A 43,742-nucleotide genomic window follows, 5' to 3' on the forward strand; every position below is an offset into this window, starting at 1 on the left:
CTAAATATGTAGTATCTCCATCTTTTAATGAAGAAACAGCAAAACTTTGTAATAGATATATGGTGCCATATATACCTGGAGTAATGACAATAAATGAAATAATAAAAGCCCATGAAAATGGAGTTGATATAGTTAAAATATTTCCAGGAAGTGCATTTGGGCCGGGATACATAGGTGCGATTAAAGGCCCTCTTCCTCATGCAAGTGCAATGGTAACAGGTGGAGTTAATTTAGATAATATAGATATATGGGCTAAGGCTGGAGTAGATTTAGTTGGAATAGGTGGAGAATTAAATAAGCTTGGAGAAGTAGATAAATTTGAAGATATAACATCGGTTTGTAAACAATACGTGGAAAAATTTAAGGAAGCAAGAGGATATTAGGATGAGAGTAGCTGGATTTGGGGAAATAATGCTTAGGCTATCTACAGATAAAGGCATGATGCTTTCAAATGCTAATAATTTAAATGTCAATTATGGTGGAGGAGAGGCTAATGTATTAATATCTTTATCTAAATTTGGAATGGATACAAGAGCGATAACTAAAGTTTCAAATGATGAAATAGGTGAGGCTATAATTGATTATTTAAGTAGCAAAAAAGTTGAAACTAAATTTATATCCAAAAGTGATAAAAGAACAGGAATTTACTTTTTACAAAAAGGTAGCGGAAATAGAACATCAAAAGTTATTTATGATCGTGATGACTCAGCATTTAATAATATGAAAGTCGAAGATTTAGACATAGAGAAAGTATTAAATGGGGTGGATGTATTCCATTTTTCAGGAGTGACTTTAGCTCTTTCTGAAAACCTAAGAAAATTAACTTTAAATATATTAAAGTATTGCAAAGAAAATAATATAATAGTAAGCTATGATTCTAACTATAGAGCGAAGCTATGGTCACTAGAAGAAGCTAGTAAAGCTACTTTTGAGATATTACCATATGTAAATATACTATCAGCAGGAATATTAGATGCAGAAAACATTTTATATATGAGCTGTGAATACATAGATAAGTATGAAAAATTAAAATACTATTACGGTGAAATAATAAATTTATACCCTAACATAAGGCATATTTTTTCTTCAATAAGAGAAAATCAATCTGTATCTGTAAATACATTACAATGTAATTATTATAGTAATAATAATTTGTATTCTTCTAAGGCTTATATTATAGATGATATAGTAGATAGAGTTGGAGGGGGAGATGCATTAACAGCAGGGGTTCTTTATGGGATTTTAAACAATAAAAAACCAGAATATATTACGGAGTTTGCAACTTCAGCATCTGTATTAAAACATAGTATAAAAGGTGATGCTAATCTAGTATCTATAGAAGAAGTTGAAACTCTAATGAATTATGGTGTTGGGAAAATATTAAGATAATAAAAAGGGATGTCCTAAAATAGAAATTCAATGTTTAATTAGAATTCTATTTCAAGATATCCTTTTTATTTTAAATATAATAGATTAAAGATACTTAATTGTATCACTTATTTCTTTAGAAACCTTACCAAGAGGTTCTTTTAAAGCAATGAGATCTTCAATTGTTGAATATATAATTAATCCAGTAACACTCATAGCTAATTCTATCTTGCCACCATTACCGTATATAGGCATAGATATACAAATTATTCCTGAGTCATACTCATGTTTATCAAGAGCATACCCTTTTTCTCTTACTTCATGTATTTCTTCTATAAATTCATCTATATTTTTTATTGTTCTTTCTGTGTGAATTTTAAAATCAACATCTTTCATTATCTCTCTAATTTCTTCATCACTATAACTAGAAAGCAATAATTTACCGGCTGCAGTACAATAGCAAGGAGCTTTTTTACCAACTTTTGATGACATCACAAATGTCTTATTTGAATTGGTAGGCTCTATCTTATCTAAGTATATGATATTAGTACACGTATCATCTAATATAGAAAGATGAACTGTTGCATCAACTTTATCTGCAAAATGGCTAATAATAGGTCTTGAGACTTTAAAAATATCCATATTATTACTTACACAGCTAGATAAGTATAATAGTTTGTATCCAAGATAGTATTGGTCTGTGTTTTTTGATTGAGTGACAAAATCTCTAGATTTTAATGTTGAAATTAATCTGTGTACAGTTGCTTTACTTAATCCAAGAGATTTAGAAATCTCCGTAATTCCGGCTCCATTAGGATACTCAGCTAAAGATTCTAGTATGCTAAGGGCTCTATCAACTGATTGGACTAAATTATTATCGTTCATTATCTATCCCCTTAAAAAAAATTATTTATATTACTAAGATATACTATATAAGATTTTTTTTAAAGAGTAAAGTTGTAAAATAGGTAAAAAGAAAAGATTGGTAATAAAACAACAAAAAAAATATTCAAAGTAATTGACAATAGTTTGGAAATTATTTATAATAAATTTAAGAAAAACGAAACAGTATTCCGTAATACGAAACAGTCAGAGTGGTTTAATTTTACAGTATGGAGGTAAAGTATGATCAAAGAAATCAACATTGAAAAAATAGATAAACAACATCTATTTAAGGAAAACGATTTTGTAACGAAGTCAGAAGTTAAATCAGCAATAGAAGAGTGTATTAAAAGAATTGAAAAGAACATTGATAAATTTGGAGAAATGTATCCAACTCCAGCTACATTTGGGAACAAATACAAAATCATAGAAAACATAGAGTGGACTACAGGATTTTGGACAGGTATGCTTTGGCTAGCATATGAATATACAAATGATGAAAAATTTAAAAACTTAGCTAACAAAAATGTTGATTCATTTAAATATAGAATTGACAACAATATAGAAGTAGACCATCATGACATGGGATTTTTATATAGCTTATCTTGTGTATCATCATACAAATTAACTGGGAATGAAAATGCAAAAGAAGCAGCTATAAAAGCGGCAGACAAATTAATAGGAAGATACCAAGAGACAGGTCAATTTATACAAGCATGGGGAGAGTTAGGAGCTAAAGATAATTATAGACTGATAATAGACTGTTTATTAAATATACCTTTGCTTTACTGGGCTCACAGTGTTACTGGTAATAAAACGTATTATGATATAGCGTATAAGCACTATACTACATCTTGTAATAATGTTGTAAGAGATGATGCATCAGCGTTTCATACATTCTACTTTGATAATGAAACAGGAGAGCCACTAAAGGGAGTAACAAGACAAGGGTTTAGCGATACATCTTCTTGGGCAAGAGGGCAAGCATGGGGAGTATATGGGTTACCTTTAAACTATAGATACACTAAAGATGAAGAATGTTTTAGATTATACAAAGGAGTTACGAATTATTTCTTAAATCGTCTTCCTAAGGATAACGTTTGTTTCTGGGATTTAATCTTTAATGATGGTGATGACCAATCAAGAGATTCATCAGCAGCAGCTATTGCAATATGTGGTATGCATGAGATGAACAAATATTTACCAGAAGTAGATGAAGATAAAGAAACTTACAAGTATGCAATGCACACAATATTAAGATCGTTAATCAATAATTATGCTACAAAAGAAAATGATGATGTAGATACATTATTACTTCACGGTGTTTACTCATGGCATTCAGGAAAAGGTGTTGATGAGGGTAACATTTGGGGAGATTATTTCTATCTAGAAGCGTTAATAAGATTCTATAAAGACTGGGAATTATATTGGTAATAAAAATAAAAAAATATAAAATAAGGGGTGTTTATTATGGGTGTACCGGATATAAAAATGATGAGAATTGATGAAAGATTAATACATGGACAAGGTCAAATGTGGCTAAGTGCATTAGGAGCTAACTTAGTAATAGTAGCAGATGATGAAGCAAGCACTAATAAAATGCAACAAACATTAATGAAAACAGTAGTACCGGCATCAGTAGGGATGAGATTTTTCTCTATAGCAAAAACTTGTGAAATAATACATAAGGCAGCACCACACCAAAAAATATTTATAGTATGCAAAAGTCCAGAATCGGCACTTAAATTAGTTGATGGAGGAGTACCTATAAAAGAAATAAATATAGGTAATATACATAATCAGGATGGAAAAGAAAAGATAACTAGATCTATATACTTAGGTGAAGATGATAAAAATGCATTAAGAACGTTAAGAGATAAGTATAGTGTTAAATTTAATACTAAAACAACTCCAATTGGTGGAGATGGAGCTGTAGAAGTAGATATAAACAATTATTTATAAAATTTAAATATTAGGGGGGAAAACAATGGAAATCGGAATATTCCAGTGTGTACTTATTGGTTTATGGACAGGAATTTGTTTGGGCGGTCAGTTATTAGGAATATATACTAATCGTTCGTTAGTGTTAGCAACAGGAGTAGGTTTAATATTAGGAGATTTACCAACTGCATTAGCAATGGGTGCAGTTTCAGAAATAGCATTTATGGGATTTGGAGTTGGAGCAGGTGGTACAGTTCCTCCTAACCAACTAGGGCCTGGTATAGTGGGTACTTTAATGGCTATAACATTAAAGTCTTCAGGAATGAACCCAGAAACAGCTCTTGCACTATCAATGCCATTTGCAGTAGCATTCCAATTTATAATAACAGCTACTTATACAGGTATGGCAGGTATACCAACAGCAGCAAAAAAAGCTCTAGAAGCAAAGCAATTTAAGAAATTTAGTTTCCTATCCCATTTATCATTTTGGGCATTTGTAGTAGTAGGATTTATAATAGGGTTTGCAGCAGCGTTTAGTGTTGAAGGAGCTCAAAATTTGATAAGTATGATTCCAGCTTGGATAATAGATGGTTTTTCTGTAGCAGGTAGAATGTTACCAGCAATAGGGTTTGCGATGATACTTAATGTTATGGTTAAAAAAGAATATACAGCCTTTGTTGTATTAGGATTTGTAGCAATTACATTCTTCCAGCTACCAGTTATAGGTGTAGCATTCTTAGCATTAGTATTTGCGCTATATGATTATCATAATAAACCTGCATTAGTAGGAATAAATCAAGTAAGAAGCTCAGAGGAGGATTACTCAGATGGAATCTAAAAAAAAACCAGTATTAAAACTAAAAGATTATTTAATAGTAGCATTTAGATCATTTTTCTTACAGTCAGCTTTTAACTACGGAAATTATCAAGGACTAGGATATGCTAACGTTATGTTACCAGCGTTAAAGAAGATATATGCAAACAATGAAGAACAATTAAAACAATCTGCAATTGAAAATATAGAGTTCTTTAACTCAAACCCTCAGACATTACCATTTATAACTAGTATACATTTAGCGTTGTTAGATAATGGTGAAAGTGCAGAAAATGCTCGTTCAATTAAAATGGCTCTAATGGGACCTTTATCAGGTATAGGTGACTCATTTTTTCAATTTGGTTTAGCTCCATTATTCTCAAGTATAGGTGCAGGTTTAGCTGCAGAAGGATTGATATTAGGACCAATATTATTTTTTATAGGAATAAATGCATCTTTAATAACAACTAAGGTTTTAACTGGATACTATGGTTATAAACTAGGTACTGAGTATATAGAGTCATTAAGTGATAAGATGGCAAGTATCTCTAGATTAGCAGCTATAGTTGGTATAACAGTAGTATCAGGGCTTGCAGTATCATTTGTAAAAATTACTATACCACTTAAGTATGCAGCAACTTTACCAGATGGATCTGTTAACGAAATAGCTTTTCAAACAATATTAGATAAAATAACACCAAACTTATTACCAGCACTATTTACACTATTTATATTCTACCTAGTAAGAAATAAAAAGTGGAATGTATATCAATTATTAGCTTTAACACTAGCTATAGGTATGATCGGATCAATAGTAGGAGTAATAGCATAAGAAGGAGTACAGTATGTATAATATATTAATAGTAGGACACGGAAATTTCGCAACAGGTATGAAGTCGGCATTTGATTTATTACTAGGAGAGAGTGACAGGGTTCACGCTCAAGATCTTTCTGAGGAGATAACTCATGAAAAGTTTGAAGATATAGTATCTGACTATTTAAATAAACATGATCAGTTAATAGTATTTTCAGATTTAATGGGAGGAGCTCCAGGTCAAATAGTAACAAGAAAAATAGTTGAATTAGCAAAATCAAAAGAGCAATTTGTAGTATCAGGAGTATCTTTAGGAGTTATGATAGATATAGCCACAAATATATTAGTATTAAATGATGAAGAAAATATGACAGATAAGATAAATAATTCCCTAGATTCAGTAAAATCTATTATGGGAGTTATGAGTCTAGCTGACTTTGAAGATAAAGAAGAGGACGTAGAATGTGAAGATATGATATAAATTTTTTATTTATATCAATTAAGGAGCAATAATATGAAAGGTAGCACAATTTTATTAGTAGTAGTAATATTTATAATGTACATTTTTACTATGATAATTATGCAAAATAAAAGAAAAAATCAAATCCAAATAGAGCAATCAAAAAGAGATGAATTTATAAAAAGTATAAAAATTGGTGATTATGTACTGACTATGTCTGGTATATATGGATATATAAGAAAAATCAATAACAATAAAGTTTCTTTAGAAGTATCTAAAAATGTGATAATAAATATTGATGCACAGGCAATAATGGCAACATTAGAAAATTAGTAAAGAAGTGATATCTAAAATATTAAAAAAACAGAATTAAAAAGTGAACTCTAAAATCAGAGTTCACTTTTTTTTGCATAAATAAGGACTTCCTTTAATAAAATTTATAAAGCAATAATTTGTACATATTTGATATAAACAAAATTAGTCTTAGGAGGCAGTTTCAATGATAATGATGGTACTTACTAAAAAGAAACTAAAGAAGATAATTACAGTAGCAGTAATAGCTATAGTAGCCTTAGTAGGTATAATATTTATGGCGACTAAAGGAGACATTAAGCCTACATTTAAATTATTTAACAGTGCAGAATTACCATACACTCAAGGTACAAAAAAAATAGCGGATACGTTGCACTAACTTGTAACGTAGACCTAGGTTGGGAAACTGAGTATGTAGAGGGGATACTTAAAGCATTAGAAAAAGAAGATGTTAAGATATCTTTTAATGTAACAGGTAGATGGGCAGAAAAAAATCCAGACATGCTTTTAAAGATTAAAGAACAAGGACATACAATAGGAAATCATGGTCATAGACATCTAGATTATGCAAAATTATCTTATGAGGAAAATCTAGAACAAATAAAAACTTCTAAAAAAATAATAGAAGATATAATTAAAGAAGACACAAAATTCTTCCAAGCACCATCGGGTTCTTTTGGAGAAGCAACGATGAAAGCAGCGAAAGAAGTAGGTTACACATGCTTTAAATGGGATATAGATACAATAGACTGGCAAAATAGACAGGAACCAGAGGTAATAGTAGAAAGAGTAAGAAAAAAGGAAATGAAAGATGGAAGTATAATATTAATGCACCCTACATATGCAACAATGGAAGGAATAGATGATATTATAAAAATAGTAAGAGATAATGGATTTAAACCAGGAAGCTTAAATGATATATTTTAAGTATTTTAACCTTATAAGTTTATAAATTATAGGAAAAGTTGAATAAAGAAGACTTCTAACTTATAATTGAATACATGTATATTTAAAAAATTACAATATTAAGATAAATTTAAGCTTATATAAAGACGATATAAATGGAGGTTGAGTATGTACAAAACACATAAATTAGATAACGGACTTACAATAATAGGAGAGGAAATACCGTACCTTAAATCTATTTCTTTAGGGGTTTGGATAAACGCAGGTTCTAGAATAGAAAATGAAAAAATAAGTGGAATATCTCACTTTATAGAACATATGTTATTTAAAGGGACAAAAAATAGAACATCAAAAGAAATTGCCAGTGAAATAGATAATTTAGGTGGACAGATAAACGCATTTACAAGTAAAGAATGTACATGCTACTATGTTAAGCTATTAGATTCGCATATAGATGTTGGTATAGATATACTTAGCGATATGATATTAAATCCATTGTTTGATAAAAAAGATATTGAAAAAGAAAGATCAGTAATAATTGAAGAATTAAAAATGTATGAAGACTCACCAGAGGATTTAGCATATGATTTGTTAACAGAAAATATATATGTAAACAATCCTCTTGGAATGAATATAATAGGAACAACCAAGTCTTTAGATGAAATAAATCAAAAAGATTTATTAAATTACTTCGATAAATACTATGTACCTAATAATGCTGTGATATCTATATCTGGAAACTTTGACTTTGATGAAATGATTAAAAAAATAGAAGATAAATTTAATTCATGGAAACAAAGAGAAGTTAGTGTAGAAGTAGAAAAGGCAGAATTTAATCCTTGCTTTATAGCTAAAAATAAAGATACAGAACAAGTGAATATAGCTATAAGTCTAGACGCTGTACCATCAGAAAATACAGAGGAAGTTTATGCATTAGCTGTTATAAATACTGTGTTTGGAGGCAGTATAAGTTCTAGACTATTCCAAAAAATTAGAGAAGAACAAGGTTTAGTTTACTCAATATACTCATCTCAGACTCTATATAAAAAATGTGGAGAGTTAGGAATATTTGCGAGTATGGGGCCTGATAATTTAAAGGAAGTATATGATTCGATTATAGAAGAAATAAAAAATATGAGAGAAAGTTATTTAACAGAAAAAGAAATTGAAGAAAGTAAAGAACAGCTTAAGGGAAGTTATATATTAGGTCTAGAAAGTACAAGTAGCAGAATGATGTCATTTGGAAAAGCTATGTTATTAAATAAAAGTGTAAGAACTACTGATGATATATTAAAATGCATAGATGATGTTAACATAGATATTGTAAACAAAGTCATAGATAAAATATTTAATGTAGATAAACTAGGCGTATGTATCGTAGGTAGAGGTGTAGAAGATATTAAATTATAGTAATTTACTATTTAATAGATAAAATTGGGGGGATAAACATGAATTTATCTGAAATAGCAGGTAAAGAAATAGTTAACCTAGTAACAGGGGAAAGACTAGGTGTAATTGGAGAATGTGACCTTATATTAGATGAGACTACTGGAGATATATTAGCCCTTTTAGTACCAAGAGAAAGAGGATTCTTTGGAATAAAAAAAGACAAATCAACACTAGAAGTACCATGGAGAAATGTTAGAAAGATAGGAAACGACATGATAATAATAGAATATGATGGTGTTTACTAGGAGGCTTATATATGGGGATTTTAGTTCAGAAATTCGGAGGTACGTCAGTTGAATCCTATGAAAAAATGAATGAGGTTTGCAAAATAGTAAAGTCGTACAAAGAAAAAGATAAAAATCTAGAATTAGTAGTAGTTGTATCAGCGATGGGAAGAAAAGGAGCACCCTATGCTACTGATACTCTTATAGGTTTATGTAAAGAAATAGATGCAAAACCACAAAAAAGAGAACTAGATATCTTAATGTCTTGTGGTGAGATAATATCTGGAACAATACTTGTTAATATGCTTAAATCACAAAATATAGATGCAGTTTTTTTAACTGGGGCTCAAGCAGGAATTATAACTAGTGATGATTTTTCAAATGCAAAAATACTAGATATAAATCCTTTTAGAATAATAAATGAGCTTGAGAAGAAAAAAGTGGTTGTAATAGCAGGTTTTCAAGGAGCAACAGAAGATGGAGAAATAACTACTCTTGGAAGAGGAGGAAGTGATACTTCGGCAGTTGCAATAGGAAAAGCGCTAGATTGTGATACAGTTGAAATATATACAGATGTAGATGGCATAATGACGGCAGACCCTAGGGTTGAACCAGGGGCTAAAGTTTTAAAGTGCATAGACTATGAAGAAGTATTTCAAATGGCAGATAAAGGTTCAAAAGTAATTCACCCAAGAGCAGTACAACTTGCCAAAAGTGGAAACATAACTTTGGCTATAAAAAATACGCTAAACCCAACCTGTGAAGGAACTAAAATTTGTCTTGAGTGTGACAATAAAAATTGTAAAAAATCTTATGAGAAGAATTTTAATTTTATGGCTACAGTGGCCAATAAAGATAAAATAGCTCAAGTGAGAATAAACTCAAAAGAAGAAGCATTTATAAATATAATAAATGAACTAGGAAAAAATAATATAAGCATAGATATGATAAATTTTTTTATAGACGAAAAGATATTTATCATAGACGAAGAAAATATAAAAAGCTTAGAAGATATATTAAATAAATTTGAAATAGAATATGAAATAAATAAAAATTTAGCAAAAGTAACCTTAATATGCTCAAACATGACAGGTATACCAGGTATTATGTCTAGAGTAGTAAGTTCACTTGCAAAATCTAAAATAGAGTTACTTCAGACATCTGATTCAAATATGACAATATCTTGCTTAGTGAATAAACAAGATATGTCAAGCGCAGTTCATGCAATTCATAATGAATTTTACCTAAAATAGAATATAGATAATAAATACTCCTCTTAAAATATGTATATTATAAAAAGTGTTGACCTTTGTGTAACGAATTTTTTATGATATTTTTGGAAATAATAATCCTAAAGCATATTTTGAGAGGAGTATTACATATGAACTACTATGAAGAGAATAATTTAAATAATAATATAAACATGCCAAATCTTGAGGGAAATAAAAACAAACCTAAAAGTAAACAAATAAAAAATGAGAATGAAAATAATCCAGTTCAAGAAAGTGAAGAAATACAAAATATAAAACAAATGGGAGTTCCTAATATGCCACCACAGCCTACTAAAGATATACAATGTATAACTATAATAGGAGAAATAGAGGGACACTTTATAGGAAATCCACAAAAGAAAGCTACTAAGTATGAACATATAATACCTATGCTTTATTCAATAGAAGAAAGCCCAGAAATCAAAGGAGTGCTAATAGTATTAAATACAGTAGGTGGAGATGTTGAAGCGGGACTAGCTATGGCAGAACTTATAAACTCTACATCTAAAAAAGTAGTGACATTAGTACTTGGAGGAAGTCATAGTATAGGAGTTCCACTTGCAACAGCAGGAGATTATTCTTTTATAGCTCCGACTGCTACAATGATAGTACATCCAATTAGAACTAACGGATTGGTAATTGGTGTTAATGAAACTTTTGAATATTTCAAGAAAATGCAAGAAAGAATAGTTGATTTTATTACTAGAACATCAAATATAGAAAGAGAAACACTTATAAAAATAATGCATTCAAAAGATGAACTTGTAAGTGATGTAGGTAGCGTTCTTATAGGAAAGGAAGCTGTTGAATGTGGACTTATAGATGAAGTTGGAGGGCTTAAAGAAGCTTTATCTAAATTAAAAGAACTAATAAAAGAATCAAGTGAAACACAAGACAATGAGGGCGAAAATAAATAAGATTTGTTCAAATAATGGATTATATGATATAATTAAAAAATATAGATTAAAGTGTTAGTGTTAAGGCATTAACACTTTTTGCTATGGTCTAGATAATTAAAATTTTAAACATTATAATTATTCAGCTATAAAAAGATGCTTTTATTAGATATAGTTGATTATATGAAAAATTGTCGCCAACATAGTGGCTCAAATTGAAAAAAATAAGAGGTGAGATTGATGGCTAAGAAAAAAAAGAGCAAAAAGAAAGATAATAAATTAAGCTTTAATGCAGAATATCACAACCTAGTAACCATATTTATAGGTATATTTTTATTATATAGTTTAAATTCAAGTTCAATGGGTTTGATAGGAAACATAATGCAGTCATTATTTAAAGGTCTATTTGGATCTCTTTCAATTGCTATACCATTTATAGTAATTGCAACAGGGATACTTGGATTCTTTGATGGAAATGAGTATATATACAGGCTTAAACATACAAAAGTTTATTATGCTGGTATAGCATTTATATTTGTATTTTATGGACTTATGAATTCTAGAAATCTTCCAGTAGATAGTCCTATAAGTTCAGAAATGTTAAAGCCAGTTATGCAAATGGGGGTAAATGGTGAAGGACCTGGATTATTAGCAACCACAATAACATATTATATGAGTAAAGTGTTTGGTATAACAGGTAGCTGGTTGATAAGTATATTTGCACTTATAATAACTGTTATGTTTACTTTTAATATATCTATAAAAGATGTAATGAATAATGTAGCTAGTAAAAATAAAAGTAATAAAGATTTAAGCTTTAAAGACAGAGTTTTAAGCATGAAACAGTCTGCAATAGATATGATGACTGATGAAGTTGATGAAAATACAGTTGTTAAAAAAGAAAGTAAGTTAAAAGGCTTTATGTCTAAGAAAAAAGCAGAAAAAGTTGAAGAAGAAGTTATAGACTATGATGATGACGTTAATGATAAAACTATAAAGATAGTAGGATTTAATAAAGCAGAAGATGAGTACCTAGAAATATTAGAAGGAACTCAAAGTATGTCAGAGTTAGAAGTATTAAAAGAGCTTCAAGATATTAAAGGTGAGTCTAAAGAAAAACCAAAATCAAATAATTTAGATAATGATATACAAAAAACTCAGCCGATAAATGTTAAAAGCGAAGCAACATATGAAAATTATAAAATACCAAGTGTCGAGCTTTTAAATAAAGTTGATAAAAAAACTGATGATAATGGTAGAAAGAAAGTATTAAAAAATGCTTCTTTACTTGAAAAGACATTATCTGACTTCGGAGTTGAAGCAAAAGTTAATCAAGTTACAGTAGGACCTACTATAACTAGATATGAAATACAGCCAAGCCCAGGCGTTAAAGTTAGTAAAATCGTAAACTTAACTGATGATATAGCATTAAGTTTAGCAGCAAAAAGTATAAGAATAGAAGCACCAATACCAGGTAAAAGTGCAATCGGTATAGAAGTACCAAATGAAGAAGCACAAATGGTAGGACTTAGAGAAGTTCTTGAAAGTGATGAGTTTAAAAAGTTTGATTCTCCACTTGCTATGGCTTTAGGTAAGGATATAAGTGGAAAACCAATTATAGGTGATATAGGAAAGATGCCTCATTTACTTATAGCAGGGTCAACAGGTTCAGGAAAAAGTGTTTGTGTAAATACATTAATAAACAGTATATTATACAAAGCAAAACCCGATGAAGTTAAGTTTTTACTTATAGACCCTAAGGTTGTCGAACTTGCAAGCTATAATGGGATACCACACTTATTAATACCAGTAGTTACAGATCCTAAAAAAGCAGCAAATGCACTTAATTGGGCAGTTGTTGAAATGAATAGAAGATATAAGCTATTTGCAGACACTCAAGTAAAAGATATAACAAGTTACAATGAAAAAGCTGAAGAAAAACTTCCAAAGATTGTAATAATAATAGACGAGCTTGCTGATTTAATGATGGCAAGTGCAAATGATGTTGAAGATTATATTTGTAGATTAGCGCAAATGGCAAGAGCCGCAGGTATGCACTTAATAGTTGCAACACAAAGACCTTCAGTTGATGTTATAACAGGTGTTATAAAAGCAAATATACCATCAAGAATTGCATTTGCAGTTTCATCTCAAACAGACTCAAGAACTATACTTGATATGGGTGGAGCAGAAAAATTACTTGGTAAAGGTGATATGTTATTTTACCCACTAGGTGCAGCAAAACCTGTAAGACTTCAAGGTGCATTTATATCAGAAAATGAATCGGAAAAGATTATAGATTATGTGAAGGGCCAAGTTAGAGAAGAAGTTAAATATGAAGATACTATAATGGAAACTATATCTAAAGCGACTATATCTAAATCTAGAGATGAGGATGAATTATTAAGCCAAGCTATAGAATTTGTAGTTGAAAGCGGTCAAGGATCAGCATCGATGCTACAAAGAAAATTTAAAATAGGATTTAATAGAGCGGCAAGACTTATAGACTCTATGGAAGAACGTGGAATTGTTGGTCAAAGTGAAGGAAGTAAACCTAGAAAAGTATTAATGAGCAAACAAGACTTACAAAATTTAGAAGGTGAATAAAATTGAAAACAATAAAGGTAGAAGATGCATTAGTACTTAAAAATGCAATATTTATAGATGTAAGAACAGAATCAGAACACAAAGAAGATAATATACTAAATGCATTTAATATGCCATTATTTAAAGATAATGAGCACAATGAAGTCGGAACTATATATAAAATGCAAGGAAAGCATGAAGCTATCCAAAAGGGGTTTGAGTATGTAACTTATAAATTAAAAGATATATACAAGCAAGTAACAGCCTTTTCAGGAGAGTATGATAATATAGTTGTATATTGTGCTAGAGGTGGAATGAGAAGTGGATCTATAGTTAATCTGTTATCATCTTTAGGAATAAATGTTTACCAACTTGAAGGTGGATACAAAGCATACAGAAATTACGTATTGAACTATTTACAAAATATAATGGACACTAAAAATTTTGTGGTAGTTCATGGATTAACTGGAGCTGGAAAAACGGATTTACTAAAGATGTTAGAAGAAAAAAATGTAGATAATATTGATTTAGAAGGAATAGCTAAAAATAGTGGATCTACTTTTGGTTTTATAACTTTTGATGAAAAACCACCATCTCAAAAAAGCTTTGAAACTAAAATCTTTGAAAAGTTATTTTTCTCAACTACTGATTATATATTTATAGAAAGCGAAAGTAAAAGAGTAGGTCATGTATTAATACCTAATGAAATTTATGATGCTATAGTTAGAGATGGATACCATTTACTTTTAGAATGTAGTTTAGAAAATAGAGTTAAAAGATTATGTAGAGATTATATATATGATAAAGATAGTGAAAATATAGAAGTACTAAAGACTTGTATATCTAAGTTTAGAAAAAGACTTGGTAATAATAAAGTAGATGAGTATATAAATTTATTATATGAAGGAAAATATGAAGATCTTGTAGAAAGCTATTTAGTAGAATATTATGATCCGCTATATTTACATTCAGTTAATAAGTATACTTATAATAAATTTATAAATTTTGATAATATGGAAAAAGCTTTAGAAGAAGCAATGACATTTCATAAAGCAGCAACAAAAGGAGAGATATAATGTTAAAAATAGCACTAGAATCACTAGGATGTTCTAAAAACCTAGTGGATGCAGAAATAATGATGGGTATACTTAATAAAAAAGGATATAAATTAGTTGGCGACTTTGAAGAAGCTGATATAATACTAGTAAACACTTGTGGATTTATAGAGTCAGCGAAGCAAGAATCAATCGATACTATACTTGAACTTTCTGAGCTTAAAGAAACTGCAAACTTAAAAATACTTATAGTAACAGGATGTTTAGCACAAAGGTACTCTGAAGAATTAAAAGCAGAAATTCCTGAAATAGATGCAATAGTTGGAACGGGAAGTTATCAAAATATAGACGAAATAATAGCATCATTAAAAGAAGAAAAGCATATAGTAAGCTTAAATGATATAGAATTTGCATATAATGAAGAGTTACCAAGATATATATCAACTCCTGCTCACATGGCATACTTAAAAATAGGTGAAGGTTGTGACAATAAATGTACTTACTGTATAATACCTAAATTAAGAGGTAAATACAGAAGTAGAAAGATGGAAGATATAATAACTGAAGCAAAAGGATTAGCAGCTAGAGGAGTTAAAGAAGTTGTAGTTATAGCACAAGATACAACAAAGTATGGTTGTGACTTATACGGTAAGGAAATGCTACCAGAACTTTTAGAAGAACTTGCACAAATCGAAGGATTAAAGTGGATAAGAATAATGTATTCATATCCTGAATCTATAACTGAAGAATTAGTTAAAGTTATTAAAAAGTATGATAATATTTGTAACTATTTTGATATGCCAATACAACATGCAAGTAATAGAATACTAAAACTAATGAATAGACATACAACTAAAGAAGATATATTATCAAAGATAGAAATGATAAGAAAATATATACCAGATGCTACTTTAAGAACTACAATAATAGTAGGATTCCCTGGTGAAACTGAAGAAGATTTTGAAGAATTAGTAGAGTTTGCAAAAATAGCTAAATTTGATAGATTAGGTGCATTTGCATATTCAAGAGAAGAAGATACACCAGCAGATAAACTACCTAATCACTTAGAAGAAGAAGTTAAGATTGAAAGAAGAGATGCCTTAATGTTAGTTCAACAAGGTATATCGCAAGAACTTAATGCAGCTAAGGTTTCAAATGTATATGAAGTATTAATTGAAGAACAAATAGAAGACAAAGTTTATATAGGAAGAACTCAAGGAGATGCAGAAGAAATAGATAGTATAGTATATGTAAAATCTGAAAATCAACTTGAAACAGGAGATTTTGTAACTGTAAAAATAAATAATGCGCTAGAATATGATTTAATGGGAGATGTTATTAATGAACTTGCCTAATAAATTAACTTTATTTAGGATATTTTTAATACCAGTATTCATACTGGTAATGTTATTTGACATACCGAACAAACTTTTGATAGCATGTATAGTTTTCATAATTGCAGCTATAACAGATGCAATGGATGGAAACATCGCTAGAAAACATAATTTAGTAACTGACTTTGGAAAATTTATGGACCCATTAGCAGATAAACTTTTAGTTATATCAGCACTTATTTGTATGATAGAAGTAGACTTAGTTGCTGGGTGGATGGTTATAATAATCGTAGCTAGAGAACTTACTGTAAGTATATTAAGAGCAATTGCAGCAGCTGATGGAAAAGTTATAGCAGCAAGTAGTGGTGGAAAACTAAAAACAATAAGCCAAATGATAGCAATCCCATTATTATTATTAGGGGCTAACTTTAATAACTCACTTTTAATAACAATAGGTGATATAACTATACTTATTGCTACATTACTTACGTTATATTCTGGATGGGAATATTTATACAAAAATAAACATTTATTTATGGATAGTAAATAATAATAAAAGCTGTAAAAGATAATTCTAATTATCTTTTACAGCTTTTTAAATATAAATATAAATTTTGTATAAAAATATAAATAAAGGTTTATAAATAAAATGGGTGTGGTAAAATTTTACTGAAAACTTATTTAGAATTCATCATCAAAAATATTTTTAAAATGGATAAATAAAGAACAAGTTAAAATATTTTAAGAATTGACTATATAAGATTTATAGGATATAATCAATATATAGTTTAGAGAACAAATGTTTGATGTATATAGATGAAAGGATGGTATTAAAATGAGTATAGAACAAGATAAATTAAAAGCGCTTAATCAAGCGTTAGGACAAATAGAAAAAGAATTCGGTAAGGGTTCAGTAATGAAGCTAGGAGAAGCTACTTCAATGGCGATAGACGTTATACCTACAGGGTCTATAGGTCTTGATATAGCAGTTGGTATAGGAGGTCTTCCAAAGGGAAGAATAATAGAAGTATACGGACCAGAATCTTCAGGTAAAACAACAGTTGCACTTCATACTGTAGCAGAAGCACAAAAACAAGGTGGAATAGCAGCATTTATAGATGCAGAACATGCACTAGATCCAGTTTATGCAAAAGCTTTAGGTGTAGATATAGATAACTTAATAATATCTCAACCAGACACAGGGGAACAAGCATTAGAAATAGCAGAAGCATTAATAAGAAGTGGTGCAATAGATATAATAGTAGTTGACTCAGTTGCAGCATTAGTTCCAAGAGCCGAGATAGAAGGAGATATGGGAGATAGCCATGTTGGTCTTCAAGCAAGACTTATGTCTCAAGCATTAAGAAAATTAACAGGTTCTATAAAAAAATCTAACTGTGTAGCACTATTTATAAACCAGTTAAGAGAAAAAGTTGGTATAATGTTTGGAAATCCAGAGACTACAACAGGTGGACGTGCTCTTAAGTTCTATTCATCTGTAAGACTTGATGTTAGAAGAATAGATTCTATAAAGCAGGGAGATAAGGTAATAGGAAATAGAACAAGAGTAAAAGTTGTTAAAAACAAAGTAGCTCCACCATTTAAACAAGCAGAATTTGACATAATGTATGGAGAAGGTATATCTAAAGTTGGAGATTTACTTGATATAGCTGCTGGAGTAGATATAGTTAAAAAATCAGGAGCATGGTATGCTTATGAGGAAATTAAACTTGGACAAGGTAGAGAAAATGTTAAAAAATTCTTAATTGATAATCCAGATTTAATAGAAGAAATAGATATAAAAGTAAGAAAATATTATAAATTAGATGAAACTAGAGAAAATGCACAGGAAGAAGAAGATACATTAGAATAATAAAAAAATATACACACCTCCTATTAACTTGACATGAGTTAGAAAAAATTATAAAATTAAAGAAGGATAAATTATCTAATTTTGATTTTATAGCAAACTATTTTTAGAAAAATTAAAGTAAGAGTAATTTGCTTAGATTACAAGACAGATTATGTGTATTTAGGGTACTTTACATATATATAGTTTTACTTGTGATTATAAAAATGATTTTGAAAGTTTTAGAGATGACATTTTGGGATTATTAACAAAGGAGGTGGATGTCATAGTGCAGTTCGTAATGATTTTAATAGGTGCAGCCGTTGGTATTATAGTAGGATATTTTGTAAGAAAAAATATTTCCGAATCAAAAATAGGTCAAGCTGAAAACCTAGCTAAAGAAATATTAGAAAAGGCAGCTAGAGATTCAGAGACAGTGCAAAAAGAAAAGCTACTAGAAGCAAAAGAAGAGATCCATAAGTGGAGAAGCGAAGCTGAAAGAGAAAACAAAGAGAGAAGAATTGATTTACAAAAGTATGAAAAAAGAGTAATTCAAAAAGAAGAAGTATTAGATAAAAAGTTACAAAACTTAGAATCTAAAGAAACTAGTTTAAATGATAAACTAAAAAATGTAGAGAAAAAGACAGAGGAAGTTGAGGTTATAAAGACTCAACAATTAGAAAAGCTAGAGAGTATATCAGGGATAACTTCAGATAAAGCAAAGGATATCATATTAACTAATGCTGAAAGAGAAGTAAGACGTGAAATGTCTATAATGATAAAAGAAATAGAAGCTCAAGCTAAAGAAGATGCTGAAAAGAAATCAAGGGAAATAATAGGGTATGCCATCCAAAAATGTGCAGCAGATCATGTTGCAGAGACTACTGTTACAGTCGTAAATTTACCTAATGATGAAATGAAGGGTAGAATCATAGGTAGAGAAGGTAGAAATATAAGAACTTTAGAGACATTAACAGGAATAGATCTTATAATTGATGATACACCAGAAGCTGTAATTTTATCAGGATTTGATCCTATAAGAAGAGAAGTTGCAAGAGTTGCTCTTGAAAAATTAATTGCTGATGGAAGAATACATCCTGCTAGAATAGAAGAGATGGTTGAAAAAGCTAGAAAAGAAGTAGATAGCATAATAAAAGAATATGGGGAACAAGCTACTTTTGAAACTGGAGTACATGCAATACATCCTGAATTAGTAAGATTATTAGGTAGACTTAATTATAGAACAAGTTATGGACAAAATGTTCTTAAGCATTCTATAGAAGTAGCTCATATAGCTGGTATAATGGCAGCAGAGATAGGGGCAGATGTTAAATTAGCTAAAAGAGCAGGATTACTTCATGATATAGGAAAAGCAGTAGATCACGAAATGGAAGGTACACATGTAGAAATAGGTATGGACTTATTAAAGAGATATAAAGAATCTAAAGACGTAATACATGCTATGAGTACTCACCATGGTGACTATGAACCACAAACAATAGAAGCTGTTTTAGTTACTGCAGCAGATGCTATATCAGCAGCTAGACCTGGTGCAAGACGTGAAACTTTAGAAGCTTACATTAAGAGATTAGAAAAGTTAGAAGAGATAGCTAATTCTTATGAAGGAGTAGAAAAATCGTTTGCTATACAAGCAGGTAGAGAAGTTAGAATAATGGTTAAACCTGAAAATGTAAGCGATGAGGATATCCACTTATTAGCTAGAGAAATGACTAAAAAAATAGAGGATGAGCTTGAATATCCTGGACAAATTAAAGTAAGTATAATAAGAGAAACTAGAGCAATTGAATATGCTAAATAGATAAAAGAGAGGTAATTTACCTCTCTTTTTTATAAATAATTTGAATTTTTATATCTAAAAATAATATTTATATAATTTATTTAAAATAAAAATATAAAAAGTATATTATAGATGACCAAATTGGTAATAATAAATATAAACGCAAAGAAAGGATGTATTTTATGTTAAATAAATTAGCTAAAAATCAATATGTAAAAATAACAAATTGTGATAAAAATGAAGATATAGAATATGGAGTAGTACTTACTGAAAAAGATGATAAGTATGATATAATGAGTGTTGGATTTGAGAATAAAAATGGGGCATTTATAGATTATCCTACAGATGTAGAAAATTTAGTACAAACGTACACTACAAATGATGCTACATTTTATGAAGTAAAAGAAAATGATGTAAGAAGAAAAATGAATTTATGGATAGAAAAGAATTATAAAATGTAATTTATAGGGGGGGTAGAATATACTCTCCTTATTTTGTTTAAAAATTTATTATACGTGTTTAAAATCAAATTTTAATATAAATATGTAAAATTTTACATTTAAAAATAACCCAATATAGCAAAGTATAAGTTAAAATGGTATAATTATTATAAAATAAGGGGGAATGTAAGGTGAATCAGTACATAAATATTAACTCTCAGCTAGATGCTTTAAAGATAAAAGAAATAGAAAAAAGCTTTTATGAAAAGATGAACCAAGATATTAATATTGTGCCAAAAGTTACTCCTTTTAAAGGAATAAATACAGATATGTTGTATATAAAAGATAATAAGATTTTATTTATAAAATTTATGGATACAACAGAAGATTTATTTTTCATATTAGAAGAAGAGTTAGTTGAAGTAATGAATGAAGAAAATGATTTACTAAAACTTAAAATGGCACAAAATAATAAAAATATATTCTATAATTATATTTTCATTATGCCATATGTAGAATTAGATGACGATTATAAAAATAATGAATTTGTTAATAATCATATAATAGATAAGACTAAACTTCAAAATATTATGGACAATAGAGACCTTATAAATGATTACTTAAAGGAAAGCAATAATGAAATAGATTTAAATTTATTTATATTAGAAATATGCCCAGAATATTATGTTGTAAATGATAAGGATAATTTAAATAAAAAGTTTAAAAAAATTTCATTTTATAATGATGATTATAAATATAGTGCTAATATGATAGAAGATAGCCAAATGAAAGATGTAATATCTATAAAGTATGGTAATACATTATTTACAGGTGGTTCTGGGACAGGTAAGAGTACTATTATGATTTCTAGAGCTATGAAGTTAGCTAGAGTATATCCACATCATAAATTTTTAATATTAACGGATTCAAAGCAAGCATGTAATGAATTAAGGGAAAAATCACAATTATTATATAAGGGAAATAACAACTTAGAAATATATACATTTAGCTCTTTTGTTTTTAAATTAGCTAAAAAGTATAACCTAATTGTAGACTATAATATGCTGAAAAAAGATTTTGAAAAAACTTTTAATAATTTATTAAAACAAGCCAAAAATATTATAAAAAATAAGCATATGTTTAAAGGAATATTTATAGATGAGGCGGAAAGTTTTTCAAAATCAAATATAGAGTTTATTAGAGAATTTTTATATAAGAGTAAGTTTATATTTAATATGTTTTCATGTGACTCAATAAATATATCTACTAATTTAAATATATTTAAAGGTGTATATGATGATATAGAATTTGAAGAGAAAATATTCTTAGATAAAAACTACAGGCAGTCTAAGGAACTTGTTGAGTTTGGTAATAATTATGCTAAAAATGCCAATGAATATATAAAATATTTAAGAAATAACATAAACCATAATGAATTTTATGAGACTAAAGCAATTAAAAGTGGGAATAAAGCTGTAGATATTATAAAGGTTAGTGATTTGGATGAACAAATTAGCTCTGTTTTATGGGAAATTGAATATCTAGTAAGTAAAAAAGGATTAGACTATTCTGAAATAGGAATTATATATCCGTATAATAAGAAAAAACTTAAAAATGGTAAAACTATATACTTCCAATATATGCTTAAAAAAGCTCTAGAAGAAGCGGAGATACCTTATATATACGCAGAAGATAATTTAACTAACATAAGTAAAAAACTTGGCGTTACAATGTCTAATATTTATACAATTAGAAATTTAGAATATAAGGCTATAATAGTTTGTCAGTTAGAAATGCTATATAACCATACAATAAATGATAAAGAACAAGATTATCAAATAAATGACTTCGTAGGAGATTTAAATAAAGTATATTTAGCTATAAATAGAGCCTGTGATTATTTAAGTATAATTACTACTTTTAATGAAAACTCTAGTGATATAATAAAGCTTCTTATAGAGTCAAAATAAAAAGAAGCACATTTGTGCTTCTTTTTATTTAATACTAAAAGAACCAGAAATAAGTAAGTACTATTATTCCTAGAACTATTCTATAGTAACCAAATGCTTTAAAATCATGCTTTTTAATATAATCCATTAAAAACTTTATAGCAAATACTGAAACAACAAATGCCACTATAGATCCTACTGCTAGTACAAGCCACTCAAATCCAGTAAATGAAAAACCTGTTTTTAAAAGTTTTAAACCACTAGCACCAAGCATAGTTGGTATAGCTAAGAAGAATGAGAATTCTGCAGCTACATATCTAGATGCACCTAAAAGCGTAGCACCTATTATAGTAGAACCAGATCTAGATGTACCAGGTATTAAAGCTAAACATTGGAATAATCCAATACCAATAGCTAACTTATATGTAAGTTGTGAAAAATCATTAACTTTAGGTTTTTATTTCTGCTTTCAAGAACTATCATTATTATTCCGTAAACTATAAGTGCTATAGCTACAGTAGTTGAATTAAAGAATAACTCATCTATTTTATCTTCATATAATATACCAATTATACCAGATGGTATAACTGCAATTATAACTTTAATCCATAAATCTATAGTTTCACGTTGTTGAATTCTGCTCTTCGAGCTATCAAATGGATTTAATTTTTTAAAGAATATTGTAAGAACAGCAAGGATTGAACCAAACTGAATTACTACTAAAAAGGTACTTATAAATTCAGGACGCATATTTAGTTTTAGAAATTCATCAACTAGTATCATATGTCCAGTACTACTTACAGGTAACCATTCAGTAATTCCTTGAACTACACCCAAAATAATAGCTTTTAAAATATCAAGCATATTAATTACCTCCAATTTAAAATCTAAGTAACGAAAATACGTTAACTATAAAAGTATATCAATATTATAAGATATATTCAATACATAAGATTAAATACTAAATAAATTATAAAGAATAAGAAAGGAAAAAGTATGTATACTACAAAGGGATTAGATGATTATGAGTACGAAGTTTTTAAAAGTTTTTCAAGAAAGCTAAGCCCAACAACAAAGCATGACTACTTATCTAAAATAACTTTATTTAAAGAATTTCTAGAAAATAAAGAATTAGTCTATGTAACAAAACATGATTGTAAAAAGTTTATAGACTATATAAAAGAAAAATATGCAAAATCAACTTGTGAAAAGATTTATAGCTATTTACATAGTTTCTATAATTTTTTAATGAAAGAAGAATATATAGAAATAAATCCTTTTAGATATGTGGAAAAACCAGCAGTAACAAGAATAAAAACTAAAGATGATGTACTTAGCATACAAGAAATAAATAAGCTTATAGACGTTTTGCACAAATTAAATATTAGAGATAGAGTAATAATAGTATTCTTAATAACTACTGGATGCTTATTAAATGAGCTTGTCAACTTAAAATGGAAAGATATAATGGTTGATGAGAAGGATAACTATTACACTAAATTAGGAAAAGGCAGAAAAGAAAGAATAGTTAAACTTCATCCATATTGCTTTAAATTAATAGAAGATTATAGGGACTACTCAGGATTAGAAGAAATTATAACTCCAAGTGAAGATTTTGTATTTACTACACAAAAGAGTAATTCTATAACAGATAGAAATGTAAGGTTAATAGTAAGTAAAGCATTAAGTTTAGCAGGGCTTTCTCAGTACTCAGCAAAAGATTTTAGACACTCATTTGCAGCGATAGCATTAAGATTAGGAGCAGAGGAAGAGGACATAAAAAATCAACTAGGATGGAGCGATAAATATTATGCAATAAGATATAAGTATGTTTTAAACTTTGTTGATAGTGAAAGTGTAGACTACTTAGCTAATAATGAGAATCTAAAGATAAACGAAAAGTGAATATGAACATAAATAAAAAAAAACTTGTTATAGTTCGGTATATTTTGTATAATTAGGTTATAAAAAGACTCAAGGAAGGTGCAAATTATGATAGATAACAAATATAACACATATACGAATCCTCTAACAGACAGATACTGTAGTAAAGATATGAGCTACATATTCTCACCACAATTTAAATTTTCTACTTGGAGAAAATTATGGGTTGCACTTGCAGAAGGAGAAAAAGAACTAGGAATAAATATAACTGATGAACAAATAGCTGAGTTAAAAGCTAATATAGAAAATATAAATTTTGATGAAGCTAGAAAAATAGAAAAAGAAGTTAGACATGATGTTATGAGTCATGTAAAGGCATATGGTATGCAATGTGAAAATGCTAAAGGTATAATACATTTAGGTGCTACTTCAGCATATGTTGGAGATAATACAGATGTTATACAAATGAATGAAGCATTAAAGCTTATAAGAGTTAAGCTTGTAAACCTAATAAACAACTTAAAAGAGTTCGCTTTAAAATATAAAGATATGCCAACACTTGGATTTACTCACTTTCAGGCAGCTCAACTTACAACAGTAGGTAAAAGAGCAACTTTATGGGCTCAAGATTTAATAATAGATTTAGAAGATCTAAACTATAGAATAGAAAATATGAAACTAAGAGGTGTTAAGGGTACTACTGGTACTCAAGCAAGCTTTGTTAGCTTATTTGAAGGTAATACAGATAAAATAAAAGAACTTGATAGATTAGTTTGTGAAAAAATGGGATATAAATCTTCATACGCTGTAAGTGGGCAAACTTATACAAGAAAATTAGATTATCAAGTAATAAGTGTATTATCAGGAATAGCTCAAAGTATGCACAAAATGACTAATGATATAAGACTTTTACAAAGTTTAAAAGAATTAGAAGAGCCATTTGAAAAAAATCAAATAGGTTCATCTGCTATGGCTTACAAAAGAAATCCAATGAGAAGTGAAAGAATAGCATCACTTTCTAAGTTTATAATAGCAGAAACAATGAGTCCTGCATTAGTACAAGCTACTCAATGGCTAGAAAGAAGTTTAGACGATTCAGCAAATAAAAGATTATCTATACCTCAAGCATTCATGGCAGCAGATGCTATAATTGAAATAGGAATGAACGTAACTGATGGATTAGTAGTTTATGAAAGTATGATAAATAAGCATATAAATGAAGAACTTCCATTTATGGCAACAGAAACTATTTTAATGGAAGCTGTGAAAAGAGGCGGAGACAGACAAGAACTTCATGAGATAATAAGAGAATACTCTATGAAAGCAGCTTACAGAGTTAAGCACGAAGGTCTAGATAATAATTTAATGGAGCTTATAATGAATGATGAATCATTTAAAATGAGCAAAGAAGAAATGTTATCTATAATGGACCCTAAAAACTTTGTGGGAAGAGCACCAGAACAAGTTGTAGAATTTGTAAATGAGACATTAGAACCTGCGATAGAGCCTTATAAAGAAGAGATAGGATTAAAAATAGACTTACATGTATAAAATTTTATATAAATAGATAAAAATAAACTCATATCGATAAGATAAATCAAATCTTAGATCGAAATGAGTTTATTTTTTTATAAATAATATGGAATATAACAATTAAAAAGCTAATGAAATTTATTAACTAAAAAATACAGGAGGATTAAATTCTAATTTGAAATCTAAGTAAATATTTTGATTTTATAAAAATATGTATAAAGTGTAGAAAATAAAAATATTGTATAAATGAATTAAAACGGTACTTCTTGCAAAAAGTAATGTTATATCAAACTAAGGAGGAATCATAATGGCAGGAAACACTAACACATCCAAAAAATTAACTCTTGTATCATTAATACTGATGATATTTACATCAGTATTTGGATTTGCAAATATGCCAAGAGCATTTTATTTAATGGGATATGCGGCAATACCATGGTATGTACTTAGCGCAGTATTATTTTTTATACCATATGCTTTTATGATGGCAGAATATGGAGCTGCATATAAGAAGGAGACTGGAGGTATATATTCTTGGATGGAAAAATCTGTAGGTGCTAAATATGCATTTATAGGAACATTCATGTGGTATGCATCTTATATAATTTGGATGGTAAATGTATCATCAACTATATGGGTGCCATTATCAAATGCAATATTTGGAAGTGATAGAACAGGTGAATTAGCGTTTTTAGGACTAAATGCTACTCAAATTTTAGGAGTACTAGGATGTTTATGGATATTATTAGTGACATTTGTATCTACTAAAGGAATCGAAAAAATAACAAAAGTAACATCTATTGGTGGTACAGCGGTAGCTTTATTAAATGTAGTATTATTATTTGGAGGATTTTTAGTATTAGCTTTAAATAGATTTGAATTTGCACAACCTATAAAAGATATAGCTAGAGACTTTACAGTATCTCCTAATCCATCATACCAAACACCAATAACTATGCTATCATTCTCAACATTTGCAATATTTGCCTTTGGAGGATTAGAAGTGCTAGGAGGGTTAGTGGACCAAACTGAAAATGCCGAAACGACTTTTCCTAAAGGTCTTACAATATCAGCTATAATAATAGCAGTAGGTTATGCACTTGGTATTTTTGCTTGTGGTATGTTTACTAATTGGTCAGCTATATTAAACTCCCCAAATGTTAATATGGCAAATGTTGCCTATGTGCTTATGAGAAACTTAGGATTCGAATTAGGAAGAGCATTTGGAATGGCTGATGCATCTGCCATAACACTTGGAATGTGGATAGCTAGATTTGTAGGTCTTTCAATGTTCTTAGCATTAACAGGAGCATTTTTCACATTAACATACTCACCACTTAAAACATTAATAGAAGGTTCGCCAAAAGAAATTTGGCCAGGAAGATTTAGTGAAATAAAAGATGGTATGCCTATAAATGCTATGAAAGTTCAAGCTATTATAGCAATAGCAATAATATTAATAGTTTCATTTGGTGGTTCAAATGGTAAAGCGTTCTTTAATTTATTAGCCCTTATGACTAATGTTGCAATGACTGTACCATATATATTCTTATCAGGTGCTTTTCCTGCATTTAAGAAAAAGCAATTAGAAGGAAAAGTTGAAAAACCATTTGTAGTTTATAAAACTTATGGGTCAGCTGTATTAGTATCTGTGATAGTTACTATTGTAGTTGGATTTGCTAATATATTTAGTGTAGTAGAACCAGCATTAGGTGGTAGAACTCTAGACACTATATTTATGGTAGCAGGACCAGTTGTATTTTCAATAGTTGCATTAATATTATACTCTATGTATGAAAGTAGACATTTAAATAGAAAGTAACATAATAAGTTAAAGCATATTATTTTAGTTAAATATAAACTAAAATAATATGCTTTATTTTTATTTAAATTTTAAAGATAGTAATAAATTGAATTATTTTATTATAAAAAGGTATTGTATTAATAAATATTTTAATGTAAACTATAATGGAATATCTAAAAATATGATAAATTATAATATCTGGAGGGGTAAAATGAATTATATAATATCAGACACAATAAGCTTTTTATCTAAAACATTTCCAAAAATATATTCAAGCCTTTATCTGGAGTACCTAAAACAATATGCAAGTACGTATAATGTAAATAAAACTCAGTTAAGAGCTTTACTATTTATAAAAAACAATGGATCTATAAGTATGACTGATCTATGTTCAAAGTTAAACATAGAAAAGGGAAGTTTAACTAGTATGGTAGATGATTTAGCTCAAAAAGGATTTGTAATTAGAGAAAAAGATTTATCAGATAGAAGAAAATACTTAATAAATACAACAGAAAAAGGAAATGAAATTGCCTTAGACTTTATGGAGAAATTAAGTGTTAAGCTAGAGGAAAAGTTTTCTAGATTTAGTGAGGATGATAGAAATAGATATATAAATGCTATAAATACCTTACAAGACATTTTAACTAAAAATGGAATTAAGTAAAAAGCAACCTATTTAGGTTGCTTTTTTACTTAATTAGCAGAAGTAGATAATTTATTATTGAATAACTTTATATATTCTTCAAGGCCCTCTTTAAGTAATGTTGCAGCTTTAAATAAATCATTTTCGTTAAGTATATAAGCAATCCTTATTTCATTACGACCAAGACCAGGTGTTGCATAAAAACCTTCAGCCGGGCATGCCATAACTGTTTCACCGTTTTTATTAAAATCTTTGAGCATCCAAATGACGAAATCTTCTGAATTTTCAACCGGCAATTTGGCTAGTATATAAAATGCACCAGTGGGTTTCTCGCATACAACTCCATCAACTTTCATTAGCTCATTATATAGCATATTTCTTCTATTTTCATACTCTTTATTAACTTCTTCAAAATAAGACGTAGGGGTTTTATAAAGCTGGACAGAACCGATTTGTTCTAATGTAGCAACGCAAAGTCTTCCTTGACATAGCTTAAGTATTTCAGCAACAAGTCCTTTGTTTTTACAACTTATAGATCCTATTCTAGCTCCACAGGCACTATATCTTTTAGATACACTATCTATAATAATAACTCTATCTTTTATTTCATCTATATTTCCAAAACTTGTATACTCAAGTCCGTCATAAACAAATTCTCTGTAAACTTCATCTGCTATTATCCAAAGATTATGTGTGATAGCTAAGTTTGCTATCATATAAATTTCTTCTTTTGTATAAACTGTTCCAGTTGGATTTCCTGGATTGGAAAGCAATATACCTTTAGTTTGAGGGGTAATTAAAGATGTTATATAATCTTTAGATGGGAGATGAAAACCATCTTCAGCATTAGTAGTAATAGGCTTTATATCTACATTAATAGATTGACTAAAGCCATTGTAGTTAGTATAAAAAGGTTCTGGGGCTAGTAAATTATCTCCTGGATCGCATATAGCCATCATAGTGAAAAGCAAGGCCTCACTTCCACCATTTGTGACAAGTATTTCATCATTTTCAAAATGCATATCGTATGTGACATAGTAGTCTTTTAAAGCTTTTATTAGTTCTGGAATGCCTGGTGATGCAGCATACTCTAAAACTTCGCTATTAAAATTTTTTACTGCGTTAAAAAAACTTTTAGGTGTCTTAATATCTGGTTGACCTATATTTAAGTGATAAACTTTAATTCCTCTAGCTTTAGCATCAAGTGCATAAGGAACTAATTTTCTTATTGGAGAAGCCTGCATAGAACTAACTCTCTTTGAATATTTCATTAAAAATACCCCCTATTAAATTAATATAGAAGACTAAAATTATAATGCGTATCCAAGTTTATAGTAACATAATTAAAATTAAAAATCACCTACAAAGTAGTAATATAGCCAATGTATACAGTACTAAAAAATCACTGATATAAAATTTATTTAATATATGAAAAAACTAAATAAACTTTATAAAAATTAAAATATTAAATTATAAAAGTTTACAAAATATATTACTATATGATAGATTATGATAAGAATTGGGTAATATAATTTTTATAAAGGTAGTTAAACTAAGGAGGAATAAATGAAATTTATATCATGGAATGTTAATGGGATAAGAGCTTGTGTAACTAAAGGATTTTTAGATTATTTTAAAGAAGTAGATGCAGATATATTTTGCCTGCAAGAAACAAAACTTCAGGAGGGACAAATAGATTTAGAACTTGAAGGATATCATCAATATTGGAATTATGCACAAAAGAAAGGTTATTCAGGAACTGCTATATTTACAAAAGAAAAGCCTTTAAATGTATATTATGGTATAGGTATAGAAGAACATGATACTGAAGGAAGAGTTATAACTTTAGAATTTAATGATTTTCATTTTGTAACAGTTTATACTCCAAATTCACAAAGTGAATTAAAGAGACTTGAGTATAGAATGAAATGGGAAGATGATTTTAGAGATTATTTAGTTAAGTTAGATAGCATAAAGCCAGTTATAGTATGCGGAGACTTAAATGTAGCTCATGAAGAAATAGATTTAAAAAATCCTAAAACTAATAGAAAAAATGCAGGATTTACAGATGAAGAAAGAAATAAATTTAGTGAATTTTTGAAAGAAGGATTTATAGATACTTATAGATACTTTAATCCATCAAAAGAAGGAGCATATTCTTGGTGGTCATATAGATTTAATGCAAGAAAAAATAATTCTGGATGGAGAATTGATTACTTTGTAGCATCTAAAAAGTTAGAGGACAGGTTAGTAAGTGCTGATATTCATAATGAAATATTAGGTTCAGATCATTGTCCAGTAGAATTAGTTATTAAATAAAAATAAAAAATTGAAAAATAATTAATAAAAAGCCATATGTATTAATATAATATAATATCGAACCGCTAAATTTGAGAAGTTTCGCCGACACGTTGCCCAGGCAATAGATGTTAGAGTGTAAAATATCATTAGAAATATTAGCAAGAAATAGTACTAATATTTAGATTAAAGCGGATTTTTATAATTAGGGGGATACATATGAAGTTATTAGATCTTAAACATAAATTAGAAAAAGGAAAATCATTAGGGGCAGAAGTTGTATATATAAAAGAAGATAGTCTTATATGTGGAGTAGGCTCTATTTATAAAGATTGTGAAAACAAAAATATAACATTATTAAGATCAAAAGAAGAAAGTGTTAAAGTAAATGATTTTATGAAGATCTTAGATGAATTATATACTAGCGTAGGAGATGTAGATATTTTAATTGGAAATGATGAGCATAGTAGAGAGATTAAAAAAGAAATTAAAAGTGTAGAGTTTGCCCAATATGAATTAATAAAGATGTTATTTATAAATATATAAAAAGATAGACTATTTATAGTCTATCTTTTTTTATATTTTGGAGCATCTATCAAAAATTGATTAGTTTTGCCCATTTTATAAGCCAGATCAATTATTTTTTTTATCTTCTTTAGATAATTCTCTGTCTAAAATCTTGCTAAACTCGCTAAACAATTTATCATAATCAATTACTTTCTTAGGGCTACGCTTAACACTAGATGGTTTAACTGTAGTATATATATAAGTATCAGGAACAATACTTGGATTATAAATTCTTATGAAAACTTGTGCAGTATAGTATGCGTCATTTAATGCATTATGATAAGACTTTTCTTGCTTAACACCTAATATATTTATAGCATTTTGAAGGCCTATGCTTTTACCAACAGGGTTGTTAAAATGCTTAGACGCATGTTGTTGAATATTAATATACTCCTTAGGCAAAGACTTTGAAGGCAAATCGTAATACTTTATATTTCTATATAACTCTTTTAAGTCACCAGTTCCCCATACACATAAAATTGGATCTTTAGAAGATATAAATTTTTTAAAATCTTTATAAACTTGAACAAATCCTGGAGCATTTGAGACATCTTTCATTGTAATTCCAGTCATTTTTCCAACAAAAGGATGAATCCCTTTATATATTTCGGGTTTTACAAAACTATTAAATGTATCTATTATATTAAAACTACTATCTAATTTAATTGCACCAATTTGCACTATTTCAAAAGGACATCTTTCATTAGATACAGTTTTATTAAGTGATTTATCAAAACCTTGATTAAATTCTAAATCAAAAACTATATATTCCATGGCATCTTTCTCCTAAATTATCTTATGTTAATTATATAATAAATTAACTTATAAAGTAAAATAAATACTTACTCTTTAGTATACCCTATATTTATAAAAATGTTAAATTATTGTATAAATGATTTAATCAATTAAGAATAAAAATATTGCGAACCTTTTAATGCTAATATATAATAAGTATAAATAAATAAACGAACAAAAAATGTATATACAAAGAAAGTATACGAAGTGTTAAAAAGTATCTTGGACATGTTTCTTTTTATTAAGTTATAAAATATTATATCAATAGATTGGGGGAGTGGTAATATGAAAAAATTATTATACACTATAGCAAAAGAGAATCATAATGAAAAAGATTTACGTGAAATTTTAAGTGAAAATGAAAACATCAAGTTTGTTTCTTTAATGGGGGTAGACCTAGGAGGAAATGCAACGGATGAGAAGATACCAATGAAATTATTTCTAGATGATATAGATGACTTTTTAGAATCAGCTATACAAACGGATGGATCTAGTGTTGAGCTTCATAATATAGCAACGCTAAATAATGCTAAAGTAGATTTAATGCCCGATGTTGATAGTAAATGGTATATAGATTATAATTTTGAACATATTGATGAAGAGCTTAATTTACCAGTAGGTACACTAAAAATACCTGCATTTTTAATACATGATAATAAGAAAGTATGTTCAAGGGGTATACTAAAAAAGGCAGAGAAAAACTTTAAAAAATCTCTTTTAGAACTATTTAAAGAATATCCTCATGTTATAAATAATATCGGAATAAAAGATGTATCAGATATAGAAGAAATAATATTAACATCAGCTACAGAATTAGAATTTTGGGTAAATACACCAGAAGATAAAGCTGATTTAGAAAAATTATATGTATCGCAAAGTTTAAAAGAACAGTATTGGAAGAGGACTCATGGTATTATAAGAACTTGTTTAGAGAAAAGCTTAATATTACTTGAAAAATTAGGTGTAAATCCAGAAATGGCTCATAAAGAAGTTGGTGGTATACATCGTTCTATAAGTATAGATGGTAAAACAAATCATGCAATGGAACAATTAGAAGTTTCATGGAAATTCTCGACTCCACTTCAAGCAGCAGATACTGAATTATTAGCAAGGGAAGTTATTGAAGATGTTTTTGCATCAAATGGATTAGAAGTTACATTCAAAGCAAAGCCAATACATGGAGTAGCAGGAAGTGGAGAGCATACTCATGTAGGTGTAAGTGCTAAATTAAAGGATGGTAGCATAAAGAACTTATTTGCTCCAAAAGATATGAAAGAAGATTATTTAAGTGAAATAGGATATGGAGCACTTATGGGAATACTTCATAACTATGAAGTACTAAATCCAATTGTAACATCATCAAATGATGGATTTAATAGATTAGTACCAGGATTTGAAGCTCCAGTTTGTATAGTTACATCTTTAGGGCATTCTTATGAAGTGCCATCAAGAAATAGATCTGTACTTGTTGGATTAGTAAGAGATATAAAAAGTCCAAAATCAGTAAGACTTGAACTAAGAGCACCGAATCCTCTATCAAATACTTACTTAGTAATAGCAGGATGTTACCAAACGATGTTAGATGGTATAAAGGCTGCTGCAAAGAGCAAATTAAGTACAAGAGAACTTGAGAAAGAACTATCTAAGAATGTAGGTGAAGAAAGCTTCTACTTAGATACAAATAGAGCATACAGAGATGAGCAAGATGTATTTAAACATTATACATTAGAGGAAAGAAATGAAAGATTTGGAGCACCACCAGCAACTGTTTATGAAGCTATGAAGAATTTAGAAACTTACTCTTATAAACTAGAAGCTTTAAAACAAGGAGATGTATTTAATGATGCTATAATAAATTCATTTAAAGCAGGTGCTATAGATAGGTGGACTAAAGAATTAAAAAATAGAATAATTAAAGAAGATATAGAAACTATAGTTTCATATGCTAAATTACACAATAAAGAAAATATGGATGCATTAGATGAAGTTATGTGGAATTCAATATCAGATATTAAGTTTAAGGTAATGAAAGATACATTAACTAAGACATCATTATTTACTCAAATAAGAGATGCAATAGAATGTAAGGATTATAAAAAAGCATCTGATTTACAACTTGAATTAAGTACTGAGATGGAAGAAATAGAAAAATTATATATGCAATATAAGAAAAATATATATTAATGCAAATAAAAAAAGAAGAGCTAACTCTTCTTTTTTTATTTCTAAGTAGATTATAAATTCTAATCGCTATACTTTAAATACTAAGTGAACGATTAAGCTTATAAACAATAAGTAAGCGCAGATATTAATTGTAGAATTAGGAATTATATTTTTTGAGGAAAAAAAATTAAATTTAATTATAAAAATTAGGACAAATATAATAACATATCCTGAATTAATAAAAAAGCCATGTATACTATAAAGAGCTAATACATGAAGTGTTGCAAATAATAAAATCATCAATATAAAGAAAGAATTGTATTTAGTTAATACAGGTAATATTTTATTGACGATTTTTTTTAGTTTTAAATTATTAGATATATAGTATATATCTCTTAATAAGTACATTAAAGTATATAATAATATAAACACTGAGGATATAAAGCCAGATAAAATAGCTAAATCTTTAATCATTTATAAATCCCCCTTTTCCTATTACTATATAATATTTAAATATATTAAATATGTGAATAAATAATATATTTAAATCTGTTCTTTAATGTTTTTTGAGATTAAATCAATAGCGATATCAGGAACTACAGCTAAATCTTCAGTATTAAAATAATAAGTTATATTTGAGTCAAATAGTATGTTTGCATTTGCTTCAAATTCATCATCACTAAACCAAATAATAAATATCATAAATGTATTACCTACAAAATTAAACTTATAAGCTAAATCGCCCATATTTACTTTCTCAGCCCCTAAATTATCCATAAAAATTTTGTACTTATCTATACAATCGGAAAATTCATAAGCTAGTCTTTTTATGGTTCTATTTAGAAAATTATTATAGTAAACGTTTCCGCCAGGGATTTCTTTAAAGGTAATAAATTTATTAGTAGGAGGTATACCTGTTGCATTTAATAAGTATCGAGTAATTATAATATCTAACTCTAAATTATTAGATTTTTCTAAGATTTTGCCACTTGGGTATTCCATAGTAAACAAATTATTCATTAAATTAATTTCAAATATAGATAAATCCTCATTAAATTTAACATTACTCAATTTACTAATATCATTAGGGTCTAGATTTTTAATTTTTTCTCTGGAGTAGTCAAGAACCAAATTGTAGTTACTTTTTTTTATATCTTTTGCATTCATATTTTCTAACCTCCTATTAATAGACTAAAAATTCTAAAAAATTATATATAATTTATTGCGAAATGAAAAGAAAACGTTTTATAATAAAATTAAGAAAACGTTTTATAAGGATATATTTATATTATATCTTAAAATTTATCTTAGGGGGTATTTGTATGAATAAAAGAGGGATTTTAGCGTTAAGTATGGCTGCAATGATGTTATTTTCAGTTGTAGGGTGTAGTTCATCAGAGTCTGATGGAGGAAGTGAAAAGGGGGGAGCATCAGACCTGCCAAAAATAGGTGCTACAATATACAAATATGATGATAACTTTATGTCTGCAGTACGTAGAGAATTAGAAGCAAATGCAAAGGATAAAGCTGAATTAATAATCAATGATTCACAAAATGACCAAGCAAAACAATTAGAACAAATTGATACAATGATAGCAAAAGGTGTTAAAGTACTAGCTATAAACTTAGTTGACCCGAAAGCTGCAACTACAGTTATAGAAAAAGCTAAAGCTGCAGAACTTCCTGTAATATTCTTTAATAAAGAGCCAGATAAAGCTGCAATGGAAAGCTATGATAAAGCTTACTATGTTGGAACAGATTCAAAGGAATCAGGGGTTATACAGGGAGAAGTTATGGCTAAACAATGGGAACAAAACAAAGAAAAATGGGATAAAAATGGAGATGGAAAAATTCAATATGTAATGATAAAAGGAGAACCAGGACATCCAGATGCTGAAGCAAGAACAGAATATTCTATAAAAACATTAAATGAAAAAGGAATAGAAACTGAAGAGTTAGCGGTAGATACTGCTATGTGGGATGCTGCAAAAGCTACAGAAAAAATGGATGCTTGGTTAGCTAAATTTGGAGATAAAATAGAATTTGTAATTTGTAATAATGATGGTATGGCTTCTGGTGCAGTTGCTTCTCTTGAAAAAGAAGGATATTTCTCAGGAGATAAATTTATGCCGGTTATAGGTGTGGATGCTATACCAGAAATAATAACTCTTATAGAGAGTGATAAAGTAATAGGAACAGTATTAAATGATGCTATGAATCAAGGTAAAGCTGTTATAGACTTATCTATAAATGCTGCTTCTGGTAAAGATGTAGCTGAAGGAACTGATTGGAAATTATCTGATAAAGTTCTTCGTGTTCCTTATGTTGGAATAACAAAAGAAAATATAGGTGATGCAAAGTAATATAATACATAATTAAATAATAACTAAATAGTTTTAATAAACCAAGAAGATTAATTTAATCTTCTTGGTTACGTCTAAAGGAGGCGCAACTTTTGGAAAATATAAATAGTAAGTTTGTATTAGAAATGAAAGATATATCGAAAGAATTTCCAGGAGTAAAGGCTTTATCAAATGTAAATTTGAATGTTAGACCAGGAACAGTTCATGCCTTAATGGGTGAAAATGGAGCTGGTAAATCAACATTAATGAAATGTCTATTCGGTATATATCAAAAAAATTCAGGACAAATATTTCTAGATGGTAAAGAAATAAATTTTCAAAATACAAGGCAAGCCTTAGATAACGGAGTATCTATGGTACATCAAGAATTAAATCAGGTTAGGCAAAGAAATATATTAGATAATATATGGTTAGGGAGATATCCTAGAAGTGGACTATTTATAGATGAAGATAAAATGTATAAAGATACAATAAAGATATTTAAAGATTTAGATATTAATGTTGATCCACGTCAAAAGGTAAACTCTTTATCTGTATCACAAATGCAAATGGTAGAGATTGCAAAAGCTGTATCATATGATTCAAAGGTAATTGTCATGGATGAACCAACATCATCTCTTACTGAAAAAGAAGTAGACCATTTATTTAGGATAATAAATAAATTAAGAAAAGATAATGTAGCAATAATATATATATCACACAAAATGGAAGAAATATTAAAAATATCTGATTATGTAACAGTAATGAGAGATGGTCAATTAATAGATACAAAAGAATCTAGTGAATTAACTATAGATAATATTATTAGTATGATGGTAGGAAGAGATATGTCTAATAGATTCCCAACAAAGGATAATCATCCAGGGGAAGTAATATTAGAAGTAGAAAACTTTACTGAAGAAGATACGTTTGGATTAAAAGATGTTAGTTTTAGCCTAAGAAAAGGGGAAATTTTAGGGATAGCAGGATTAGTTGGTTCTAAAAGAACAGAAATAGTAGAAGCTTTATTTGGAATGAGAAAACTTCAAAGTGGAACTATTAAATTACATGATAAGGTAATTGAAAATAAACACCCAAGACGTGCTCTTGAGAATGGATTTGCATTAGTTACAGAGGAAAGAAGAAGCACGGGGATATTCCCTATGTTGAGTATAGAATTTAACTCTATTATATCGAATATGGATGCTTATAAAGCTAATGGATTATTTTTATCTAATAAAAAAATGTCAGGAGATACCAAATGGGTTATCGACTCTATGAATGTAAAAACTCCATCGCAAAAAACTCCAATAGGAAGTTTATCGGGAGGTAATCAACAAAAGGTTATCATAGGTAGATGGTTACTTACAAATCCTGAAGTTCTTATGTTAGATGAGCCTACAAGGGGAATAGATGTAGGAGCAAAATATGAAATTTATCAATTAATAAATGACCTTGCAAGTAAAGAAAAGGGAATAATAATGATAAGTTCAGAAATGCCAGAACTTATAGGGGTAACTGATAGAATTTTAGTAATGAGTAATGGAAGAGTTGCTGGAATTGTTGATTCAAAAAATACTACGCAAGAAGAGATAATGAAATTATCAGCGAAGTTTTTAGAGGGGGATAGCTATGAAGTCTCAAGTTAAAGAAACTATAAATAGTAAAAAATCAATAAAAGAGTTTGTTACAAATAATGCTATACAATTAGTTTTAGTAGCATTATTATTTATAATAATATTTATAGAACCTACATTTCTTTCTATAAATAACCTTAGAAATATATTAGCACAGTCATCTATACGTGTGATAATTGCACTTGGTGTAGGTGGAATAATAGTAACTCAAGGTACAGACCTTTCTGCAGGACGTATAATTGGCTTAGCAGCAGTTGTATCAGCATCGCTACTTCAAGCAACTGATTATGCTTATCGTATGTATCCAGATTTACAGAAACTCCCATTAATAGTACCGATAATATTAGCAATGATTCTATGTGGATTTATGGGAGCTTTAAATGGTTTTGCAGTAGCAAAACTTAAAACACCTCCATTTATAGCAACTATGGGTACGATGCTTATAGTATATGGATTAACATCACTATATTTTGATAGACCTCCATATGGAGCACAACCTATAGCTGGTCTTGATTTGGCATTTACAAAGCTTGCTCAAGGAAATATAGGTACAGGAAATTTTAGAATACCATATCTTATAATATATGCAATAATAATTTCTGTAATAATGTGGTTTATATGGAATAAAACTAAGCTTGGTAAAAATATGTTTGCAATAGGTGGAAATCCAGAAGCAGCAGAAGTTTCAGGAGTAAACGTTGCAAGAAATATTATAATAATATATGTAATAGCAGGGGCACTTTATGGCCTTGCAGGTTCGCTAGAAGCAGCAAGAGTTGGTAGTGCTACTAATAATACAGGATTTATGTATGAGATGGATGCAATAGCAGCATGTGTTGTTGGAGGAGTATCTTTTGCAGGTGGTGTTGGTAGTATAGGTGGTATTATAACAGGGGTTTTAATATTCCAAGTTATAAACTACGGACTTGCATTTATTGGAGTAAGTACTTATTTACAATTTATAGTAAAAGGTTTAATCATAATAGCAGCAGTTGCACTTGATACTAGAAAACATATTAAAAAATCATAAAATTTACATAAAAAATTAATTAGTAAAAACATAACACTCATATAAATATACTCAATAAAAAAAGACCCTTTATAGGGCTTTTTTTATTGAATATAAAGTATAAATCTTAAGAAAATGAATTTACTTATACAAAAAAAGTAATAAGTTCTATAAAAATTGTCAATATTAATAGATAGTGGAAAAAGGAGTGAAAAAATAATGAGTAAAACTATAAATAAAATGATGGTATTAACATTATTATCGATAAGTATTTTTATTTTAGGAAATAAAAACATAAATACATATGCACTAAATGAAAAAACTAATTTAGATTTATTACTTGAAAATAAAAAAGCACAAGAAGAGTTACAAGTAAAGATTAATGATTTGAAATCTAATATAGAAGCCCAAAATAGTCATATTAAGGAATTAGAAAATAAGGAAAATGATACTGAAGTTGTGAGTGTAAGCTTTGTGCCAGAAAGTGTGAAAAATAAAAATAATAGTATAAAAGACGAAGTAGCAAGTTTAACTAATGAAAAATATGAACTTGAAAAACAGTTAGAAAATTTTGTTATAGATGGTATAAAACTAGAAAAATCTATAGAAGAAGAAAAGTTAACATATTTAAATGAGAATAGCTTACAGTTTATACCAGGAGCATGGCCTCTTCAGTCTTACACAGAAATTAGTTCACCATTTGGAGAGAGGGTACATCCTATAACAGGAGAAGTAAAGTTTCATAGAGGAATAGATATACCAGCGCCACAAAATACAGATATATTATCTTCTGATGATGGTATAGTAATATTTTCCGGAAGCCAAAATGGTTATGGTAATGTAGTAAAAATTAAGCATTTTGATGGTAAAAAAACTGTATATGCCCATAATACTTCAAATGTGGTCAAAGAAGGGGATATAGTTAAAAAAGGACAAGTAATAGCAAAGGTAGGAACAACAGGTAACTCTACAGGAAATCATGTACACTTTGAAACAATAGTAAATGATGAAAATATAAATCCTATCAATGCTGTAAATAAATAAAAAATAGAAGAGCCTAACATAGGCTCTTCTATTTTTTATTTATCTAATAATTCAAATATATAATCTGAAATGCTGTCAGAATGTATTGTATTTTTAAAATCAATTATATTTGATTGCATAAAATCTTTTAAAGAATCAAACTCTCCAGAAGATAGACTATAAAAAAGTTTTTTTAAATCGTCTTCATCATGATATAAAAGACCAACTCCTTTATCAATTATAAATCTAGCATTTTCTATCTCTTGTCCGATTTTAGGAACTCTAACTATGACAGGTGTTTGAGAATGTATAGCTTCAAATAAAGTAGCACCACCAGGCTTTGTTATCATAAGATCATAATCTTTTACTAATTCATGCATATTGTTAACATACCCTAAAACGTTTATATTAGAAAGAGGTTTTTCAGCTGTTAAATTATTATATAATTTAGCATTACTACCTGTAATGATAGTTGCCTCTATAGAGTTTTTGTAATTATCTAAAAATTCATCAATCCAATACATAAAATCTTCACTTATATCAAATAAACCTCTACCTCCACCTAATATTAATAATCTATACTTATTAGGTATAGAAGTTTTTTCATTAGCGTGAAACTTTTTATTAATAGGTACGCCTGTTACCTTAATAGAATCAGGAGACATTCCCTTTTGAACAAACCTATTTCTAATCTCAATAGAAGGAACAAAATACATATCTGTAGTCGGATATACCCACTCAAGGGAGTCTACTACATCAGTAATAACTGTTAATGTAGGTATATTTATATCGGGACATTTCACTTTAAAGTTATCTACACAAGCAGCTGCAAGAGGGAACGTAGATATAATTAAATCTGGATTTTTATCAAGTATATAATCTGTAAGCTTAGGAGTATAAAGCTTATGAGAAATATCGTATTTAGATGTAAATGATTTTTTTAAATAATAATAATAGTTATATAAAGCAGGAGTATACTTTGTATTTCTTTCATAAAACTTAACCATTGGATCATTTGCCTTTGGCGCACTTGCAATCATAAAATTTTGAATAGTAATATTACATGTATTATCTTTTTCTAAAATAGCATCTTTAATAGCATTAGCAGCACTTATATGTCCAGCACCAAATTGAGCTGTAAGTATTAAAATATTTTTAGATTTATCTTTTTCAATCAATTTATCACCTCTATTAGATTTAACTTACCAATTATAGTATTATACATCTCAAATTGGATTTAATCAATCATATTAAAACTTATTAATTTTAGAAGGAAATATTTATGATAAGTTGAACATTTATAAATAAAGAGGTGTAAGTTATGGAGAATATAAGTACAAAAAATGAATTTAAAAAAGAAGATGTAAGTAATGATTTTATCTATGGATTAAAGTCATTAATATACTCTATAATAGGCCTAATTATTTTTTTTATACCAATAAAATCAAATGGACAAGTACAAACAATAATATATCATCTCTCATATAAATTGCAAATAGACGCAAGACCTTTATTAGAACTTTGTATAGTTTTATATACAACTATAGGGTGTTTAAAGTCTATATTTTCGTATAAAGATAAAAAAAATAGTATAAAAAAAATGTTTTTATACATTCGCCTATTAAGCATTTTAATATTAATAAATATTTTTTATGGAAAAAATACAATTATTTTTTTAGATGATAATGTATTACTTCTAATTAATGAGGTTATTCTAAATATAGCTACAGTACTGCCAATAAGTGCAATATTTATGCCATTTATATTAGAATATGGTCTTTTAGATATAGTAGAGTCCTATTCACAAAAGACTATGAAAAAAATATTTAAATTAAGTGGTAAAAGTATAGTAAATATATTGGTATATTTATTTGTAGATACTTTTAGTGGATTATTTATGACTAATAAATTATATAAAAGTGGAAAGCTAAGAGAAATTGAAGCTTGTATGATAATGCTAAATTTTTCTATAATATCATTTCCTATGAGTATTTACGTATCCAATGAACTAGATATAAATAGATTTGATTTTACAATAGTCAGTATATTTATAGCAATAGTTATGAATATTATATTATGTAGAATATATCCTTTAAATAAAAAGAAAAAATCATATTATATTAAAACGGGATATAAAGAAACTATACATAAAGATAATAAATTTCAAAAAGGATTAGATAAGCATCTTAGTAATAAAAATACAAAAAGTATATTTGTACATATATTAAATAATGCTGAAGAATCTATAAAAATTGTTATGGAGCTAATACCAAATATAGTAATTATTTTATATATAGGAAATGCAATAATTAATGCAGATATTATTATAGAGATACTTAAATATATAGTAAATCCATTATCTCAAATATTAAAAATTCCAAATACAAATGAATTTAATGAATTTTGCGTCAATTTATTTTATAATAATGTTGTAGCTATAGATATATTAAATAAAAATATAGAATATACAACTAGATTTCTAATTGGAATAGTTTCATTATTAACTTGTACATCACTAACTAGTAACATAGCGTATATTTCAAATACAGAAATTAAAATAAGTAAAATGGAATTTATAATATCTTATTTAGAAAGATTATTTATAATAATGATTTTTTACTCTATACTGCATTATTTTTATATAGGGTACATAACTTGATAAATTAAAATACAACAATAAAAACAATTCAAACATTATAGATTTATATAGGAGGTAGCAATTTGCACAATACTAAAATAATAGAAAATTATTTAACGGAATTATTGAACATACCTAGTCCGACAGGATATACAAAAGATATTATTAATTATATAAAAAAAGAATTAGATAATATGAATGTAGAATATAAGATTGGAAATAAAGGTATGTTAGTAGCTATAATAGAAGGAATAGATAAAGAAAATGAAATTACATTTTCAGCTCATATAGATACTTTAGGTGCTATGGTACAAGAAATAAAAGCAAATGGAAGGCTGGCAGTATCTCAAATAGGTGGATACATGATGAATACAATTGAAGGAGAGAACTGCTTAATACACACAAGAGATAATAAAAAATATGAAGGTACACTACAAACTATAAAACCATCTATTCATATACATGCAAGTGAGGCAAAAGAATTGCCAAGAGATTGCAAAAATTACGAAATAATAATTGATGAAGAAGTATTCTCAAAGGATGAAACAAAAAATTTAGGAATAGATATAGGAGATATTGTTTCATTTGATACTAGAACTAAAATAACTAATTCAGGATATATTAAGTCTAGATACTTAGATGATAAAGCATCTGTAGCAGCTATACTTTATGTTATAAAATATATGAATATAAATAATATAAAGCCTAGAAATACTATAAACTTCTTATTTAGTAATTATGAAGAAGTTGGGCATGGCTGTGCGACATTTATACCTAAGAACACAACGGAATTTATAGCAGTTGATATGGGATGTCCAGGAGAGGGCCAAAACTCAACAGAATACGATGTATGTATATGTACAAAAGATTCTAGCGGACCATACGATTATGATTTTATAAGTGAAATTGTTAATATTTGCAAGGAAAATAATGTAAACTATAAATTAGATATATACCCAAATTATAGCTCAGATGCAACAGCTGCCTTAAAAGCTGGATTAAATGCAAAATTTGCACTTATAGGACCAGGTATATTTGCATCACATGGCTATGAAAGA

General features: G+C 28.3%; 39 protein-coding genes and 2 pseudogenes. 35 read left to right on the forward strand and 6 right to left on the reverse strand.

All coding sequences use genetic code 11. The features are described 5' to 3' along the window. Positions 1-383, forward strand: a pseudogene (locus tag BN899_RS03250) (bifunctional 2-keto-4-hydroxyglutarate aldolase/2-keto-3-deoxy-6-phosphogluconate aldolase); the annotation flags it as partial. Between the two features lies 1 nt (position 384). Then, positions 385-1,389, forward strand: a complete 1,005-nt coding sequence (locus BN899_RS03255; protein ID WP_042272889.1) for a sugar kinase — start codon at positions 385-387, stop codon at positions 1,387-1,389. 84 nt (positions 1,390-1,473) lie between these two features. On the opposite strand, the gene BN899_RS03260 is transcribed toward BN899_RS03255, so the two are convergent. After that, positions 1,474-2,253, reverse strand: a complete 780-nt coding sequence (locus BN899_RS03260; protein WP_042272891.1) for an IclR family transcriptional regulator — start codon at positions 2,251-2,253, stop codon at positions 1,474-1,476. A gap of 240 nt (positions 2,254-2,493) precedes the next feature. Here BN899_RS03260 and BN899_RS03265 point away from each other — a divergent pair, with 240 nt between their 5' ends. The 20 genes from BN899_RS03265 (at position 2,494) to BN899_RS03355 (ending at position 22,369) form a co-directional block, all read left to right on the forward strand. After that, the gene (locus tag BN899_RS03265) at positions 2,494-3,684 is read left to right on the forward strand and encodes a glycoside hydrolase family 88 protein (protein ID WP_042272893.1); all 1,191 of its coding nucleotides are present in this window, start codon (positions 2,494-2,496) and stop codon (positions 3,682-3,684) included. 36 nt (positions 3,685-3,720) lie between these two features. Next, on the forward strand, positions 3,721-4,212 hold the full coding sequence (locus BN899_RS03270) for a PTS system mannose/fructose/N-acetylgalactosamine-transporter subunit IIB (RefSeq protein WP_042272895.1): 492 nt from the start codon (positions 3,721-3,723) through the stop codon (positions 4,210-4,212). Positions 4,213-4,237: 25 nt separating this feature from the next. Continuing rightward, positions 4,238-5,029: a PTS mannose/fructose/sorbose/N-acetylgalactosamine transporter subunit IIC gene (locus BN899_RS03275; protein WP_042272897.1), complete on the forward strand. Its 792-nt coding sequence runs from the start codon at positions 4,238-4,240 to the stop codon at positions 5,027-5,029. After that, entirely contained in the window at positions 5,019-5,837 is an 819-nt protein-coding gene (locus BN899_RS03280; RefSeq protein WP_042272899.1) for a PTS system mannose/fructose/sorbose family transporter subunit IID, read from the forward strand. Before BN899_RS03275 ends, BN899_RS03280 begins: the two co-directional genes overlap by 11 nt. Positions 5,838-5,850: 13 nt before the next feature. Then, positions 5,851-6,300 carry a PTS sugar transporter subunit IIA gene (locus BN899_RS03285; protein WP_042272901.1) on the forward strand — a complete coding sequence of 150 codons (450 nt, stop codon included), beginning with the start codon at positions 5,851-5,853 and terminating at the stop codon, positions 6,298-6,300. A 33-nt stretch (positions 6,301-6,333) separates the two neighbouring features. Next, positions 6,334-6,612, forward strand: a complete 279-nt coding sequence (gene yajC / locus BN899_RS03290) for a preprotein translocase subunit YajC (protein ID WP_042272904.1) — start codon at positions 6,334-6,336, stop codon at positions 6,610-6,612. Between the two features lie 166 nt (positions 6,613-6,778). Then, positions 6,779-6,970, forward strand: coding sequence for a hypothetical protein (locus tag BN899_RS19520; protein WP_242824061.1), 192 nt, complete (start codon positions 6,779-6,781; stop codon positions 6,968-6,970). Continuing rightward, positions 6,928-7,518, forward strand: coding sequence for a polysaccharide deacetylase family protein (locus BN899_RS03295; protein ID WP_330362427.1), 591 nt, complete (start codon positions 6,928-6,930; stop codon positions 7,516-7,518). The genes BN899_RS19520 and BN899_RS03295 overlap by 43 nt, the downstream gene beginning before the upstream one ends. A gap of 147 nt (positions 7,519-7,665) precedes the next feature. After that, a complete protein-coding gene (locus BN899_RS03300) occupies positions 7,666-8,907 on the forward strand; it encodes a M16 family metallopeptidase (protein ID WP_042272906.1) in 1,242 nt (413 codons plus the stop codon). Between the two features lie 38 nt (positions 8,908-8,945). Further along, a complete protein-coding gene (locus BN899_RS03305) occupies positions 8,946-9,191 on the forward strand; it encodes a YlmC/YmxH family sporulation protein (RefSeq protein WP_042272908.1) in 246 nt (81 codons plus the stop codon). An 11-nt stretch (positions 9,192-9,202) separates the two neighbouring features. After that, the gene (gene dapG / locus BN899_RS03310; protein ID WP_042272910.1) at positions 9,203-10,423 is read left to right on the forward strand and encodes an aspartate kinase; all 1,221 of its coding nucleotides are present in this window, start codon (positions 9,203-9,205) and stop codon (positions 10,421-10,423) included. Between the two features lie 170 nt (positions 10,424-10,593). Then, positions 10,594-11,358, forward strand: coding sequence for a ClpP family protease (locus BN899_RS03315; protein WP_042272954.1), 765 nt, complete (start codon positions 10,594-10,596; stop codon positions 11,356-11,358). A gap of 219 nt (positions 11,359-11,577) precedes the next feature. Beyond that, the gene (locus tag BN899_RS03320) at positions 11,578-13,944 is read left to right on the forward strand and encodes an FtsK/SpoIIIE family DNA translocase (protein WP_042272912.1); all 2,367 of its coding nucleotides are present in this window, start codon (positions 11,578-11,580) and stop codon (positions 13,942-13,944) included. A 2-nt stretch (positions 13,945-13,946) separates the two neighbouring features. Then, entirely contained in the window at positions 13,947-14,999 is a 1,053-nt protein-coding gene (gene mnmH / locus BN899_RS03325) for a tRNA 2-selenouridine(34) synthase MnmH (RefSeq protein WP_042272914.1), read from the forward strand. Continuing rightward, positions 14,999-16,333: a 30S ribosomal protein S12 methylthiotransferase RimO gene (gene rimO, locus BN899_RS03330; RefSeq protein ID WP_042272916.1), complete on the forward strand. Its 1,335-nt coding sequence runs from the start codon at positions 14,999-15,001 to the stop codon at positions 16,331-16,333. Before mnmH ends, rimO begins: the two co-directional genes overlap by 1 nt. Further along, positions 16,320-16,862 carry a CDP-diacylglycerol--glycerol-3-phosphate 3-phosphatidyltransferase gene (gene pgsA, locus BN899_RS03335; RefSeq protein ID WP_042272918.1) on the forward strand — a complete coding sequence of 181 codons (543 nt, stop codon included), beginning with the start codon at positions 16,320-16,322 and terminating at the stop codon, positions 16,860-16,862. Before rimO ends, pgsA begins: the two co-directional genes overlap by 14 nt. 285 nt (positions 16,863-17,147) lie before the next feature. Next, complete coding sequence (gene recA / locus BN899_RS03340) at positions 17,148-18,185, forward strand: recombinase RecA (protein ID WP_042272920.1); 1,038 nt, start codon at positions 17,148-17,150, stop codon at positions 18,183-18,185. Positions 18,186-18,438: 253 nt separating this feature from the next. Further along, entirely contained in the window at positions 18,439-19,980 is a 1,542-nt protein-coding gene (rny, locus tag BN899_RS03345; RefSeq protein WP_042272955.1) for a ribonuclease Y, read from the forward strand. A 161-nt stretch (positions 19,981-20,141) separates the two neighbouring features. Further along, the gene (locus BN899_RS03350) at positions 20,142-20,420 is read left to right on the forward strand and encodes a hypothetical protein (RefSeq protein WP_042272921.1); all 279 of its coding nucleotides are present in this window, start codon (positions 20,142-20,144) and stop codon (positions 20,418-20,420) included. 170 nt (positions 20,421-20,590) lie between these two features. After that, positions 20,591-22,369 carry an AAA family ATPase gene (locus BN899_RS03355; protein WP_042272923.1) on the forward strand — a complete coding sequence of 593 codons (1,779 nt, stop codon included), beginning with the start codon at positions 20,591-20,593 and terminating at the stop codon, positions 22,367-22,369. A 34-nt stretch (positions 22,370-22,403) separates the two neighbouring features. On the opposite strand, the pseudogene BN899_RS20750 reads toward BN899_RS03355, so the two are convergent. Then, positions 22,404-23,212: pseudogene (locus BN899_RS20750) on the reverse strand (undecaprenyl-diphosphate phosphatase). Positions 23,213-23,344: 132 nt separating this feature from the next. Between BN899_RS20750 and BN899_RS03365 the strand changes: the two are divergent. The 4 genes from BN899_RS03365 to BN899_RS03380 all read left to right on the forward strand — a co-directional run bounded on the left by BN899_RS03365 (position 23,345) and on the right by BN899_RS03380 (position 28,233). Continuing rightward, on the forward strand, positions 23,345-24,253 hold the full coding sequence (locus BN899_RS03365; protein WP_042272925.1) for a tyrosine-type recombinase/integrase: 909 nt from the start codon (positions 23,345-23,347) through the stop codon (positions 24,251-24,253). Positions 24,254-24,340: 87 nt separating this feature from the next. Further along, positions 24,341-25,783, forward strand: a complete 1,443-nt coding sequence (purB, locus tag BN899_RS03370; RefSeq protein ID WP_042272927.1) for an adenylosuccinate lyase — start codon at positions 24,341-24,343, stop codon at positions 25,781-25,783. Between the two features lie 289 nt (positions 25,784-26,072). After that, complete coding sequence (yjeM, locus tag BN899_RS03375) at positions 26,073-27,587, forward strand: glutamate/gamma-aminobutyrate family transporter YjeM (protein WP_042272929.1); 1,515 nt, start codon at positions 26,073-26,075, stop codon at positions 27,585-27,587. A 193-nt stretch (positions 27,588-27,780) separates the two neighbouring features. After that, positions 27,781-28,233 (forward strand): MarR family winged helix-turn-helix transcriptional regulator, encoded by a 453-nt coding sequence (locus tag BN899_RS03380; RefSeq protein WP_042272931.1) that lies wholly within the window; start codon positions 27,781-27,783, stop codon positions 28,231-28,233. 29 nt (positions 28,234-28,262) lie between these two features. On the opposite strand, the gene BN899_RS03385 is transcribed toward BN899_RS03380, so the two are convergent. Beyond that, positions 28,263-29,483, reverse strand: a complete 1,221-nt coding sequence (locus BN899_RS03385; RefSeq protein ID WP_042272933.1) for a pyridoxal phosphate-dependent aminotransferase — start codon at positions 29,481-29,483, stop codon at positions 28,263-28,265. Positions 29,484-29,778: 295 nt separating this feature from the next. Between BN899_RS03385 and BN899_RS03390 the strand changes: the two genes are divergently transcribed. After that, on the forward strand, positions 29,779-30,531 hold the full coding sequence (locus BN899_RS03390; protein ID WP_042272935.1) for an exodeoxyribonuclease III: 753 nt from the start codon (positions 29,779-29,781) through the stop codon (positions 30,529-30,531). Positions 30,532-30,729: 198 nt separating this feature from the next. After that, positions 30,730-31,056 carry a hypothetical protein gene (locus BN899_RS03395; protein WP_042272937.1) on the forward strand — a complete coding sequence of 109 codons (327 nt, stop codon included), beginning with the start codon at positions 30,730-30,732 and terminating at the stop codon, positions 31,054-31,056. An 87-nt stretch (positions 31,057-31,143) separates the two neighbouring features. Here the strand turns inward: BN899_RS03395 and BN899_RS03400 are convergent, their stop codons facing one another. Beyond that, on the reverse strand, positions 31,144-31,851 hold the full coding sequence (locus BN899_RS03400) for a 3'-5' exonuclease (RefSeq protein ID WP_242824062.1): 708 nt from the start codon (positions 31,849-31,851) through the stop codon (positions 31,144-31,146). A gap of 306 nt (positions 31,852-32,157) precedes the next feature. Here BN899_RS03400 and BN899_RS03405 point away from each other — a divergent pair, with 306 nt between their 5' ends. Next, entirely contained in the window at positions 32,158-34,056 is a 1,899-nt protein-coding gene (locus BN899_RS03405) for a type I glutamate--ammonia ligase (protein ID WP_042272939.1), read from the forward strand. Between the two features lie 522 nt (positions 34,057-34,578). Here the strand turns inward: BN899_RS03405 and BN899_RS03415 are convergent. Continuing rightward, a complete protein-coding gene (locus BN899_RS03415; RefSeq protein ID WP_042272943.1) occupies positions 34,579-35,202 on the reverse strand; it encodes a DUF3786 domain-containing protein in 624 nt (207 codons plus the stop codon). 155 nt (positions 35,203-35,357) lie between these two features. On the opposite strand from BN899_RS03415, the gene mglB reads away from it, so the two are divergent. The 4 genes from mglB to BN899_RS03435 all read left to right on the forward strand — a co-directional run bounded on the left by mglB (position 35,358) and on the right by BN899_RS03435 (position 40,067). Further along, on the forward strand, positions 35,358-36,398 hold the full coding sequence (mglB, locus tag BN899_RS03420) for a galactose/glucose ABC transporter substrate-binding protein MglB (protein ID WP_042272945.1): 1,041 nt from the start codon (positions 35,358-35,360) through the stop codon (positions 36,396-36,398). 92 nt (positions 36,399-36,490) lie between these two features. After that, positions 36,491-38,026, forward strand: a complete 1,536-nt coding sequence (gene mglA, locus BN899_RS03425) for a galactose/methyl galactoside ABC transporter ATP-binding protein MglA (protein ID WP_042272947.1) — start codon at positions 36,491-36,493, stop codon at positions 38,024-38,026. Next, the gene (mglC, locus tag BN899_RS03430) at positions 38,010-39,044 is read left to right on the forward strand and encodes a galactose/methyl galactoside ABC transporter permease MglC (RefSeq protein ID WP_042272949.1); all 1,035 of its coding nucleotides are present in this window, start codon (positions 38,010-38,012) and stop codon (positions 39,042-39,044) included. Before mglA ends, mglC begins: the two co-directional genes overlap by 17 nt. 198 nt (positions 39,045-39,242) lie before the next feature. Continuing rightward, the gene (locus BN899_RS03435; protein WP_052356551.1) at positions 39,243-40,067 is read left to right on the forward strand and encodes a peptidoglycan DD-metalloendopeptidase family protein; all 825 of its coding nucleotides are present in this window, start codon (positions 39,243-39,245) and stop codon (positions 40,065-40,067) included. Positions 40,068-40,102: 35 nt separating this feature from the next. On the opposite strand, the gene BN899_RS03440 is transcribed toward BN899_RS03435, so the two are convergent. Beyond that, positions 40,103-41,224 (reverse strand): MGDG synthase family glycosyltransferase, encoded by a 1,122-nt coding sequence (locus tag BN899_RS03440; protein ID WP_042272950.1) that lies wholly within the window; start codon positions 41,222-41,224, stop codon positions 40,103-40,105. Between the two features lie 143 nt (positions 41,225-41,367). Here BN899_RS03440 and BN899_RS03445 point away from each other — a divergent pair, with 143 nt between their 5' ends. Both BN899_RS03445 and BN899_RS03450 read left to right on the forward strand, forming a co-directional pair. After that, entirely contained in the window at positions 41,368-42,705 is a 1,338-nt protein-coding gene (locus BN899_RS03445; protein ID WP_042272952.1) for a hypothetical protein, read from the forward strand. A 62-nt stretch (positions 42,706-42,767) separates the two neighbouring features. Then, the coding region (locus tag BN899_RS03450; RefSeq protein ID WP_042272953.1) for a M42 family metallopeptidase at positions 42,768-43,742 on the forward strand (975 nt) is incomplete at its 3' end.

Source organism: Faecalimicrobium dakarense (assembly GCF_000499525.1).
GTDB classification, from domain to species: Bacteria; Bacillota; Clostridia; order Peptostreptococcales; family Peptostreptococcaceae; genus Faecalimicrobium; species Faecalimicrobium dakarense.

Coding starts and splice junctions, on each gene's coding strand:
- BN899_RS03415 (WP_042272943.1), bottom strand. CDS start 35,202: ATGAATGCAAAAGATATAAAAAAAAGTAACTACAATTTGGTTCTTGAC.
- mglC (WP_042272949.1), top strand. CDS start 38,010: ATGAAGTCTCAAGTTAAAGAAACTATAAATAGTAAAAAATCAATAAAA.
- BN899_RS03260 (WP_042272891.1), bottom strand. CDS start 2,253: ATGAACGATAATAATTTAGTCCAATCAGTTGATAGAGCCCTTAGCATA.
- BN899_RS03255 (WP_042272889.1), top strand. CDS start 385: ATGAGAGTAGCTGGATTTGGGGAAATAATGCTTAGGCTATCTACAGAT.
- BN899_RS03300 (WP_042272906.1), top strand. CDS start 7,666: ATGTACAAAACACATAAATTAGATAACGGACTTACAATAATAGGAGAG.
- BN899_RS03275 (WP_042272897.1), top strand. CDS start 4,238: ATGGAAATCGGAATATTCCAGTGTGTACTTATTGGTTTATGGACAGGA.
- BN899_RS03435 (WP_052356551.1), top strand. CDS start 39,243: ATGAGTAAAACTATAAATAAAATGATGGTATTAACATTATTATCGATA.
- BN899_RS03395 (WP_042272937.1), top strand. CDS start 30,730: ATGAAGTTATTAGATCTTAAACATAAATTAGAAAAAGGAAAATCATTA.
- yajC (WP_042272904.1), top strand. CDS start 6,334: ATGAAAGGTAGCACAATTTTATTAGTAGTAGTAATATTTATAATGTAC.
- BN899_RS03385 (WP_042272933.1), bottom strand. CDS start 29,483: ATGAAATATTCAAAGAGAGTTAGTTCTATGCAGGCTTCTCCAATAAGA.
- BN899_RS03320 (WP_042272912.1), top strand. CDS start 11,578: ATGGCTAAGAAAAAAAAGAGCAAAAAGAAAGATAATAAATTAAGCTTT.
- BN899_RS19520 (WP_242824061.1), top strand. CDS start 6,779: ATGATAATGATGGTACTTACTAAAAAGAAACTAAAGAAGATAATTACA.
- BN899_RS03405 (WP_042272939.1), top strand. CDS start 32,158: ATGAAAAAATTATTATACACTATAGCAAAAGAGAATCATAATGAAAAA.
- pgsA (WP_042272918.1), top strand. CDS start 16,320: ATGAACTTGCCTAATAAATTAACTTTATTTAGGATATTTTTAATACCA.
- BN899_RS03265 (WP_042272893.1), top strand. CDS start 2,494: ATGATCAAAGAAATCAACATTGAAAAAATAGATAAACAACATCTATTT.
- dapG (WP_042272910.1), top strand. CDS start 9,203: ATGGGGATTTTAGTTCAGAAATTCGGAGGTACGTCAGTTGAATCCTAT.
- recA (WP_042272920.1), top strand. CDS start 17,148: ATGAGTATAGAACAAGATAAATTAAAAGCGCTTAATCAAGCGTTAGGA.
- BN899_RS03305 (WP_042272908.1), top strand. CDS start 8,946: ATGAATTTATCTGAAATAGCAGGTAAAGAAATAGTTAACCTAGTAACA.
- yjeM (WP_042272929.1), top strand. CDS start 26,073: ATGGCAGGAAACACTAACACATCCAAAAAATTAACTCTTGTATCATTA.
- BN899_RS03315 (WP_042272954.1), top strand. CDS start 10,594: ATGCCAAATCTTGAGGGAAATAAAAACAAACCTAAAAGTAAACAAATA.
- BN899_RS03380 (WP_042272931.1), top strand. CDS start 27,781: ATGAATTATATAATATCAGACACAATAAGCTTTTTATCTAAAACATTT.
- BN899_RS03285 (WP_042272901.1), top strand. CDS start 5,851: ATGTATAATATATTAATAGTAGGACACGGAAATTTCGCAACAGGTATG.
- BN899_RS03350 (WP_042272921.1), top strand. CDS start 20,142: ATGTTAAATAAATTAGCTAAAAATCAATATGTAAAAATAACAAATTGT.
- mglB (WP_042272945.1), top strand. CDS start 35,358: ATGAATAAAAGAGGGATTTTAGCGTTAAGTATGGCTGCAATGATGTTA.
- BN899_RS03400 (WP_242824062.1), bottom strand. CDS start 31,851: ATGGAATATATAGTTTTTGATTTAGAATTTAATCAAGGTTTTGATAAA.
- rimO (WP_042272916.1), top strand. CDS start 14,999: ATGTTAAAAATAGCACTAGAATCACTAGGATGTTCTAAAAACCTAGTG.
- BN899_RS03365 (WP_042272925.1), top strand. CDS start 23,345: ATGTATACTACAAAGGGATTAGATGATTATGAGTACGAAGTTTTTAAA.
- BN899_RS03270 (WP_042272895.1), top strand. CDS start 3,721: ATGGGTGTACCGGATATAAAAATGATGAGAATTGATGAAAGATTAATA.
- BN899_RS03390 (WP_042272935.1), top strand. CDS start 29,779: ATGAAATTTATATCATGGAATGTTAATGGGATAAGAGCTTGTGTAACT.
- BN899_RS03280 (WP_042272899.1), top strand. CDS start 5,019: ATGGAATCTAAAAAAAAACCAGTATTAAAACTAAAAGATTATTTAATA.
- BN899_RS03445 (WP_042272952.1), top strand. CDS start 41,368: ATGGAGAATATAAGTACAAAAAATGAATTTAAAAAAGAAGATGTAAGT.
- purB (WP_042272927.1), top strand. CDS start 24,341: ATGATAGATAACAAATATAACACATATACGAATCCTCTAACAGACAGA.